This window comes from Flagellimonas abyssi (assembly GCF_019457905.1).
In the GTDB taxonomy this organism is placed as follows: Bacteria; Bacteroidota; Bacteroidia; order Flavobacteriales; family Flavobacteriaceae; genus Flagellimonas; species Flagellimonas abyssi.
Genome location: NZ_JAHZSV010000007.1, coordinates 173,015 through 230,685, shown reverse-complemented (window position 1 = coordinate 230,685; position 57,671 = coordinate 173,015). Strand labels below are relative to the sequence as shown.

General features: G+C 42.6%; 51 protein-coding genes and 2 tRNA genes (2 of these 53 running past the window's edge). 28 read left to right on the top strand and 25 right to left on the bottom strand.

Annotated features, from left to right (window positions below; all coding sequences use genetic code 11):
* Positions 1-91, bottom strand: partial view of a hypothetical protein gene (locus K1F36_RS20090; protein ID WP_258538974.1) — the 5' portion only. The gene continues 41 nt to the left of window position 1, outside the view; 91 of the gene's 132 nt are visible here — the first part of the coding sequence; its start codon is at positions 89-91; its stop codon lies off the left edge, out of view.
* A gap of 154 nt (positions 92-245) precedes the next feature.
* On the opposite strand from K1F36_RS20090, the gene K1F36_RS07445 reads away from it, so the two are divergent.
* Both K1F36_RS07445 and K1F36_RS07440 read left to right on the top strand, forming a co-directional pair.
* On the top strand, positions 246-437 hold the full coding sequence (locus K1F36_RS07445) for a hypothetical protein (RefSeq protein ID WP_220113253.1): 192 nt from the start codon (positions 246-248) through the stop codon (positions 435-437).
* A 221-nt stretch (positions 438-658) separates the two neighbouring features.
* Complete coding sequence (locus K1F36_RS07440) at positions 659-1,057, top strand: MgtC/SapB family protein (RefSeq protein ID WP_258538972.1); 399 nt, start codon at positions 659-661, stop codon at positions 1,055-1,057.
* Between the two features lie 271 nt (positions 1,058-1,328).
* Here the strand turns inward: K1F36_RS07440 and K1F36_RS07435 are convergent, their stop codons facing one another.
* Entirely contained in the window at positions 1,329-1,886 is a 558-nt protein-coding gene (locus K1F36_RS07435) for a type 1 glutamine amidotransferase domain-containing protein (RefSeq protein WP_220113252.1), read from the bottom strand.
* A 261-nt stretch (positions 1,887-2,147) separates the two neighbouring features.
* On the opposite strand from K1F36_RS07435, the gene tkt reads away from it, so the two are divergent.
* Positions 2,148-4,142 (top strand): transketolase, encoded by a 1,995-nt coding sequence (gene tkt / locus K1F36_RS07430; RefSeq protein ID WP_220113251.1) that lies wholly within the window; start codon positions 2,148-2,150, stop codon positions 4,140-4,142.
* A 174-nt stretch (positions 4,143-4,316) separates the two neighbouring features.
* Here the strand turns inward: tkt and K1F36_RS07425 are convergent, their stop codons facing one another.
* Positions 4,317-4,532 carry an NAD-dependent epimerase/dehydratase family protein gene (locus K1F36_RS07425; protein ID WP_220113250.1) on the bottom strand — a complete coding sequence of 72 codons (216 nt, stop codon included), beginning with the start codon at positions 4,530-4,532 and terminating at the stop codon, positions 4,317-4,319.
* A gap of 356 nt (positions 4,533-4,888) precedes the next feature.
* Between K1F36_RS07425 and K1F36_RS07420 the strand changes: the two genes are divergently transcribed.
* Both K1F36_RS07420 and K1F36_RS07415 read left to right on the top strand, forming a co-directional pair.
* Positions 4,889-5,632, top strand: a complete 744-nt coding sequence (locus K1F36_RS07420; RefSeq protein WP_220113249.1) for a ferritin-like domain-containing protein — start codon at positions 4,889-4,891, stop codon at positions 5,630-5,632.
* A gap of 22 nt (positions 5,633-5,654) precedes the next feature.
* Complete coding sequence (locus K1F36_RS07415) at positions 5,655-6,485, top strand: ferritin-like domain-containing protein (protein WP_220113248.1); 831 nt, start codon at positions 5,655-5,657, stop codon at positions 6,483-6,485.
* 111 nt (positions 6,486-6,596) lie between these two features.
* Here K1F36_RS07415 and K1F36_RS07410 read toward each other — a convergent pair.
* The 5 genes from K1F36_RS07410 to K1F36_RS07390 all read right to left on the bottom strand — a co-directional run bounded on the left by K1F36_RS07410 (position 6,597) and on the right by K1F36_RS07390 (position 13,211).
* Positions 6,597-6,670, bottom strand: a tRNA-Asp gene (locus K1F36_RS07410).
* 123 nt (positions 6,671-6,793) lie between these two features.
* Positions 6,794-7,723 (bottom strand): DUF58 domain-containing protein, encoded by a 930-nt coding sequence (locus tag K1F36_RS07405; protein ID WP_220113247.1) that lies wholly within the window; start codon positions 7,721-7,723, stop codon positions 6,794-6,796.
* 82 nt (positions 7,724-7,805) lie between these two features.
* Positions 7,806-8,123, bottom strand: coding sequence for a thioredoxin (trxA, locus tag K1F36_RS07400; RefSeq protein ID WP_108246432.1), 318 nt, complete (start codon positions 8,121-8,123; stop codon positions 7,806-7,808).
* Positions 8,124-8,225: 102 nt separating this feature from the next.
* The gene (gene dnaE, locus K1F36_RS07395) at positions 8,226-12,611 is read right to left on the bottom strand and encodes a DNA polymerase III subunit alpha (protein ID WP_220113246.1); all 4,386 of its coding nucleotides are present in this window, start codon (positions 12,609-12,611) and stop codon (positions 8,226-8,228) included.
* Between the two features lie 144 nt (positions 12,612-12,755).
* Positions 12,756-13,211, bottom strand: coding sequence for a ferritin-like domain-containing protein (locus K1F36_RS07390; protein ID WP_220113245.1), 456 nt, complete (start codon positions 13,209-13,211; stop codon positions 12,756-12,758).
* Between the two features lie 266 nt (positions 13,212-13,477).
* On the opposite strand from K1F36_RS07390, the gene K1F36_RS07385 reads away from it, so the two are divergent.
* Together K1F36_RS07385 and rimM are read left to right on the top strand one after the other, a co-directional pair.
* Entirely contained in the window at positions 13,478-14,041 is a 564-nt protein-coding gene (locus K1F36_RS07385) for a 30S ribosomal protein S16 (RefSeq protein WP_220113244.1), read from the top strand.
* A gap of 12 nt (positions 14,042-14,053) precedes the next feature.
* Positions 14,054-14,581: a ribosome maturation factor RimM gene (rimM, locus tag K1F36_RS07380; RefSeq protein WP_220113243.1), complete on the top strand. Its 528-nt coding sequence runs from the start codon at positions 14,054-14,056 to the stop codon at positions 14,579-14,581.
* A 54-nt stretch (positions 14,582-14,635) separates the two neighbouring features.
* Here the strand turns inward: rimM and K1F36_RS07375 are convergent, their stop codons facing one another.
* Complete coding sequence (locus tag K1F36_RS07375; protein WP_220113242.1) at positions 14,636-15,211, bottom strand: hypothetical protein; 576 nt, start codon at positions 15,209-15,211, stop codon at positions 14,636-14,638.
* 188 nt (positions 15,212-15,399) lie between these two features.
* Here K1F36_RS07375 and K1F36_RS07370 point away from each other — a divergent pair, with 188 nt between their 5' ends.
* Positions 15,400-16,110: a tRNA1(Val) (adenine(37)-N6)-methyltransferase gene (locus K1F36_RS07370; protein ID WP_220113241.1), complete on the top strand. Its 711-nt coding sequence runs from the start codon at positions 15,400-15,402 to the stop codon at positions 16,108-16,110.
* A 43-nt stretch (positions 16,111-16,153) separates the two neighbouring features.
* Positions 16,154-17,332: an acyl-CoA dehydrogenase family protein gene (locus K1F36_RS07365; protein ID WP_220113240.1), complete on the top strand. Its 1,179-nt coding sequence runs from the start codon at positions 16,154-16,156 to the stop codon at positions 17,330-17,332.
* A gap of 4 nt (positions 17,333-17,336) precedes the next feature.
* Here the strand turns inward: K1F36_RS07365 and K1F36_RS07360 are convergent, their stop codons facing one another.
* Complete coding sequence (locus tag K1F36_RS07360) at positions 17,337-19,637, bottom strand: FdhF/YdeP family oxidoreductase (RefSeq protein WP_220113239.1); 2,301 nt, start codon at positions 19,635-19,637, stop codon at positions 17,337-17,339.
* A 145-nt stretch (positions 19,638-19,782) separates the two neighbouring features.
* Between K1F36_RS07360 and K1F36_RS07355 the strand changes: the two genes are divergently transcribed.
* Complete coding sequence (locus tag K1F36_RS07355) at positions 19,783-21,042, top strand: Y-family DNA polymerase (RefSeq protein ID WP_220113238.1); 1,260 nt, start codon at positions 19,783-19,785, stop codon at positions 21,040-21,042.
* Positions 21,039-21,488: a LexA family protein gene (locus tag K1F36_RS07350; RefSeq protein WP_220113237.1), complete on the top strand. Its 450-nt coding sequence runs from the start codon at positions 21,039-21,041 to the stop codon at positions 21,486-21,488. Before K1F36_RS07355 ends, K1F36_RS07350 begins: the two co-directional genes overlap by 4 nt.
* 294 nt (positions 21,489-21,782) lie before the next feature.
* Here K1F36_RS07350 and hutG read toward each other — a convergent pair whose 3' ends face one another.
* Genes hutG through hutH form a run of 4 tightly spaced genes read right to left on the bottom strand, consistent with a single transcriptional unit; the run spans position 21,783 to position 27,579 of the window.
* Positions 21,783-22,772, bottom strand: coding sequence for a formimidoylglutamase (hutG, locus tag K1F36_RS07345; protein ID WP_258538971.1), 990 nt, complete (start codon positions 22,770-22,772; stop codon positions 21,783-21,785).
* On the bottom strand, positions 22,759-24,762 hold the full coding sequence (locus K1F36_RS07340) for a urocanate hydratase (protein WP_220113236.1): 2,004 nt from the start codon (positions 24,760-24,762) through the stop codon (positions 22,759-22,761). Before K1F36_RS07340 ends, hutG begins: the two co-directional genes overlap by 14 nt.
* 11 nt (positions 24,763-24,773) lie before the next feature.
* Entirely contained in the window at positions 24,774-26,000 is a 1,227-nt protein-coding gene (gene hutI, locus K1F36_RS07335; RefSeq protein WP_220113235.1) for an imidazolonepropionase, read from the bottom strand.
* Position 26,001: 1 nt separating this feature from the next.
* Entirely contained in the window at positions 26,002-27,579 is a 1,578-nt protein-coding gene (hutH, locus tag K1F36_RS07330) for a histidine ammonia-lyase (protein ID WP_220113234.1), read from the bottom strand.
* A gap of 74 nt (positions 27,580-27,653) precedes the next feature.
* Here hutH and K1F36_RS07325 point away from each other — a divergent pair, with 74 nt between their 5' ends.
* Together K1F36_RS07325 and K1F36_RS07320 are read left to right on the top strand one after the other, a co-directional pair.
* Positions 27,654-28,541, top strand: coding sequence for a LysR family transcriptional regulator (locus K1F36_RS07325; RefSeq protein WP_220113233.1), 888 nt, complete (start codon positions 27,654-27,656; stop codon positions 28,539-28,541).
* Positions 28,542-28,589: 48 nt separating this feature from the next.
* Positions 28,590-29,144 (top strand): nitroreductase family protein, encoded by a 555-nt coding sequence (locus K1F36_RS07320; protein WP_220113232.1) that lies wholly within the window; start codon positions 28,590-28,592, stop codon positions 29,142-29,144.
* Here the strand turns inward: K1F36_RS07320 and K1F36_RS07315 are convergent.
* On the bottom strand, positions 29,141-29,653 hold the full coding sequence (locus K1F36_RS07315) for a DUF456 domain-containing protein (protein WP_220113231.1): 513 nt from the start codon (positions 29,651-29,653) through the stop codon (positions 29,141-29,143). The two genes, K1F36_RS07320 and K1F36_RS07315, sit on opposite strands and share 4 nt — an antisense overlap.
* Before the next feature lie 134 nt (positions 29,654-29,787).
* Here K1F36_RS07315 and K1F36_RS07310 point away from each other — a divergent pair, with 134 nt between their 5' ends.
* The 6 genes from K1F36_RS07310 to hemW are packed head-to-tail and all read left to right on the top strand — an operon-like array spanning position 29,788 to position 35,201.
* Positions 29,788-30,150: a BlaI/MecI/CopY family transcriptional regulator gene (locus K1F36_RS07310; protein ID WP_220113230.1), complete on the top strand. Its 363-nt coding sequence runs from the start codon at positions 29,788-29,790 to the stop codon at positions 30,148-30,150.
* Entirely contained in the window at positions 30,147-31,805 is a 1,659-nt protein-coding gene (locus K1F36_RS07305) for a M56 family metallopeptidase (RefSeq protein WP_220113229.1), read from the top strand. Before K1F36_RS07310 ends, K1F36_RS07305 begins: the two co-directional genes overlap by 4 nt.
* A gap of 9 nt (positions 31,806-31,814) precedes the next feature.
* Positions 31,815-32,951 (top strand): tetratricopeptide repeat protein, encoded by a 1,137-nt coding sequence (locus tag K1F36_RS07300; protein ID WP_220113228.1) that lies wholly within the window; start codon positions 31,815-31,817, stop codon positions 32,949-32,951.
* 44 nt (positions 32,952-32,995) lie between these two features.
* Positions 32,996-33,475 carry a hypothetical protein gene (locus tag K1F36_RS07295; RefSeq protein WP_220113227.1) on the top strand — a complete coding sequence of 160 codons (480 nt, stop codon included), beginning with the start codon at positions 32,996-32,998 and terminating at the stop codon, positions 33,473-33,475.
* Between the two features lies 1 nt (position 33,476).
* Positions 33,477-34,031 (top strand): crossover junction endodeoxyribonuclease RuvC, encoded by a 555-nt coding sequence (gene ruvC / locus K1F36_RS07290; protein ID WP_207034465.1) that lies wholly within the window; start codon positions 33,477-33,479, stop codon positions 34,029-34,031.
* 39 nt (positions 34,032-34,070) lie between these two features.
* Complete coding sequence (gene hemW, locus K1F36_RS07285) at positions 34,071-35,201, top strand: radical SAM family heme chaperone HemW (protein WP_220113226.1); 1,131 nt, start codon at positions 34,071-34,073, stop codon at positions 35,199-35,201.
* A 3-nt stretch (positions 35,202-35,204) separates the two neighbouring features.
* Here hemW and K1F36_RS07280 read toward each other — a convergent pair whose 3' ends face one another.
* Together K1F36_RS07280 and K1F36_RS07275 are read right to left on the bottom strand one after the other, a co-directional pair.
* Entirely contained in the window at positions 35,205-35,816 is a 612-nt protein-coding gene (locus K1F36_RS07280; protein ID WP_258538970.1) for a DJ-1/PfpI family protein, read from the bottom strand.
* A 337-nt stretch (positions 35,817-36,153) separates the two neighbouring features.
* The gene (locus tag K1F36_RS07275; protein WP_220113225.1) at positions 36,154-36,876 is read right to left on the bottom strand and encodes a hypothetical protein; all 723 of its coding nucleotides are present in this window, start codon (positions 36,874-36,876) and stop codon (positions 36,154-36,156) included.
* A 149-nt stretch (positions 36,877-37,025) separates the two neighbouring features.
* Between K1F36_RS07275 and K1F36_RS07270 the strand changes: the two genes are divergently transcribed.
* The 6 genes from K1F36_RS07270 to K1F36_RS07245 are packed head-to-tail and all read left to right on the top strand — an operon-like array spanning position 37,026 to position 41,296.
* A complete protein-coding gene (locus K1F36_RS07270) occupies positions 37,026-37,778 on the top strand; it encodes a cyclase family protein (RefSeq protein ID WP_220113224.1) in 753 nt (250 codons plus the stop codon).
* Complete coding sequence (locus K1F36_RS07265; protein WP_220113223.1) at positions 37,779-38,129, top strand: DUF4260 domain-containing protein; 351 nt, start codon at positions 37,779-37,781, stop codon at positions 38,127-38,129.
* Position 38,130: 1 nt separating this feature from the next.
* Positions 38,131-38,754, top strand: a complete 624-nt coding sequence (locus K1F36_RS07260; protein WP_220113222.1) for a DUF4230 domain-containing protein — start codon at positions 38,131-38,133, stop codon at positions 38,752-38,754.
* Between the two features lie 2 nt (positions 38,755-38,756).
* Positions 38,757-39,161: a Dabb family protein gene (locus K1F36_RS07255; RefSeq protein ID WP_207034478.1), complete on the top strand. Its 405-nt coding sequence runs from the start codon at positions 38,757-38,759 to the stop codon at positions 39,159-39,161.
* A complete protein-coding gene (locus tag K1F36_RS07250; RefSeq protein ID WP_220113221.1) occupies positions 39,158-39,517 on the top strand; it encodes an MmcQ/YjbR family DNA-binding protein in 360 nt (119 codons plus the stop codon). Before K1F36_RS07255 ends, K1F36_RS07250 begins: the two co-directional genes overlap by 4 nt.
* 6 nt (positions 39,518-39,523) lie before the next feature.
* Entirely contained in the window at positions 39,524-41,296 is a 1,773-nt protein-coding gene (locus K1F36_RS07245) for a MutS-related protein (RefSeq protein WP_220113220.1), read from the top strand.
* Here K1F36_RS07245 and tamL read toward each other — a convergent pair.
* The 5 genes from tamL to K1F36_RS07220 all read right to left on the bottom strand — a co-directional run bounded on the left by tamL (position 41,293) and on the right by K1F36_RS07220 (position 52,683).
* Positions 41,293-43,617, bottom strand: coding sequence for a translocation and assembly module lipoprotein TamL (gene tamL / locus K1F36_RS07240; protein ID WP_258538969.1), 2,325 nt, complete (start codon positions 43,615-43,617; stop codon positions 41,293-41,295). The genes K1F36_RS07245 and tamL overlap by 4 nt on opposite strands.
* 9 nt (positions 43,618-43,626) lie before the next feature.
* Complete coding sequence (locus K1F36_RS07235) at positions 43,627-48,606, bottom strand: translocation/assembly module TamB domain-containing protein (protein ID WP_220113219.1); 4,980 nt, start codon at positions 48,604-48,606, stop codon at positions 43,627-43,629.
* 142 nt (positions 48,607-48,748) lie between these two features.
* Complete coding sequence (locus tag K1F36_RS07230) at positions 48,749-49,849, bottom strand: DUF4407 domain-containing protein (protein WP_220113218.1); 1,101 nt, start codon at positions 49,847-49,849, stop codon at positions 48,749-48,751.
* A 105-nt stretch (positions 49,850-49,954) separates the two neighbouring features.
* Positions 49,955-52,315 carry a M56 family metallopeptidase gene (locus tag K1F36_RS07225; RefSeq protein ID WP_220113217.1) on the bottom strand — a complete coding sequence of 787 codons (2,361 nt, stop codon included), beginning with the start codon at positions 52,313-52,315 and terminating at the stop codon, positions 49,955-49,957.
* Between the two features lie 2 nt (positions 52,316-52,317).
* The gene (locus K1F36_RS07220) at positions 52,318-52,683 is read right to left on the bottom strand and encodes a BlaI/MecI/CopY family transcriptional regulator (RefSeq protein ID WP_220113216.1); all 366 of its coding nucleotides are present in this window, start codon (positions 52,681-52,683) and stop codon (positions 52,318-52,320) included.
* Between the two features lie 217 nt (positions 52,684-52,900).
* On the opposite strand from K1F36_RS07220, the gene K1F36_RS07215 reads away from it, so the two are divergent.
* Positions 52,901-54,103, top strand: coding sequence for an NAD(P)/FAD-dependent oxidoreductase (locus K1F36_RS07215; protein WP_220113215.1), 1,203 nt, complete (start codon positions 52,901-52,903; stop codon positions 54,101-54,103).
* Positions 54,104-54,226: 123 nt separating this feature from the next.
* The gene (locus K1F36_RS07210) at positions 54,227-54,805 is read left to right on the top strand and encodes a PhnA domain-containing protein (protein ID WP_220113214.1); all 579 of its coding nucleotides are present in this window, start codon (positions 54,227-54,229) and stop codon (positions 54,803-54,805) included.
* Here the strand turns inward: K1F36_RS07210 and K1F36_RS07205 are convergent.
* Positions 54,802-56,190: a dipeptidase gene (locus tag K1F36_RS07205; protein WP_220113213.1), complete on the bottom strand. Its 1,389-nt coding sequence runs from the start codon at positions 56,188-56,190 to the stop codon at positions 54,802-54,804. The genes K1F36_RS07210 and K1F36_RS07205 overlap by 4 nt on opposite strands.
* A gap of 97 nt (positions 56,191-56,287) precedes the next feature.
* On the opposite strand from K1F36_RS07205, the gene K1F36_RS07200 reads away from it, so the two are divergent.
* Positions 56,288-56,369, top strand: a tRNA-Leu gene (locus tag K1F36_RS07200).
* 36 nt (positions 56,370-56,405) lie between these two features.
* Here K1F36_RS07200 and K1F36_RS07195 read toward each other — a convergent pair.
* Entirely contained in the window at positions 56,406-57,536 is a 1,131-nt protein-coding gene (locus tag K1F36_RS07195) for a gliding motility-associated C-terminal domain-containing protein (RefSeq protein WP_220113212.1), read from the bottom strand.
* A gap of 2 nt (positions 57,537-57,538) precedes the next feature.
* Positions 57,539-57,671: the 3' end of a fimbrial protein gene (locus K1F36_RS07190; protein WP_220113211.1), read on the bottom strand. The gene runs 809 nt beyond the window's last position; only the last 133 of its 942 coding nucleotides appear in the window; the start codon falls outside the window, past its right edge; its stop codon occupies positions 57,539-57,541.

Below are 57,671 nucleotides of genomic sequence, written 5' to 3'. Positions count from 1 at the left end.
TGGTTGGATAAATGGCAACGCTAAAATAGTTCAAGTGATCGGCCAAATAGGAAGAAACATTGTACAAGCGCATCAGGTCGTTCGTCAACATTTCTTCAATGGTGTTTTTTGGCCGTCTTTATCAAACAACGTCCAAATTTTCCTTTTTGCGTCAAAAATTTTGTGGAATATGTCAAACACATAATCGGAAAGAGCTATTTTGAACTAGCTATGCACCTGTAAATCAAATAATAAACATGTAAAAAATGGAAAACGAAAAGCAACCAGAGGAAAAAACAGAACTTGTAAAAGAGCTAGACAATCCAAAACGCAACTATATTTTTAAGAAAAATGGCGCCACCAAAACGGGTTTTATAGTCGTATTGGTCGTTTTGATCATTGTTGCCGTTGGGGTACTGCTCTCAGGTTTGATATTTGAAACCTCCGTGAGCTTTTAGGTACAAGTTTGTGTGGAGTATTTCAATGCAACCTGCTGCGCCGAAAAAGTAGGTTGTTTATAGCGTTAATGATTGTGTTTTCTACGTTGATCTATAATGTTTTAAAAAAGTAGTTTACCAAGGTTGCTGCTTGAAATTCAAAATATTGACTGTAAACACAAAATAGTATCACAGAACTTTTTACATACGATTCGCAAGAAGTAATCGCCTTTACCCTAAAGTTGGGCCTGGCCATACTTGCTGGTCTGTTCATTGGGTTGGAGCGCGAGTACAAGGGTAAAAATGCCGGGCTTAAGACCAATACTTTGGTTGCAGTGGGAGCTTGTGCATATGTCCTTGTTTCTTTACGGTTCTATGGTGAAGAATATGCAGATATTACAAGGGTGTTAAGCCAAGTGGTCACAGGCATGGGGTTTCTAGGTGCCGGAGTAATCATGCAAAAAAAGCAAGAAGACAAAATCAAGGGGCTTACTACTGCAGCTACACTATGGTGCAGTGGGGGAGCTGGGTGTCTAGCGGCCACATCCATGTTTGTGGAACTGGGCATACTCACCATTTTGGTAGTGATCATCAATATTGTGTTTGGTTATATAGACGATAAAATAGAAGGAAAAAAATAAGCTCAAAAAAAATAAAGCAGACATCAAAAAGCACATTGTAAAGATCAAATCCATAAGATTCACCAATCATAACGTTTTAAGAATTGTTGTGGAAAAGCCCGACAATTATAATTTTGAGCCCGGTCAGGCCACTGAGGTTTCCATCAACCAAGAAAAAAGGAGAGACGAAAAGAGACCCTTTACATTAAAAATAATGGGCGACCACTTTTAAGCGGTCGCCCATATTAATTGGTACATGCTTTACAATTCTTATTCTTAGGAAAACAAGATATTAGGCATGTTGTTCTTCATGTTTCCCTTCCAAAACCTCTTCCACGATTTTATTGCAGAAAGCAGGTAGGTCTCCAGGGTTTCGGCTTGTTACCAAGCCACTGTCCACTACCACTTCATTATCTTCCCAAAGCCCACCGGCATTGATCACATCCTTTTTAATGCTCTTATAGGAAGTTACTTTTCGTCCATCGATCACCTCTGCTTCTATCAAAAGCCAAGGAGCATGGCAAATGGCCGCTACCGGTTTGCTTCTTTCGAAAAAACCTTTAACAAAGTTAACGGCAACCGTATGGGTCCGCAATGTGTCCGGGTTCATCACTCCACCGGGCAAGACCAGGGCATCGTAATCAAGTATGTGGGCCGAATCCACAGTTTTGTCGACTTTGATGCTTTTTCCCCAATCGGTTTTGTTCCAAGATTTTATCTCACCTTCTTTAGTGGAAACAATGTCCACGGTGGCTCCTTCTGATTTTAATTTTTCCAAAGGCTCAAACAGTTCCGATTGTTCAAAACCATCCGTGGCCAAAATCGCAATTCTTTTTTCTTTCAATTTCATGATATCTAATTTTTTAAGGTTAAAACTTATGTTCGCTCAAAAAGATAAGCCTACATAATTCCTTAGATTGACGCAAAAGGAAATAACTTGAATGGTATCGGGTTGTGTTGAAATTCCATCAACCGTTGTCACATTTCTGATTGTCCGCGATGGATTGCTTTGTTTGAACCAATTTTTTTATGGATACCATCAATCAATAGCATACAAAATGGATATCATATAGGTATTGAAGTGTATTTCAACAAACATAAATTCCCGAATATGAGCAAAACCAAAGAACAAAGAGCAATTGATACCGTAAGAATACTATCGGCAGATGCCGTACAACAAGCTGAGTCCGGACACCCGGGCACAGCAATGGCACTTGCGCCCATGGGGCATATACTTTGGGCACAGGTGATGGATTATAACCCAAAAAACCCTGATTGGGCCAATCGTGATAGATTCATACTTTCTGCTGGCCATGCCTGTATTCTCCAGTACAATTTTTTGTATTTGACAGGGTATGACATCAACATGGATGATTTAAAAGATTTTAGGCAGTTGCATAGCAAAACGGCCGGGCACCCCGAAAAACACTTGTTGGACGGCGTGGAGGTTACCACAGGGCCGTTGGGCCAAGGTTTTGCTAATGGCGTGGGTATGGCCATTGCCCAAAAATATATGGCCGCGCGGTTCAACAAACCCGATTTTGATTTATTCGATTATAAGGTGTATGCGATTTGTAGCGATGGAGACCTTATGGAAGGAATAAGTGCGGAAGCTGCTTCGTTGGCAGGGCATTTAAAGTTGGGCAATATCATTTATTTGTATGATGACAACCATATCTCCATAGAAGGTGACACCAGTATCACATTTTCAGATAACACCTCCAAACGCTTTCAATCCTATGGATGGCACGTACAGGAACTGGATGATGGTAATAATGTAGAAGCACTCTCCAAAGCAATTATAAAAGCTGGAGAAGAGAGCGAACGTCCTTCCCTTATAAAGGTACGCACCCATATTGCCTATGGCAGTCCCAACAAACAGGATACCGGGGAGGCCCATGGTTCACCTTTGGGAGAAGATGAGGTAAAACTGGTCAAGAAAAAATTCGGTTTTGATCCAGAAGCCAAATTTGTAGTGGATGACGAAGTGTTGCAGTTCTATCGAGAAGCAGGAAAAAAGGGTGAAAAAAAAGAGCAGGAATGGAAAAAACTGTTTAAAAAATATAAAGAGAAATACCCAGAACTTGCTGAAGAATACGAACAAATGACCACAGGGAATCTTCCGAGCGGTTGGGAAGAAAAGTTGCCCATTTTTGAGCCTGGCGATAAAATGGCCACACGAAAAGCCTCTGGAAAGGCATTGAACGCTATAGCCGGGCAGTTGCCCAATTTATTGGGAGGGTCCGCCGATCTTGCCCCCTCCACAGCTACGGAATTGAAAGATTATGAATCATTCTCTGCACGTGTTAGGGACGGGCGCAACTTTCATTTCGGCGTGCGTGAACATGCTATGGGCGCCATTTTAAACGGAATGGCCCTGAGCAACTATCTGATACCTTATGGGGCCACCTTCCTCATATTCTCTGATTACATGAGGCCTCCCATCCGATTAGCCGCCATTATGAAGATACGGCCCATCATCGTTTTTACCCACGATAGTATAGGGCTAGGGGAAGATGGTACCACTCATCAGCCAGTAGAACAGCTGGTAGGGCTCAGGGCCGTCCCCAACCTTATAGTCATCCGTCCCGCAGATGCCAACGAGGCCGCCCAGGCATGGCGTGTAGCCATCCAACATTCTGGAGGACCGGTCGCCATTGCCCTTACCCGGCAAGGGCTTCCCATCATCGACCAAGAAAAATATACTAAGGCAAAGTCGCTGGAAAAAGGTGCCTACATAATTTCTGAGGCCCAAAATGACCCTGAAATCATTCTTATTGGTACCGGTTCAGAGGTGCAATTGGTCTTGGCCGCCCAAGAAAAACTAAAGGAGAAGAATATTGATGCACGTGTTGTGAGCATGCCGTCATGGGAACTCTTTGAAGAACAGAGTAAAGAGTACAAAGAAATTGTGCTTCCCAAGGACTTGCGGAAGCGATTGGCTGTTGAGGCTGCATCACCCATGGGCTGGGGCAAATATGTGACGGATGAAGGCGATGTTATCGGGGTCGAAGGATTTGGTGAATCTGCTCCCGGCGAAGAGGTATTACAAGCGTATGGCTTTACTGTGGAAAATGTAGTTGAAAGAGCCTTGGCATTGGTATAGTAAAAAGGAATGTAGGATATAGAAAGAATAGAACATGAACAATTTAGCAGAAATAATCAAACATGGACAAAGCATATGGCTGGATTTTCTGGATCGTAACCTGATGGATTCCGGTCAACTAGTTCGGAAGATTTAGGATATTGTTTCGTAATTTCCCCAGAGTCCACATATGGTTTAAGGCAACGTGGATGGCTTTTCATCGGTTACATCAAAATTTATGCTTTCGGCTTGGTGGGGCGAGTAAGAAGGGTGTGTCCGGTCTAAGCCAACGACCAGGTATTTTTTGGATAATCTTTCTATCAACAAGGATCCAATGAGGCCGTTGCTCCCAGTGATAATAATTACCTCTTTTTCTGTTCCGTAACTCAAATTATCATTGATTTCGTCCATATACTTCAATTTTATTGAATTTCTTTTGGTGAATAGTGATTGTCTCCATTGAAATTCAAAATGTGTGATGAAGTAAAGATTATAAAAGGGGAGATGTTGACACTATCACGGAAAAATTAAATTGTATAACTATGATTTACAATGGGGTATAAGCCTTTTCGATTAAAATCAGTTATGGATAATTTATGGTCGCCTCGTTGATCCTTGTTACAAGAAATCGTTCGTTTTTTTGAATATTCCAGTATTGTGTCGATGTGATTTTATATGGTTTTGCATTTTTTTAACACTTTATACCAAACCACTTCTCATATACCTCGTAAGTAGAATTGTATTAACCTTTTAAAACAATTCGCCTTATGAGAAAAAGTATAGTCAAAGTAAAACCGGTAGAAAAGGCAACAAACCGCCGCCAGTTTCTAAAATTGGGAGGTATGGGAGTTGTTGGGGCTGGTCTTTTGGTGGCCTGTAGCAACGATGACAATGGAATGGGGATGATGCCGGACCCAGACCCGAATCCAAATCCAGCTATTTTTGATCTTGGTCAAGGAGATTTGGGTGTCCTTAATTATGCGTATGCACTGGAACAGTTGGAAGCTGATTTCTACACCAAGGTCGTAAACTCCTTTTATGGAAATATATCGGATGAAGAAATGCAAATCCTGACCGACCTTTATTATCATGAGGTAAACCATAGGGACTTTTTTAAGACCGCTATCACAGCAGCTGTTGACGGGAATACCGACTTAGTACTTCCAACACTGGAATTTGATTACGGTGATTTGGATTTCAACAACAGGGAGCAAGTGCTTACCACGGCAAGTGTATTGGAAGATACTGGAGTAGCAGCCTACAATGGCGCAGGCCGCCTGATCAGTAACCCTGGATATCTGTTACTGGCAGGGAAAATTGTATCTGTAGAGGCGAGACATGCTTCCGCGATTCGGACACTACTTAACCCAGGTTCCGCAGATTTTGCCGGAGATGATTATGTAACTACGGACACCGGACTGGCGGCAGCTTTGGACCCATCAGTGGTTCTTTCCGCAGTAGGAGATACGGGATTCATACAGACTTCTTTCACAGCAAACAATTTACCTTAAACTTTAAAAAAAGATATACGATATGGATATTATAAAATTTTTGGACGGATTTACGAATGAAGCTCTATTAGAGGGTAAGCCTTCACGCCGAGACATGTTCGGGACCTTAGGTTCCCTTGGTAAAAAAGCGGTTCTAAGTGCAATTCCATTTGGTTTGGCCACAATGCCGAACAAAACCTTTGCCCAAGATTCGGGTAGTGACCCCGTGAGCGCATTGCAATTGGCATTGACCTTGGAATATTTGGAAGATGAGTTTTACGATTTGGCACTTCAGTCAGGAGTATTGCCAAGTGGTAGGCCAGAAACAGTTTATATGCAAATTTCCAAGCATGAGCAGGCGCATGTTGATTTTCTGATTGCTGGATTGGAAGGTGCAGGGGTTACCCCGGTAGAAAAACCCACTTTTGATTTTACTGCCGGAGGCGCTTTTGACCCTTTTAATGATAATGGTGTGGGCCAAGAAACCGCATATGCCCAGTTATTGGCACTCGCCCAGGCGTTTGAAGATACTGGGGTAAGGGCCTACAAAGGGCAGGCAGGAAACTTGTTGGGGTCTGACTTTTTGACTCCTGCTTTGCAGATACATGCTGTAGAAGCCATGCACGCCTCTGAAGTAAGAAGATTGAGAGGCCTTAAAGGCTGGATCACCAACAATGAGCGTGGCGCCGGTATGCCAGAAGCTACACAAGCTGTATACAACGGTGAGGAAAATGTAGTTCAGGGAGGCGTGGACGTCACCACTCTAGGAAGTGATGCTCCGTTTAGCATGGAAGCATCTACAGAAGCATATGACGAAGCATTATCAGGTGATGATGCGGTCGCTATTGCAAGTCTTTTTATTGTTTCTGAATAAATAATTTGTACTGATTGAAAGTAAGTCCCTGTTGCCTTGGTAATGGGGACTTTTTATTAAAATAAAGAAAGGTGTAAAACCAAAAAAGCTCCGAGTAATCGGAGCTTTTTGCGGTCTGGACGGGACTCGAACCCGCGACCCCCTGCGTGACAGGCAGGTATTCTAACCAACTGAACTACCAGACCAATGATTTTATCTTTGCAAGACTCCGACAACAGTCGGATTCAAATCTTGTTCATTGCTTTTTTAAAGCGAGTGCAAATATACATTCTCATTTCGGATATGGCAAAACATTTTTTTAAAAATGTTTAGGCAAATTTTTGTCGCTCGATCATAAAGGAATTCAAAACTTGTGAGAAATTGGAACCTATGTCCACATCCACATACTTTATCTGGTACTGTGCACATTTTAGTTTTAGTTCCTTTTGGTATTGTAATACTCTTTCCGAGTAGGCTTTTTTAATCGAATCGGCATATAAATCTATTTGTTCGCCCGTTTCCACATCTACGAAACGTTTGGGGGTATTCTCAAAATCAAAATGGAGCTCGTGTGCGTTGTCCAACAGATGGAAAAGAACCACGGAATGCTTGTTGTATTTGAGATGGCGCAGGGCTTCAAACAATTTTTCCTCTTCTGTTTCCGTCTGGAACATATCGGTAAACAGAAAAATCAGGCTCCTGCGGTGTATTTTTTCTGCTATTTGATGAAGAAATGTATAGGTTTTGGTCTCTTCAGACTTCCTTCCATGAACAGCTACTTCGTTTAATTTGGAATACAGCATCTGAAAATGGCGCTCACTGTTTTTTTCCGAAGCATGGAAATCATAGGTGTTGGAATAAATACTTAGCCCAACGGCGTCCCTTTGCTTTTTCAAAACTTGCATTAAGGCAGCAATGGAAAGTACCCCAAAACCAATTTTGTTTAGATTGTCCAAGGAATATTCCTTCACTTCCGGATAGTACATGGAAGTCGAGTTGTCCAAAATCATATGGCAGCGAAGGTTGGTCTCGTCCTCAAAGCGTTTGGTGTATAGGCGGTCCGTACGGGCAAAAAGCTTCCAATCTATATGTTTGGTGCTCTGTCCTAGGTTATAAATTTTATGTTCGGCAAACTCCGCCGAAAATCCATGGAACGGACTTTTATGAATACCACTGATAAACCCTTCCACAATTTGATGGGCCAAAAGCTCCAAGTTTTGGAAAAGGGTCGCTTTGCTAAGTTCCGATCGTACGTCCATAACTGATTTCTGCAGACAAGATAAAATAAAAAAGGTTTGGCTAATGCCAAACCTTTTTTAAAATCTAATTCCGAGTTTTGTTTTACAGTGCTGCATCAATAGCATCTGTATAGGTTTTTTTGGGAGATACACCTACTTGACGGTTTACAACTTCACCATCTTTAAAAACCAAAACAGTAGGGATATTACGTACACCGTATTTAGCGGCAAACTGTTGGTTTGCGTCAACATCAACTTTACCAACAACAGCTTTGCCATCGTATTCTTGTCCTACTTCTTCAATGATCGGACCTACCATTCTACAAGGTCCACACCATGCTGCCCAAAAATCTACCAGGACAGGCTTGTCACTTTTTAAAACAACTTCGTCAAAAGTCGCATCTGTTATTTCTAGTGCCATCTTATTTATTTTAATATTATACAAAGTTAGTCAAATAATGCCCATCTAACTTACACAGGGCGTATTCGTTTTAATTATTGCGCCATTGACAATAATTATGGTCTAATTCAATTTGTAATGAATTTCATGTGCTTCCAGTTCGGAAAGTAACTCGCTGTTAATCTTTACCTTCTGTTTTCGGCTCGATAGTTTGAGTTTGATTTCCTCTTGCATCTCATAAATTACAAAACTTATCGGGTGGTCCCCTTTATGTAATGTTAAAGTGTCCTTTAATGTTCTGATGCGCTGCTCCTGTAAACGATCTATGTTCAGTTTGATGGTAAGTTTTTTGGCAAAGGCATCCATTACATCCTGAAGCTGTTTAAAGTCGTTGAACTGGAGCCTAGGGTCACCTTTTTTGCCTGTATCGCGATTTACCCAGCCTTCGCGTACATACGCACGCACGTGCACGAAGGAGTTGATCATTAAGAAGTGGCGGAACTTTAAGTATTCCTCCCCAAAAATCCTTAGTTCGTAGGATTCGTTGTAATCTTCCAGCGTGAAGAGTCCCCAGCCTTTACCGTTTTTGGAAACGCGGTGCTGCACATCGGTAATTACACCGGCAACGGTGAGTTCCCGGTTCACATGCTCTTCCAAACGTGAGAAATCGGCAACCGTGTTTTTGCAAAATGCCTTGATCTCTTTTTTGAAATCATCCAACGGGTGCCCCGAAATATAAATACCGACCACTTCTTTTTCACGGCGTAGCTTTTCCATGGTGCCCCATTCTTCACATGGCGGAACAATTGGTTCGGGAATCTGAACCTCGCTGGCTTCCCCAAAAAGACTTACCTGTGATGAATTTTGGTTTTCTTGGAACTTAGAGCCATATTTCACGGCTTTTTCTAAAAACGTGATGCCATCACCATCATCATGGAAATATTGTGCGCGATGCGTATCTCCAAAAGAGTCAAAACCTCCAGCCAACGCCAAATTCTCGAAGGCTTTTTTGTTGGCGGCACGCAAATCTACACGTTTGGCCAAATCGAAGATAGATCGGTAAGCCCCACCTTCTTTTCGGTTTTCAACAATGGTTTCCACAGCAGAGCGACCTACACCTTTAATGGCGCCCATGCCAAAACGTACGGCATTGTCCTTGTTCACGGCAAATTTGTAGTAGGATTCGTTGACGTCAGGCCCCAATACTTCCAATCCCATTCGTTTACACTCCTCCATAAAAAAGGTAACCTGTTTAATGTCGTTCATGTTGTTGGACAACACGGCGGCCATATACTCGGCAGGGTAGTGGGCCTTTAGATAAGCTGTTTGGTAGGCGATGTAGGCGTAACAGGTAGAGTGACTCTTGTTGAAAGCGTAGGAGGCAAAAGCTTCCCAATCCTTCCAAATTTTTTCGAGTACATCCCTCGGGTGTCCGTTTTTCTCACCTCCATCCAAAAATTGTGGTTTTAGTTTTTCCAGCAGGGCAAAAATCTTTTTACCCATCGCTTTTCGGAGTACATCCGCATCACCTTTGGAGAACCCGGCCAATTTTTGTGAGAGCAACATCACCTGCTCTTGGTAAACGGTAATCCCGTAGGTTTCTTGTAGGTATTCTTCCATGTCCGGAAGGTCATAGGTGATTTCTTCATCACCATGTTTACGGGCTATAAAACTAGGGATGTATTCCATTGGACCCGGGCGGTACAGGGCGTTCATAGCAATAAGGTCATCAAAAACCGTAGGTTTCAGGTTTTTCATATGTTTCTGCATCCCCGGGGATTCGTACTGGAACACCCCTACGGTTTCACCTCGTTGGAAGAGTTCATATGTTTTTTCATCATCCAACGGAAAATCATCGGGAACCAACTCTATTCCCGTTCTTGCTTTTACAATTTTGACCGTGTCCTTGATCAAGGTCAAGGTTTTCAATCCTAAGAAATCCATTTTCAACAGACCGGCACTTTCCACTACAGAGTTATCGAACTGGGTAACATAAAGGTCAGAATCCTTGGCCACGGATACAGGTACAAAATTGGTAATATCGTCCGGGGTGATGATAACACCACAGGCATGGATTCCCGTATTTCGCAAAGACCCTTCGAGCACTCGGGCCATTTTTAAGGTCTGGCCTTCCAAATCATCGGTTTCGGCAATATTGAGGAGCTCATATACCTTTTCGAGTTCTTCAGAACGGAACTTCTTTTTTAGGTCTGCTTCGTCCACCCCAAATATTTTGTTGAGCTTGGACATGTTCGGAATTAATTTGGCAATACGGTCAGCATCGCCCAAAGGCAAATCTAAAACTCTGGCCGTATCTCGAATGGACGATTTGGCCGCCATAGTACCATAGGTAATAATCTGCGCCACCTGGTTGGCCCCGTATTTATTGATTACGTAGTCCATCACGCGGCTTCGTCCCTCATCATCAAAATCAATATCGATATCGGGCATCGATACCCTGTCCGGATTCAGGAACCGCTCAAAAAGCAGGTCGTATTTCAAGGGGTCGATGTTGGTGATCGTCAAGCAGTACGCTACCACCGAACCTGCTGCGGAACCTCGGCCCGGTCCTACGGAAACATCCATATTCCGTGCTTCCCGGATAAAGTCCTCCACAATCAAAAAGTATCCCGGATAGCCTGAGTTTTTGATAATTTCCAACTCAAAATCTATCCGATCCCTGATTTCGTCCGTAAGTTCTCCGTAACGTTTTTCGGCGCCCTTGTAGGTAATGTGCCTTAAGTAGGCGTTCTCACCACGGTTACCTCCATCTACATCGTCTTGTGGGTCCTTGAACTCTTCGGGAATACTGAATTTGGGCAGCAAAATATCACTTGCAAGGTCGTATGGCTCAATTTTGTCCACGATTTCCTTGATATTCAAAATGGCTTCGGGCAAATCCTTGAAGAGCTCCTTCATTTCGTCTGAAGACTTAAAGTAGTACTCTTGGTTGGGCAAGCCGTAACGATATCCCCGCCCCCGACCGATGGGTGTGGATTGTTTTTCCCCGTCCTTTACACACAATAAAATATCGTGTGCTTCGGCATCTTTTTTATCGCAGTAATAGGTATTGTTGGTGGCGACCAGTTTTACGTTATGGTCCTTGGCCATACGCACCAAAACTTGATTGACGCGATCTTCGTCTTCTTGACCGTGACGCATGATTTCGATGTAAAAATCGTCACCAAATTGCTCTTTCCACCATAAAAGTGCCTCTTCGGCCTGGTTTTCACCAACATTCAAGATTTTATTGGGCACTTCACCATATAGGTTTCCCGTAAGGGCGATGATGTCTTCCTTGTATTGCTCAATGACTTTTTTGTCGATTCTGGGTACGTAGTAAAACCCATTGGTATAGGCAATGGATGACATTTTTGCCAAGTTATGATACCCTTTTTTGTTTTTGGCCAGCAGCACTATTTGATGCCCGTAGTCCTTTACATTTTTATTGGTATGGTCTTCGCACACAAAGAATTCACAGCCCACAATGGGAGTGATTTCTTTCTCGGTCGGTTGTTCACCGTTGGCTATCAATTCTTCGTTTTTAGCCTTTACCGCTTTGTTATGCCCCATCACTTCTTTTACAAAGTGAAAAGCGCCCATCATGTTGGCATGGTCGGTCAATGCAACGGCAGGCATACCGTGATCAGCTGTGGCCTTGACCAAATCCTTTATGTTGATGGTGGACTGAAGTACGGAAAACTGGGAGTGATTGTGCAAATGAACAAAAGGTTCATCTTCCAAAGTCTCCACGTTCTCTTGGATTTCCTCGTCGGAAATGCCACCCGTATCTTCTGCCCAAAGGGCATCGGCAATTTCTTTGGATGCTGCCTTTAGGTTGATGTGCTTTAACCCAATAAGCTCTATTTCCTGCGGATTGGCTTTGGAGAATCGCTCAAAATAATCGGGTTGAACATCGAGTTCTTGGTAGGAATATTGTTTTTTGCGGACCAATTCCAAAAAGCAACGGGTCGTAGCTTCCACATCCGCAGTTGCGTTGTGTGCTTCGGCGAAGGGCTCACCGAACAGGAACTCGTGGAGCTCTGTCAAGGTTGGCAGCTTGAATTTACCACCACGTCCTCCGGGTATTTTACAGAGTTCCGCGGTATGCTCGGTACAGGTGTCTAGCACGGGAAGTTCCGTTAGGGGACTTTGCACTTCCTCACGGTGGAATTCACATCCCATAATATTGATATCGAAGCCCACATTTTGGCCCACCACAAATTTGGTTTGTAGCAATGCCCTGTTGAACGCTTCCAGGACTTCGCTCAAAGGCACTCCTTTTTCTTCGGCCAAAGCTGTGGATATACCGTGAATCTGTTCGGCCTCGTAGGGAATGTTGAATCCTTCGGGTTTTACCAAAAAATCCTGATGTTCTATCAGATTACCAAGTTCGTCGTGCAACTGCCAAGCTATCTGAACGCATCGTGGCCAGTTGTCGGTGTCGGTAATGGGGGCATCCCAACGTTTGGGCAAGCCAGTGGTTTCGGTATCAAAAATCAAATACATAAGCTAACAGTCTCGGTCGAAAAAAGAATGAATAAAATTACGGAAGAAGATAGATTTGGTGAAAAAGAGTTGTGAGGAGTTATCAACTAAAAAAAGCCGGGAATAAATCCCAGCTTTTCTGCTTGTATCTAGTGACTTTTGGAATTACGATACTGCTGTTTCGAATATATTTGCCGTTTCCAAAGTGTCTCTGATGGCATTTCTGTGTTTCATCAGTAGACTCTCGGTGGTTGGGGGCAATACAAAATCTTTGTCTTGCAGTATGTCGTTATAGGTTTCTATAGCCTCTTTTTCTCCACGATGCACCTCTTCTAACATTGCTTCTTCACTATTGGAAGAAAACAAAGATTTAAAATTAATCCAAGATCGGTGTAATGTGCCTTTTGCACTACCGCTATCTTCAGGTTTTTCTCCGAACGACATAATTTCAGCCTTAAGTTCTTTTGCAAAATTTTGACGTTGATTGGATCTATCCATAAAGAATTGCTTAATGGTTTTATTGTCTACCTTTTCAGCTGCTTGTTTAAATCCTTTCTCAGCATCGTAGGTTCTTTCCAAAAGTTCGTTCAATTTGTTCGACATTTCTACAGTATACTTCATAATCTATCTACATTTTATCGGTTATGGGCCATCGACTTTCGATGACTTCACTACATAAGTTAAGGTTAAATGTCAGAATAACAAATAGTTGGGATGGTTTGTGATAGGTTTAACGGTATGGGGTTCAGTTGTTAAATGCATTTAACTTTTTTTGCCCTAAACGCTGTGCTATAAACAAATAAGTGTATATTTGCACCCGCTTAATGGAAAAAGCGATAAAAAAGAATTAATAACAAGGGTCGGGCACCCCTACAAATTAATGTGATATGCCAGTAAAGATTAGACTTCAGAGACACGGTAAAAAAGGTAAGCCATTCTATTGGGTAGTTGCTGCCGATGTTAGAGCAAAAAGAGACGGTAAATTTTTGGAGAAATTGGGTACATACAACCCAAACACCAATCCAGCTACAATCAACCTAGATGTTGATGGTTCTGTAAAATGGTTACAAAATGGTGCACAACCAACAGATACTGCAAGAGCAATCCTTTCTTACAAAGGTGTTTTGTTGAAGCATCACTTGTTGGGCGGTGTTCGCAAAGGAGCATTGACCGAAGAGCAGGCAGAAGAGAAATTCAACGCTTGGTTGGAGGAGAAAGAGCAAAAAATCCAAGATAAGAAAGATGGATTGAGCAAGGCTGATGCAGAAGCTAGAGCTCAAGCATTGGCTGCTGAAAAAGAGGCCAACGAAAAAAGAGCTGCTGCTGCATTACCTGAGGAGGAAGTAGCCGAGGAAGCTGCAGAAGAAATAGCCGAAGCTTCAACTGAGGAAACTGAAGCGCCAGCAGAAGAGACTCCTGCTGCTGAAGAAGCTGACAAAAAGGAAGAATAGAAACGTAAGACAATGCGCAAGGAAGACTGCTTCTATTTGGGCAAAGTCGTTTCAAAATATAGTTTTAAGGGCGAGGTGTTGGTCAAATTGGACACCGATGAACCCCATATCTACGAGAATATGGAATCAGTGCTTGTTTCTTTTGGAAACAACCTGATTCCATTTTTTATTGATAGATGCCGACTGCATAAATCCAACCTTTTACGCATCGATTTTGAAGAGGTAAAGGACGAATCCAGTGCCGATAATATTGTCGGTTCGGAGCTTTATCTGCCACTTACCATGTTGCCGCCGCTAAAGGGAAACAAGTTTTATTTCCATGAAGTAATCGGTTTTACCGTTATGGATGAGGTTCACGGTGATATCGGTATCATAGAATCCGTGAACGATAGTGCATCACAGGATTTGTTTGAAATTAAAAAGGGAGATAAGGAACTGTTGATTCCTGTTAGTGATGATATCATTGCCAAAGTAGACAGGGAGAACAAAACCATCCATGTTAAAACTCCCGAAGGTTTGGTAGATTTATATCTTGGATAAAATAAAAAGGAGGCAAAATTGCCCCCTCTTTACATAACAAAACTCGACGGAATTTTATTTTTTCCACTTGCCACCACCTAGGTAAAAACCTAGTGATATGCCCAAGTAGGAGTTTTTGACTTCTACTGCCTCTAGCAATTCGGATTTGCCAACAAGGTTGTAAGTCGCGGCCAACCTAAACTTGCCAGCTTCAAAACCTGCTCTAATAAGACCGCCAAATTTTCCATCTACTAGAATGTCGGCCTCTAGTAATTCTTCATCATACGAATCGTTATCAAAACCAATAGTCCCCGGCTGGTGGTAACCAACACCAGCACCGATGAATGGTGCAACAGAAGAACTGCCCAAAGAAAGGTAATAATCAAATGTGCCTGAGTAGGACACACTTGATGAAAGAGAAGTTTCAAATGAACCAAAATTTTTTGCCATGGCCGCAGATTCAAATCGAAGGCCAACATTCATGTTATCGGCGATATTGTACTTTGGTTCTATAGCGAGAAATATGCCACCTCCACCATCGGGTACAGTATAACCTACCTCCAAGCCAACACGGAATTTACCTTGCTCTTGCGCTTCTGAAACTTGTACTGCGGCGAGCGTAAGTAGGAATGAAAAAATGATTTTCTTCATAATGATTAAAGTTTAGATAATTTGGTAATAATTTTATTGGGGAATATCCCCAGAATTTGATGGCGAATTAAGCATATTGGTGCCACCTTTAGGAAAGTAATTAACGGATGCCCTGTTTGAACCAACGGATGCCCTGTTTCAATTGATATTTCAAAATCGAGCACACGGATTACCTTATCTTTGATGCAATGAAACCATTCAAATTCAAAGAATTTACCATCCATCAAGACCAATGTGCCATGAAGGTGGGCACCGATGGCGTTTTATTAGGTGCTTGGGCGTCATTGGCAAATCAACCGGAATCCATTTTGGATATTGGTGCAGGAACCGGCCTCATTGCTTTGCAACTTGCACAGCGTTCGTCTGCCGAAACCATAGATGCCATTGAGTTGGATGATGCCGCCTACGAGCAATGTGTTGCCAATTTTGAGGCATCGCCGTGGGGAGATAGGCTATTCTGTTACCATGCAGGCTTTGATGAGTTTGTGGGCGAAATGGATGACAAGTACGACTTGATTGTTTCCAACCCGCCATTTTACGCCGAAGATGTTACGAGTGGCGATACATCCAGAGACACTGCGCGACAAAACAGTTCCTTGCCCTTTGATGAATTGCTTCAAGGCGTACCCCAATTTTTGACGGAAAAAGGAACTTTTGCAGTTATCGTTCCTTTTAAAGAAGAAGAAAGTTTTGTTGAACTGGCCAAACGTGTGGGATTGTTTCCAAATAGGATCACAAGGGTAAAAGGAAATCCAGATTCAGATTTTAAAAGAAGTTTAATGGAGTTCAGTTTTTTTGATGATCAAACCAATATCGATACCTTGACAATCGAAAAAGAACGGCACCAATACACCGAAGCATACATAAAATTGACCCAAGCATTTTATTTGAAAATGTAACAATGAGCCGATGAAATGTTATATTTACTAAAATTTATTCTGAATGAAGCCCGACTTATTTGAAGCCCCGGATTACTACAACTTAGACGATTTACTTTCGGAGGAGCATAAACTGGTCCGTGATGCTGCCCGCCAATGGGTAAAGCGCGATATATCCCCGATCATTGAAGAATATGCCCAAAAAGCAGAGTTCCCTGAACAGATTATTGAAGGGTTGGCCGAAATTGGTGCTTTTGGTCCCTACATCCCTGAAGAATACGGTGGCGCAGGGTTGGACCAAATCAGTTATGGTTTGATCATGCAAGAGATAGAGCGTGGCGATAGCGGGGTTCGTTCAACTGCGTCCGTTCAGTCTTCCTTGGTAATGTATCCGATTTTTGCATACGGGAACGAAGAACAGCGTAAAAAATATCTTCCAAAGTTGGCAACAGGGGAGTGGATGGGCTGTTTTGGACTCACCGAGCCCAACCACGGATCTAACCCTGGCGGTATGGAAACCAAATTCAAGGATGCAGGTGACCATTACCTACTCAATGGTGCCAAACTGTGGATTTCCAACTCACCATTTGCCGATATTGCGGTTGTTTGGGCCAAAAATGAAGAGGGCCGAATCCATGGGCTTATTGTGGAGCGTGGCATGGAAGGCTTTTCCACACCAGAGACCCACAACAAATGGTCGTTAAGGGCATCAGCTACTGGTGAGCTTATTTTTGATAATGTGAAAGTGCCAAAAGAGAATCTTTTACCTGGTAAAAGTGGACTTGGAGCACCATTGGGTTGTTTGGATTCTGCGCGCTACGGCATTGCCTGGGGAGCCATTGGAGCAGCCATGGACTGCTACGATACCGCACTCCGTTACGCCAAGGAGCGCGAACAGTTTGGAAAACCTATTGCCGCATACCAACTTCAGCAAAAGAAATTGGCCGAAATGATCACAGAGATTACCAAGGCCCAGTTGTTGGCTTTTCGTTTGGGACAGTTAAAGAACGAGGGCAAGGCAACTACGGCCCAGATTTCCATGGCCAAACGGAACAATGTGGAGATGGCGATAAAAATCGCTCGCGAAGCAAGACAAGTTTTGGGCGGAATGGGCATCACTGGGGAGTACAGCATTATGCGCCACATGATGAACCTGGAAAGTGTAATCACTTATGAAGGTACCCACGATATCCACTTGTTGATTACGGGAGCCGATATTACGGGTATTCAGGCCTTCAAATAATACATTACGAAGCTTTTTCTACGGTAACTTTAATGGATTTGCTAATGGGCGTTTGGCTCTTGTCCGCAAATTGATTGTGGGGCACCAACATGTTTGTCTCAGGAAAATAAGCGGCCATATTGCCCTTCGGAATTTCATAGGGAACCACGATAAACTTTTCTGCCGTTCTTCGGATGTCATCATAATTGCTATGCAAATGGACCACATCCAGTTGGGTTAGTCCCTTTTCAGCCATATCCTCTGCATTCATAAAAACAACACGTCGCTCGTTGTGAATGCCGCGGTAACGGTCGTTCAATCCATAAATGGTGGTATTGAACTGGTCATGCGAGCGAATGGTCATCAGCAATAACTCATCAGCTTGCAATTGATGGTCGGGCAATGGGGTGATGGACAATTGTGCCATTCCATTGGGTAGCATCCTAAAATCACGCGTACGGACATTGTTGGGCAGATAATAGCCAAATCCTTTGGACGCTTCGCTGGTATTCTCGAACCCCTTCACGGTTTTGTCTATCAATTCCCGAATCAAATTGTAATCTTGTCCAAGTTCGTACCAGTTCATGGAATGGTTTCCCCTAAAATAAGTGTGGGCCAATAAAGAAATAATCTCTGGCTCACTTTTGATGTGCTCGGAAGCAGGTTTTAGGAGTCCTTTGCTCTGCCTTACCTTTCCCGTACTGCTTTCCATGGTCAAAAATTGAAGCTCCCCATTCTTTTCATCTTTTTCAGAACGCCCAAAAGTGGGCAATAACAATGCAGTTTTGCCCGTCACTAAATGACTTCGGTTCAGTTTGGTGCTGATTTGTACGGTAAGGTCACAATTTTGAACCGCTTCGGCTGTATATTGGGTGTCCGAGGCTGCCATTACAAAATTTCCTCCCAAGCAGACAAAGACCTTGGCCTTTTTCTCGTACATGGCCTTGATGGCCTCCACCGTATCGTATCCTTTTTCGGTAGGTGGGTCAAAATTGAGGTGCTTCTGTATATTTTCGTTCAAGGTTTTGTTCACATAGTGCATAATGCCCACCGAGCGATCTCCCTGTACATTACTGTGGCCCCGCACGGGACAAGTTCCTGCAAACGGTTTTCCAACGGCTCCCTTCAGCAACAAAATATTTACATATTCCTTAATACAGTCCACCGCATTTTTATGTTGGGTAATGCCCATGGCCCAGCAAATCACGATTTTTGAATTTTCGGCCAACACCTGTACAACCTGATCAATTTTTCGCATGTACACCCCGCATCTTTTTTGAAGGCTTTCCGTATCGTAGCTTTCCAAATCCTTCAACAAATCATCATAACCGTCCACGTATTCCACAATAAACTCATGGTCGAGCACATTGGAATTTTTGGCATCAAGTGCCACTAATTTTTTCAAGATCAATTTGGCCAAGGCTACATCTTCGTTGATTTTTACAGGCAGATGAACATCGGCCATGGCCTGTCCGTTCCCCAACATGTCCGAAACGCTTTGGGGATTTTTAAAGTTGACCATTCCCGTCTCGGCAAGGGGATTTATACTGATGATTTTACCGCCATTTTGTTTACATTTTTCCAGTGCCGACAACATCCTCGGATGATTCGTGCCTGGGTTTTGCCCTACCACCAAGATGACTTCTGCACCATATAAATCGTCCAATTTTACGGACCCCTTCCCAATTCCCATAGTCTCCGAAAGTGCCACGCCCGATGATTCATGGCACATATTGGAGCAATCCGGCATATTGTTGGTGCCAAAAGCGCGTGCAAACATGCCATAGAGATAGGCGGCTTCGTTGCTAGATCGGCCCGAAGTATAAAAAATGGCCTCGTTAGGGTCTTGTAATTGGTGCAGTTCATCCGAAATCAATTCAAACGCATCTTGCCAAGTGATGGGCTCATAGTGAATACTGTTTGGCTTTAGAACCATCGGTTCTACAATGCGTCCTAGTTTATTTAGTTCAAAATCACTCAATCTGGAAAGTTCCTCCACCGAGTGTTCTGAAAAAAAATCTGCTCCAATATGATTTCTAGTTGCTTCATCGGCCAAGGCTTTTGCCCCATTCTCACAATACTCTGCAATTTTGGAGGGATGCTCGGGAACGGGCCAAGCGCAACTGGGACAACGAAAACCGTCCTCTTGGTTCATTTCCAGCAAGCTACGCATGGAGTTGACAATTCCCATTTCCTTCAAGCTATGTCGTAGCGCTTCTTTAATACCTAAAAAACCTGCTGCGGTTTGCATGGGTTCTTTTAGGCGAAGGCCAGTAAATTTGATGTCTCCAGTTAGGGAAATGTTTCGTTTTATCTCTTTTTGCATAGTCTAATTTAGCATTTTGGGCTGGCATAATTCTTTTCCCCAAGACTTTGAGTCATTTTATACTGAACGCAATTACCTTTGACTCGAAATGGAATTACAATGAATTTCCTATGTAATTTAGCAAAAATCGAGTATTTTAAAAAGCATGTTCGCCCTTGTAGATTGCAATAACTTTTATGCCTCATGTGAACGGGCGTTTCAGCCCCAGTTCAATAATGTTCCTGTGGGTATCCTATCCAACAACGATGGCTGTTTTATCTCGCGAAGTGATGAAGCAAAGGAACTCGGATTGCCCATGGGCGCCCCAGAGTTTAAGTACAGACAATTTTGTAAGGAAAATGGCATCAAAGTGTTTTCATCCAATTACCCTTTGTATGGCGATATGAGTACGAGGGTCATGAATATTCTGGGAACATTCACCCCCAATATGGAAGTGTACAGTGTAGATGAAGCTTTTTTAAAGTTTGATGGTTTCAAAAGTTATGATTTTAATATTTATGGACGGGAGATACAACGAACAGTTCAAAAATGTACAGGAATTCCCATAAGCATTGGTATAGCGCCCACAAAGGGATTGGCTAAAGTAGCCAATAAGATTGCCAAAAAATTAAAGACGCGAACAGGGGGAGTGTACGTTATCGATTCTGATGAGAGAAGAATCAAGGCCTTAAAATGGACCAAGATTGAAAGCGTTTGGGGGATAGGGAGAGGAAACCAGAAACGGCTCCAGACCAAAAATATAAAAACAGCTTATGACTTTACCCAATTATCGGATGAATGGGTGCGTAAACAAATGGCTATAATAGGTCTTCGATTAAAAAAAGATCTGGAAGGTATTCCAACGTTGGATTTGGACGATGATACCCGTGACAAAAAAGCCATAGCTACCACACGGAGCTTTGAAAGCACTTATTCCGATATTGAGAACATCAAAGAGAGGGTGTCCACCTTTGCGACCAGTTGTGCCGAAAAATTGAGGAACCAAGGAAGCAGTTGTAACTATTTGGTGGTGCTTTTAAGAAGTGACAGGCATAAAAAGAACGAACCACAAGATAAGAGCAGTCTTATTGTTACGTTGCCCTATGCTACGGATTCAAGCCTCACTATCAGTAACTATGCGGTTAAAGCAGCCGTAGCACTTTTCAAACCTGGAATCAAGTATAAAAGGGCGGGAGTCATTGTGTCTGGGCTGGTGCCTACCAATGAGAAGCAATTAGACTTGTTCCTGTCCGAAAATCCAAAACACCATAAACTCATGAAAGTTATGGATGGTATTAATGACAAGTATGGCATCCAAAAAATGAAAATTGCCAATCAAGATTTGGAAAGGACCTGGAAGATGCGCCAAAAACATCTTTCACCTAAATACACCACAAATATTAATGACATCATTAAAGTAAAATGACTTCCAAAAAATTGCCAGAAACAGAATCACTTACTTTTTATGTGCCAAGCGAAGAACAAAGTGAGGGTGCGCCTTTGTCCAAAAATACCGTATCCGCAGGGTTTCCTTCACCTGCAGAAGATTTTAAGGAAAAACGCATCAGTTTGGACAAAACTTTGATCAAAAACAAAGAAGCGACTTTTTATGCGAGGGTGAGTGGAGAATCCATGATAGGCGCAGGACTGGATGATGGGGATCTTTTGGTCATAGATCGCAGTTTGGACCCGGAACATGGCAAGATTGCCGTTTGTTATTTGGATGGTGAGTTTACTGTAAAACGGTTGCACATGGAAAAGAAAGCCATTACCCTAATGCCTGCAAATGACAGCTATAAACCTATAAAAGTACCTAACGGAAGCGACTTGATTATTTGGGGAGTGGTTACCTATGTGATCAAAGCAGTTTGATGATTTGTCAAAAGCGAACAGTCTCATCTCCGAGCACCCGCCTGTCGGACGGACAGGTAGGCGTTTAAATCCATTGGCCATGTTCCGAATAGAATAAGAAACTTGTTTTCTGGGGATGATTTTAACTTGATTTTTATTGAAAAGACGGCAAGTTCAAAATCCTTTGTTATCTTTGTTCCGTTGTGTTGGATTCCAGTCGCGATGATTGGAATCAGGTTGAAGCATCAAACCGATGCTCGCCAATGAAAGGCTTTCCTTTTGGAAGGCTTTTTTTGTTTGTGGGGGAGAATGAAATTAACTTCCAGAAACACTATGTGCCACATGGTGTACCAGCGAAGCGGCCAATTTAGCCGTCTGACCATCAATATCATACTTGGGATTCATCTCGGCAATGTCCATACTGATCAATTTTCCAGAGCCGATAATCGTTTTTAAACATTCCAGAACCATATATGGGCTAAAGCCCATTGGAGAAGAGGCACTGACCCCGGGCGCATAAGCCGATGAAAAACCATCCAGGTCGATGGTCACGTAAATATGGTCCACATTTTTGGCAAAGGCATTGATCCATGTAGTGATTTCTTCTAGCAAAGGAATTTGAAAGGTGTCGTTCATCACATAGATGACATCAAGGTCCCTTGCCGTTTGAAATAGGTTTCGATCATTGGCATCTTTTCGGATACCGAGACAGAGGTAGTTAAAATCGATACCCTTTTTTTCGCAGTCTTTGGCTATTTGATAAAATGGAGTGCCCGAATTGCTCTGTTCCGTGTTTTTCCGCAAATCAAAATGCGCATCAAAATTGATGATGCCGATGGTCTGACCTTCTTTTTTGTCATCCAAATAAGTTTTGATGCCGTTGAAGTGCCCGTAGGCCATATCGTGCCCACCACCCAAAACAATTGGGAACTGTTTTTTCTCCAAAAGGGTTTTGACTGCTTGGGAGAGTTGTTCTTGGGCAGCTTCCATATCGCTATTGGCACAAGTAATTGAACCTACATCGTGTAACAGCACATGGCTCCCCAAATGGTTGGGCATTTTGGCAAAATTGCTTTTGATGACATCTGGACCTTCTACGGCACCCAAACGGCCTTGGTTTCGGCGTACGCCTTCGTCGCAGGCATAGCCCAAAAGGGCAATGGATTTTTTATGTGCTTCGGGAAGTTCTTCCAATGGGGTGCAATGCACTTTTTCGTGCAGATACAGCCATTTATTGGAGATTCTACCTGTCCAAAAGTCTTTTTTCGGGGGAGCGTAGTGTTTCATCACATTAAAATAGGTCATCCAAAATATCGGATTCCACAAGATAAGGCAAAGTTACCTTTAAATTGGGGGAGCGTTCCATTTCTCGTTCAATGGCAAAGCGGGCTTCTTTGTTCCTGGCCCAACTCCTGCGGGAAATACCGTTGTTGACATCAAAAAACAACATTTTCTTCAATCTGATTGACGCCTCTTCGGAACCATCGAGCACCATGCCAAACCCTCCGTTGATGACTTCGCCCCAGCCAACGCCACCGCCATTGTGGATGGAAACCCAAGTGGCACCTCTAAAACTATCTCCAATTACATTTTGGATAGCCATATCGGCGGTGTACTTGCCACCGTCGTAAATATTGCTGGTCTCCCGAAACGGCGAATCCGTACCACTAACATCATGATGGTCGCGTCCCAAAACCACGGGGGCAGTGATTTCTCCCTTGGCAATGGCCGTGTTGAAGGCGTCTGCAATTTTGCTTCGTCCCTCGGCATCGGCATAGAGGATTCGAGCCTGTGAACCTACCACCAATTTGTTTTGTTCCGCTTCCGAGATCCATTTGATGTTGTCCTGCATTTGCTGTTGGATTTCTTCAGGTGCTTCGGATTTTATCTTTTTCATTACCTCAAGGGCAATGGCATCGGTTTTTTGAAGGTCTTTTGGATTGCCCGAGGTACAGACCCATCGGAATGGGCCAAAACCATAATCAAAACACATCGGGCCCAAAATATCTTGGACATAGGACGGATATCGGAAGTCGATGTTGTTTTCGGCCATTACATCGCCGCCCGCCCGGGAAACTTCCAACAAAAAGGCGTTTCCGTAATCAAAAAAGTAGGTGCCTTTTGCCGTATGTTTGTTGATGGCGTTAATTTGTCTCCGAAGCGATTCCTGTACTTTTTTCTTGAATTTATCTGGATTTTTAACCATTAAGGTATTCGATTCTTCAAAAGAAAGTGCAACGGGATAATAACCACCTGCCCAAGGATTGTGCAAAGAGGTTTGGTCGGAACCTAAATGAATAAAAATATCTTCCTCATAAAAACGTTCCCAAACATCGACCACATTACCAATGTAGGCCAAGGAAACGACTTCTTTGTTCTCCACGGCCTCTTTGGTGCGAACCACCAACAGATCTAGATCCACCAACAATTCATCCACCCAACCTTGGTCGTGGCGTTTTTTGGCAGCTTCGGGGTTTACTTCTGCACAAATGGTGATGCCACCAGCAATGTTTCCGGCTTTGGGTTGGGCTCCGCTCATACCGCCCAATCCAGCAGTCAAGAAAATTTTGCCTTCGGGCGATTCGTTTGCCTTTAATACCTTTCGGAAGGCGTTCATTACTGTGATGGCGGTTCCGTGAACAATTCCCTGTGGGCCGATGTACATGTAAGAACCAGCCGTCATCTGTCCGTATTGGGTAACGCCAAGTGCGTTGAATCGTTCCCAATCATCGGGTTTGGAATAGTTGGGAATCATCATGCCATTGGTAACAACCACTCTTGGTGCTTCTTTGGATGATGGGAAAAGACCCATTGGATGCCCAGAATGCATGTTCAAGGTCTGTTCCTCGGTTATTTCCGCCAAATATTTCATGGTGAGCAGGTACTGTGCCCAGTTTTGAAATACTGAGCCATTGCCCCCATAAGTAATGAGCTCTTCGGGATGCTGGGCCACTGCAGGATCCAAATTGTTCTGGATCATGAGCATAATGGCCGCTGCCTGATGCGTATTGGCAGGATATTCCGAAATAGGTCGTGCGTACATCTCATAATCGGGCTTGAACCGATGCATATAAATACGGCCGAAAGTTTTCAGCTCCTCCGCAAATTCTGGGGCGAGCTCTTTGTGCCAAGCTTCGGGAAAATAACGTAGCGCATTCTGTACAGCTAATTTTTTCTCTTCGTTGGAAAGGATGTCTTTCCGTTTTGGAGCTGGGTTGCCGTTTTTAGGGTATGGCTTTCTAGCAGGAAGCTCTTCAGGTATGCCTTGTACTATTTGTTGCTGAAATTCGGTCATGATGCAATGTTTTAGTGGATGGGCGTTCCTTTTTTCCAAACTTGGCTTGGCTTTAATTGCCCTTGGTGGTAGGTGATTTCTTGATAGTTTTCTGTTGGAAAAACCATAAAATCAGCCTGTGATCCAGCTTCCAGTTTTCCCCGGTCTGCCAAACGTAAAGCCGCCGCCGCTCTAAACGTAATTCCTGAAAGTATTTCGGTGTTGGACAATTTTTCAAAGGTTCCCAAAATGCTGGCTTGGGTCAATAGGTCACCCATAGGAGCGGATCCAGGATTATGGTCGCTGGCAATGGATAAAGAACCGCCTGCATCCAAAATTTTACGGGCAGGGGTGTAGGCACACCCCAAACCGATGGATGCCCCGGGCAATGCCGTGGCAATGGTGTTGCTTTTGGCCAACAGTTGGATTTCCTTTTCAGTACTGGCTTCCAAATGGTCGGCGCTCACCGCATCAAAATCTACGGCTACTTGACTTCCGCCTGTAGTGAATTGGTCGGCATGCACCGTAATATCGAATCCCATTTCCTTTGCTTTTTGAAAATAGGGTTTGATTTCCTCCGGGGAAAAGGCACTTTCTTCCACAAATGCATCTACCCGATTGGCCAAGTTTTCAGCTTTGATGATAGGAAACAATTCGTTTATGATCACATCCAAATAATCTTCGTTTTGATTCCAATCTTTCGGCTTCATATGTGCGGCCAAACAGGTTGGGACCAAGGTTGCGTTTGTGGTTTCGTTGGCCTGTTGTATGGCGCGCAGCATTTTTAGTTCTTCATCCATGGAAAGGCCATAACCACTTTTCACTTCGATAGTGGTAATGCCATTTTTGAGATGTTTTTGGCTTCTGGAAATAATACCTTCTACCAATTCTTGTTGTGATGCCTTTCGGGTCTGGGTAACGGTGTCCCAAATACCACCGCCCGCCTTGGCAATCTCCAAATAGGTTTTTCCAGCATTTCGGTAGGCGTAATCGCGGGCACGGGTCCCTCCAAAACAAATATGGGTATGGGAGTCCACAAAGCCAGGTAGGCAAACATGGTTTCCTTCGATATGGTGAATGTCGACATCATCGGATTTCAGCTCATTAAAAACACCGATTTTGAGAATTTTTCCTTCGGAAACCAAAATGCCCCCATTTTGAATGATGGTAAGTTGCTCATCTTTGAGCGCTCCTTTTAAGGGGAGGTTCCTCATGGGTAGCAATTGGGTGAATGGTCCTATTAATAAGGGTCTGTTCATGTTAATATGTTTCAAATTCATCAAGATGTGGGGCATTCCACTTCAGTTTTTTTTCATCCATCACACGGTCCACCAAATCGATGATTTCCCTGTTTTGAATGATTTCAATTCCTTTTTCAATGTCATCGGCAAAAACACGATCATTTTCGGCAAAGGCGACCTTGGTTCTCAGAAATGTATGGATTTCATCCAACAGAATGCCTGATTTTAATGGTTTTCTGTATTCGAATGCTTGGGCTGAGGTCAACAATTCAATAGCAAGGATTTTTTCCACATTTTCAATTATGTTGAGCGCTTTTCTACCGCTGATGGACCCCATGCTCACATGGTCTTCCTGCCCCAATGAAGTCGGGATACTATCGGCGCTGGCAGGGAAACACAAACCTTTGTTCTCGCTCGCCAATGCTGCGGAAGTGTATTGTAGGATCATATAGCCCGAATTGATACCCGTATCCTTCATGAGCAATTTGGGGACACCGGGGCTATTGCCTTCCAGCGCTAGATAGATGCGTCGGTCGGATATGTTTCCAATTTCAGAAGCCGCCAATGCGGCATAATCCAAGGCCATGGCCAAGGGTTGCCCGTGAAAATTACCGCCACTGATGGTCAGTTCATCATTTATGACGACGGGATTGTCCGTTACCGAATTGAGTTCGATTTCCAAAAGCTCTTTCAAATGGAGCCAAGCATTACGCGAAGCACCGTGCACTTGTGGCATACAACGAAGGGAGTAGGGGTCCTGCACCCGTTCGCAATCGATATGATCTTCCAATATTTCGGAACCTTGGAGTAGGGTTCGAATCCTGCCTGCCACGTGTTGGTTGCCTTTGAACGGACGCAGTTCATGCAATTCCTCAAAAAATGGCTTCATGGAGCCTTGAAGTCCCTCCAACATCATAGCGCCGATAATGTCGGCATGTCGCAAACAATGTTGTAATTTATGAACTACCATCACCCCGTGTGCAGCGATAAATTGAGTTCCGTTGATCAAAGCGAGTCCTTCTTTTGGGCCCAACTCCAAAGGTTGCAATGCGTTTTGTTCGAAAAGTTCTTTTGTTGGAATGGTTTTTCCTTGATATTCTACCTTGCCGAGGCCTATCAAGGGTAAAAACAAATGGGATAGTGGAGCCAAATCGCCAGATGCACCAACCGAACCTTGGGATGGAACCACCGGAATGGCATCGTTTTCCAAATGCCAAAGCATGCGTTGCAAAGTAGTTTCAGCAATACCCGAAAAACCTTTCGCCAAGGCGTGGATTTTAAGAATGAGCATGATTTTTGCCAACTCAGTGGAGATGGGTTCTCCCACACCCACGCTGTGACTCTTTAATATATTGGATTGAAGGATTTTGGTGTCTTCCTTAGATATTCTGGTGCTGCACAATGGGCCAAAACCCGTATTGATCCCATATACCGTATCGCCTTTTTCCACGATACGCTGTACACGTTGATGACTGGCATTTACATTTTTCAGGCATTCTTGGGAGAAAACACCCTTTAGGGTGCCATGTGCCAATCCCAAAGCCTTGCTTGCGGTCAAATGATCTTCGCCAAAGTGAAATGTTCGGTTTTTTGCCATATTTTTTCTTTTCCATAAAACTAAAGGTTATGATTAATAATTGCCAATACTTATTTTTGTAATGATCAATAAGTATGAATTATCAGATAGAACTACGACACTTTATCTATTTTTTGGCCGTGGCCGAAGAGCTTCATTATAGAAAGGCGGCTGAAAAGCTGTTTATTTCCCAACCAGGTTTGAGTACCCAAATCAAACAAATGGAGGAAATATTGGGTACCCAACTCTTTGTGCGAGACAAGAAAAAAGTAAGTCTGACCCCCGCAGGCGAATTTTTAAAAAAGGAAGTTGAATTTATCCTGAATCATCTGGAGCAGACCAAAAAACAGGTAAAGCTTATCGGAGAAGGACAATTGGGCGAGGTGCGCATCGGTTTTTTGGGTTCGGCCATGCAAAATGTGGTGCCAAATTTATTGTTGGGGTTAAAGGAAAAGTATCCAACGGTACATACCACTTTGGAAGAGCTTTCGAACCGGGCGCAAATCAATGCGATACTGGCAGACCGATTGGATCTTGGTTTTGTGCGATTGTCCCGTGTGCCAAAAGGACTGGATGTCCGACCTGTTTTTGAAGATACCTTTTCCTTGGTGTTGCCAGCGGAACATCCTTTGGATGAAAAGAATTTTAAGAACATCAACCAAGTGGCGGATGAGGATTTCATCCTCTTTTCCCAAGATTATAGCCCCATGTACTACGATACGGTGCTCAGCATTTGTGAGGATAGTGGTTTTGTGCCGAATGTTTCCCATAAATCGGTACATGCACAGACTATTTTTAAATTGGTGGAGAATAAATTGGGCATTGCCATTGTGCCGACGACCCTTCAACATGGATTTCAGATGAAGGTAAAGTTTATTGAAATGAAGAATATAAAACAACGGGCGGTGCTGAGCATGGTCTGGAAAACCGATAACCGCAATCCTGCGCTTCAAAAATGTATGGACTTGCTCATGAAATTATGATGTGAACCTTTTGGAGTGTAACTTTGGAATTCAACGTAAATAAGTAGTATGATATTTGATTTGATCAAGGAGCGAAGAAGTATTTTTCCTCAGCAGTATATAGATAAGCCCATCACCAAGGAAACCTTGGAAAAGATTTTGGAAGCGGCCAATTGGGCGCCTACGCATAAAAAAACCGAACCATGGCGCTTTAAAGTGTTGACAGGGGATAAAAAACAGGAATTGGGTATTTTTCTTTCCAATAAGTATGAGGAGGTAGACCCAAACCCAAAACAGATGACCATTAAAAAATTACAGTTCAATCCGTCCAGCTCGGGAGCTGTAATTGCCATTTGTATGCAACGTGACCCAAAAGAGAGTTTGCCCGAGTGGGAGGAAATCGCATCTACGGCCATGGCGGTACAAAATATGTGGTTGTGCTGTACCGAACTTGGAATAGGAAGCTACTGGTCTTCGCCTGGTCTCATCAAGTTTATGGACGAGTTCTTTGATTTGAAGGAGGGGGAAAAATGTTTGGGCTTCTTCTACATGGGATATTTCGACGGTGAAGTGATTCCATCGGCAAGAACTCCCATAGATAATAAAGTGGAGTGGTTTGACTAACTAAACGTAAACAGGTCACCCGCGTACTTCACGGTAATGTAAACGTAAAATATAGCGTAAAGAAGGGTTACGACAAACTTCATGAAAGTGCCCGTCAAAAAACCTAGAAACGAACCAAAGGCTGCCTTCATGGCGGTTTCTTTATTGGCCTTGTTCAGCAATTCTCCGATCAATGCGCCAATAAACGGCCAGATTATTATTCCAAGTGGACCAAATATGGGAACAAATATGGCAACCAGTAGACCCACAATGGTACCCCACATACCTGCTTTACTGCCACCGAACCGTTTGGTGCCCATGGCAGGAATCACATAATCCAAAATGGTGATGGCTATTGCAATTATAAATGTGATTGTGAGCACCCACCAGTTGTTGGGCACGGCTTCGGTCAAATAAAGCAATAGGAGTCCCACCCAACTTAATGGTGGTCCTGGCAGAATAGGCAGAAAGCTGCCCAATATCCCGACCAGCATCAAAAGAAACCCTAAAATGAGCAATGCAATGTCCATGGCTGTGTTTTACTATTAGACAAATGTAGCCGACAATTGTTACAAACAAAATCTAATGTTTAAACTAAAAAGTTAGTTTAAACTAAATATTTAGTTATATTTGTTTTGTGTTGAACTAAAAAGTTAGTTGAAAAATGAAGCAACTCACCAAGGCAGAAGAAGAGGTTATGCAGCTCCTTTGGCAATTGACAAAAGCCAATGTAGCCGCAATTTTGGAAGAATTGCCAGAACCCAAACCAGCCTATAATACCGTGTCCACGATTGTCAGAATTTTGGAGGACAAAGGTTTTGTATCCCATGAGAAAGTGGGCAAGGGGCACGTGTACTTTCCTTTGATGAAAAAGGAAGAGTACAGCAACCAACGCTTGAATACGTTGATGGATGGATATTTCCAAGGGTCATTTAGCAGTATGGTATCCTTTTTTATGAAAAAGAACGATATCAGCCTGAAGGAACTCGAAGACATTATGAAGAACATTAAAGACAAAGAGCAATGATTACCTATATATTAGAATCCTTGGCATTTCAATTGGTCTTTTTATTGACTTATGACCTTTTTCTAAAGAAAGAGACCTTTTTTCAATGGAACCGTGCATATCTGTTGGGTACGTTTGCCCTTTCCCTCATATTGCCCTGGGTGAAGATTCAAGCGCTCCAGACCACTATGCCACAGGGTTTGGAAACTACAACGGTATTCCTTTCACAATTGAACGGCGTGGTGCTTGGTCCAGGCGCAGAGGAAACCAGTTTTCTGGACCGTATCCCATGGCCTTATCTGATTTTGGCCATAGGTAGTATGTTGGCGACCATATGGTTTGTGTACAAATTGATTCAGATAAGCAGACTCCGCCGTAAAAGTATTGTGGAGAATTATAAAGACTTCACAAAAATCACAGTGCCCAAAAGTACCTCGGCCTTCTCCTTTTTCCGAAACGTTTTTATGGGCGAGGAAATCAAAAGGGACAAAGAGGCCAATATCCTGGCCCACGAGTTGGTGCATGTAAAACAATGGCACACCTTGGATTTGCTCTTTTTTGAGTTGGCTCGAATCGTATTCTGGTTCAACCCTTTGGTGTATATCTATCAAAACAGACTTGCCGAGTTGCATGAATTCATTGCCGATGAAAAAGCCGTTAAACAAAATAAGGCAGCACATTATGAAATGTTGCTTTCCGAAGCTTTCAACACACAGCATATCAGTTTTGTCAATCAATTTTTCAATAAATCACTAATCAAAAAACGAATAGTCATGTTACAAAAAAAGAAGTCCAAAGCCGTTTGGCAATTAAAGTATGTATTGTTGTTGCCCCTTGTATTGGGCATGTTAGTGTATACTTCTTGTGAAACTAACAAGGAAGATACCGAGCTTGATTCGGCTGATGGGGTATCCCTGGCCGTTGCCAATGAGATTCCGTTTGGAGTTATTGATGAAGTGCCTGTTTTTCCAGGCTGTGAAAATGCCGAAGATAAAAGGGCTTGTTTCCAAGAAAAAATTCAAGCACACATCCGTAAACATTTTAATTATCCTGATGAAGCACAAGCTTTTGGTATTCAAGGAAGAGTAAGTGCCATTTTTGTAATGGATGAAGAAGGGAACGTGGTCGATATCAACATGAGAGGCCCACATGAACTGTTGGAAGAAGAAACCAAGCGAATTTTAGCTAAGTTGCCACAAATGCAACCGGGCAAACACGAAGGCAAGACGGTCAAGGTACCTTTTTCCATTCCGATAACATTCAGGCTCCAGGGGAATGATGAAGAAGAAATAAACAAGGAAATTCAAAAGTTTGGTGAGCGTGGAGATGGTTGGGTTCCCTTTGCCGAAATTGATGAAGCACCAGTATTTCCTGGCTGTGAAAATGCAGCCGACAAGAGAGCTTGTTTCTTGGAGAGCGTTCAAAACCATGTTCGCAAGCATTTTAATTATCCAAAAGAAGCACAAGAAAAAGGAGTTCAAGGTCGGGTGGCCATTATGTTCGGTATTGATGCGGATGGAGATATCGTGGATATTAAATCAAAAGGGCCAAGTCCTATTTTGGAGGCTGAAGCGCAAAGAATAATTGCGAAATTGCCAAAAATGGAACCTGCAATGCAAGATGGAAAACCAGCCGATGTGATTTTTTCAATTCCAATAACATTCAAATTAAAATAAGCAATCCGTTTGAAGAAGATAATTGTTCTCATACTCCTTATAAGTTGTAAAGCCGGTGCACAAACATCGGCTTTGGCCGTTGCCGATAGTTTGTATGCCTTGGGAAATTATGCTTCCGCTATCAATGCATATGCAGAAGTCGGGGATGAAAAAGCGAGCTTTCAAATAGCACGTTCATATAATTCCATAGGGAACTATGATAAGTCCATTGCCCAGTACACAGCTATTTTGGAGAACAACCCTGAATTTGAACTGGCACGCTTTGAACTGGGCAAGCTATTGTTGAAAACCAAGAACTATGCATCAGCTATGGAAATGTTTCAGGTTTTGACATCATCGGAACAACAGAACCCTGAGTATTTCTATTATTTGGGAAGGGCCTACGAATCCCTTGATAAAACGGATAAATCAAACAAGGCGTTCAAGATCGCTGTGAAAATGGACAGCACCCATTTACGCAGTTTGTACGCTTTGGGAAAATACTATGTGGGTCAAGAAATCAGGGATTCCGCACTGGTCTATATCGATAAGGGCCTTCAGTTTTATGGAAACGATGTGGCCATGATCAACCTAAAGGCCTTGGCCTATTTTAATAACGGTCAGTTTAAACAAGCCATTCCCCATTTTGAACGATTATTGGAATTGGGTGAGGAAAAGCCTTTTGTGTACGAAAAACTGGCCTTTAGCTATTTCCGAAACTGGGAACCAAAAAAGGCATTGGAGACATATCACAAATTGAGCGGGTTTCCAGATAAGAAAGCGGCCGCCTATTCGGGATTGGGCGAGGTACATTTTAAGGAAAAGGCATTGGACAGTGCGCAATACTACATTGAAAAATCCATTGAGGAGCGAATGGCCACCTTTCCACAAGAATATGCAGATCTTGGGCGTATAGCGCGACTCAAAGGACAGACCAAAAAGGCCATGGATTACTATGTGAAGGCTTGGGAAGAGAACAAAGATGACTATTACAATTATTATCAGATCTGTATTCTCGCGGATGAGTACTATAAAGACCCCAAAACCCGTTTAAACTATTACGAAAAGTTGCTCGAGATGTACCCGGATATAGTTCCTTGGCTCAAGGAACGGGTCACAAAACGCATAACCGAGATAAAGGAGGAAATCCATTTCGTCGGCAACTGATTTCTTCAAAATGTCGTAATTTCAGCCAAATTCTAGGGGCTGTCATGCAGAAGTTTGTTTTATCAATCATTTTTATGGGGTTGCTCGTGTCCTGCGAGCTGTTCGAGTCCAAGGAGGACAAGACCCAAAAACTGGTCAATGAAGAACTTTTGGCCATCGATTGGAACGATGTGGACCAATACCCACTTTTTGAGGACTGTGATGAAACCGCCCCGAAAGAGGCACAACAGGAGTGCTTTCAGAATGTAATCACCGAATATTTTTCGGAAGCTTTGGCTGGACTCGAGTTTCAAGTTCGCAACGATATGAACGATACCGTATATATCGATTTTTTGATTGATGAGCACGGTTTTATTTCGGTTTTGAACGTGGAGGAAAAAACCTCCGTACTCAACGAAATATCGGATTTCAACAGCAAGATCTCCGAAAGCTTGAACGACTTGACGACCGTGGCACCCGCATTGAAAAGAGGAAACCCTGTAAGTCTACGTTTTAGGCTTCCGCTCGTACTAAACACCAACTGATTTGGCTACAGAAAAAATTATATTGGGAATAGATCCTGGAACCACCATCATGGGTTTTGGAATCATCAAGGTTATCAACAAACAGATGCATTTTGTACAAATGAACGAGTTGATGCTCAAAAAGTACGATGACCCTTATACCAAGCTCAAACTTATTTTTGAACGCACCTTGGAACTTATCGATACCTATCACCCCGATGAAATTGCCATTGAAGCCCCATTTTATGGAAAAAATGTGCAATCGATGCTCAAATTGGGCCGTGCGCAAGGGGTAGCGATGGCAGCTGGGCTGTCCAGACAAATACCGATTACCGAGTATATGCCCAAGAAGATAAAAATGGCCATCACAGGCAATGGAAATGCCAGTAAGGAGCAAGTGGCCCGTATGCTTCAAAGCGTCCTAAAATTGAAATCCTTGCCCAAAAACCTCGACAGTACGGACGGCTTGGCGGCCGCAGTATGTCATTTCTACAATGAGGGCAGGGTAGAGGTAGGCAAAAGCTATACGGGTTGGGAAGCTTTTGTAAAGCAAAACGAATCAAGAATTAAGAAATAAGGATTGTTCATTGCTAATTGTTAATTGATCATTGATTGAATGAGCGGAATTTATATCCATATTCCATTTTGCAAGCAAGCTTGTCATTATTGTGATTTTCACTTTTCCACCCAGTTGGGAAAAAAGGAAACCATGGTCAAGGCCATTGCCAAAGAGCTGGTTTTACGCAAATCGGAGATTGAAGAGGTGGTCGAGACGATTTATTTTGGAGGGGGAACGCCATCGGTTTTATCCAATGATGAAATTGAACATTTGATTCAGGCAGTTTATGACAATTACAAAGTAATTCATAATCCAGAAATCACCCTCGAAGCCAATCCTGATGATTTGTCCAGAAATCGAATAATCCAACTATCCAAAAGTCCAATAAACCGTCTCAGCATAGGCATCCAATCCTTTTCTGAAGAAGATCTCCGTTTGATGAACCGTGCACATAATGCCCAAGAAGCTGAAAACTGTATTCGGGAAGCCAGAACTCATTTTGACAACATCTCCATCGATTTGATCTACGGAATCCCTGGTATGGACAATGAACGATGGAAAGCCAATATTCAAAAAGCTTTGGATTTTGACCTGCCCCATATTTCCAGCTACGCGCTAACGGTGGAACCCCGAACGGCCCTCAAAAAGTTTATAGAAAAAGGTGTGGTTCCCGATGTGGATGATGAGCAGGCACAGGAGCAGTTCCACATTCTGGTGGATATGTTGGAAGCCAATGGTTTTGTGAACTATGAAATCTCCAATTTTGGAAAACCTGATTTTTTCTCCCAAAACAACACCGCCTACTGGCTGGGCAAAACCTATTTGGGCGTTGGCCCATCGGCACATTCCTTTGATGGAACCCATCGAAGTTGGAACATCAGGAACAACCCGACCTATATCAAAAAAATTAACGAAGGCGAACTGCCTAGCGAAATTGAAACTCTTTCCACAACGGACCGATACAACGAATATGTGATGACCGGCCTGCGGACCATTTGGGGTGTGGATTTGGATAGGATAGCTTCCGAATTTGGAGAGAATTACCTGAAGTATCTCAACCAACAATCATCCAAATTTTTGGAGCAGGAATTATTGGCTGTCAAGGATGGAAAATTGCTCACGACAAAAAAAGGCAAGTTTTTGGCGGATGGGATTGCCTCGGACCTTTTTATGCTTAATCTAGAGTAGTGCTTATTCGGCCACGAAATTATCGTTATCCTTGTCCTCTATCCAGTTGTATTCAATTTCTTTGGCCACTTTTCTGGCGAAATCAATACCATGTCTATCGGCTAAAAAGCCCAGAGCCATATCCATACCTGCGCTTACGCCCGAAGAGGTGTAGTATTTACCATCAACTTTCCATCTCGCTTTCTTGTCCCAATCAGCCTCTGGATTTTGGGAAACGACCCATGAAAATGCCCGCTTATTGGACGTAGCTTTTTTGCCATCCAATAGTCCAGACTTGGCGAGAAGTGCGCTGCCCGTACAAACGGAAAGCACAAAATCACTCGTTTGGGATAGTTCTTCTATTTTATCCAATAGTTGGGGATTGTTCACTTCCTTTCGGGTACCCATACCTCCTGGAACCAAAATGATTTTGGATCCAGTGCCCATGGTCTCAAATTTTTCGGTCATGATGGGAACTTTGTGTCTATTGGTGACTACACCTCCCTCGAGGGAATAAAACTTGAGTGAGTATAGATCCACTAAACGGCCAAAAATTTCTGCTGGCCCGAAAACATCCAAAGTTTCATAATCATCGAACATGATAAAGGCAACTTCAATAGGTTTTTCTTTTTCCATGTTGTTGTCAAGTTTTTGGGCATTTACATCAATTAGGGCTAAAAATGCTAGAATTAATGTCGAAAGTAAAGATTTCAATTTATGCGTAGTGATCATTGGTTCAAAGTTGAGGTGGGTTGGCTTTCAAATTATTACGAAGGTTCTAAAGTCATGATTTTTATGAAGCAACGTTGTTCAGTGGAATGTTTCAATATGAGGGATAGCATTTATCTTTTTTATAAGTCAGTCCGTTGCAGATTGGTTAAAAACTAAGATAGCTATAATTACTGACTTTCATGCTACACAGTTGTTTACGGAAGATAAAGATGCAATTGCAGATATAGGTTGTTAACAGCGGTTATTTTTTTCTTGACTCAAATCTTCTTTTCTCAGTTTTCACATCTTGTGAATCACTCATCATTTCGAGCATTTTAATTGTGTCTATCAAATTAAATTCTGCCATTTTAAAAGCAATTTTTTGAAAATAGGCTCCGGATATTGCGTGATACATAGAAATAGTTTGTACAGGAATTAATATTCCACTATCATATTTGCTTTCATGGATGATTGATTCGTCACCCAATTGTACATAACTGTAAAGAAGTGTTTTATAAGAATTATGAGAAAATTTGGAAATGGTTCTGTAATAATCTCTATGCAATTGTGAAGTTTCTTCTCCTCTAGTTTTCTTTATATAATCTCTAAAATCGGAATGGGATATGATTTCATCATTAAACCATCGATCCAATTTGTTTTTAGCTTCTATAGATTCAGAGTTGAAAAATTCCGCTAAATCAATTGATTCATCTATTGTCCTTAATAAATGAGCTGTAACTCTATGATTTTGTTTATTTAAGGATCTAACAATTTCCAATGCTGAATCCAAAGCATTCATCGTTAGCATCCAAACGGCTTTCTCAGTACTTTTTTCTGTAAGTTTAAAATTGTATTCAGTTATTATATAACTTCTTAAACCACGAATAAGTTTTTTAGCTTCTTTTCTAAACTGTTTTTGAGCCTCATATTCATATGGATTATCCATTGCTTCCTGAGGATCTCTATTCCAAATGAAATTTCTCATATATAATTGCAGCTAATGATTAACATATGATTCGTTACAATAAATAATAGATTCCGTTTTGTGAAGTTAGCAGAATTCAACCAAAAGGAACTTAATAATTGCATTTATCAAATGAATTGACTTAATTACTGCAAACTAGTTTAGCTTAAATGATTGCCACAATAAAACACAACTCCCGTAACTATAAAATAGACCTCACCAAACCCCTTGATATTTCCATACCACTCAAAGGGGGCGACAAAAACGTGAACGCATGGTACTTGGACCCGCCCAAAATCTCACCGCATGAAGAGGACGGGTTTGTGGGCAAGGTAAGCGAGGGCGCATCTACCAATTTCAACGATATTTGGTTCAACCCACATTCGCACGTTACGCATACCGAGTGTTTGGGACATATTTCCGAGGAGTTCAACTCCATCAACAAAAAACTGAAGCAATTTTTCTTTTTGGCCGAGGTAATCACCGTGGCCCCCGAACAAATGGACGAGGATTTTGTCATCTCAGAAAAGCAAATAAAATACGCCTTGGGCAACAAAAAAAGACAGGCCGTAGTTATCAGGACGATGCCCAATTTAGGCGACAAACGCTGCAAAAAATATTCGGATACCAACCCAACGTACCTGACGGAGGCAGCGGCCAAATATTTGGTGAAAAAAGGAGTGGATCATTTATTGATAGACCTCCCCTCCGTGGACAAGGAAAGGGATGGGGGAGAGCTTTTGGCGCACAAGGCTTTTTGGAACATGAGCGGAAAACCAAGGACCAAAGCCACCATAACAGAATTTATTTATGTGCCCAACCCTGTGGAGGATGGCACCTACTTTTTAAACCTACAAGTAGCACCCTTTGAAAACGATGCCAGCCCCAGTAGACCCGTGTTGTACAAAATTGAAAACCCATAAATGAAGACAACCCTGAAATTGGAAGAGGTAATGATGTTCGTTCTGGGCATCTACCTTTTTAGTTTGCTGGATTACCCCTGGTGGTGGTTTTTGGTATTGATTTTAACCCCTGATATTGGAATGGTGGGCTACATTTTCGGAAACAAGATCGGAGCTTTTTGTTATAATCTGTTTCATCATAAGGGAGTGGCCATACTCATCTATCTTGTGGGCGCTTACTTTTCCATACCTTTATGCCAGTTGATCGGGGTAATTTTGTTCTCGCACTCCGCGTTGGACAGAATGCTGGGATACGGATTAAAATATGACAAAGGATTTAAGTTTACCCATTTGGGTGAAATAGGAAAATAACATGGGCGAAGTTGTGGATATTGTTTTGGGATTGATCTTGGGCGCAATAATCATGTATTGGGTCTATTCCCTGTTCCGAAAAAAGAAGAACAAAGAAATTACCGAAGAACAGTCTACCGTAATTCTCAATAAGATCCGTAGTGTATGCAAATTGGTTTCGGTGGAAGGGGATTTTGCCGAGATCTATCATTACGAGAACACCAAGGACAGCTTTATGAGTCTGTTGCGAAGCAAGAAAAAGGCATTGATCGTCATAAAAGCGAAGGCACAGATCGGGTACGACCTGAACAAATTGGATTTGAAAGCGGATAACGACAGGAAGCGGATCATGCTCAACCATTTTCCAGAGCCAGAAATATTGTCCATTGAGCCAGACCTACAATTTTATGACATTAAAAATGGTATTTTTAATAGCTTTTCGCCCACAGACCTGACCAATCTGAATCAAGAGGCCAAAGAGCATATCAGAAAAAAGATACCCGAAAGCGGGTTGATGGAAACCGCAAGGAGAGAAGCATTACAGGCCGTTTTGGTCGTGGAAAAAATAGTGGAGACCATTGGATGGACATTGGATTATTCCGCTTTGGAAATATCAAAAAAGGAAAAAGAATCGATAGAAGAGTAAATATGAAAACCAAAATTGTAACCCTGCTATTGGTAGGTGTATTAGCCTCCAGTTGTGTACAAATCAAAAATGAAATGAACAATAATTTTGACCACACGTTTGCCCACGTGGTCTATTTCTGGTTTAAAAATCCAGATAGTCAAGCCGATAGGGCCACTTTTGAAGCATCCTTGACCAAATTTTTGAACAGTTCGCAGTACGCGAAGACAAAATTTATTGGTAAGCCGCCAAAAGCCATCCGCGATGTGGTGGACGATTCGTTCACCTACTCTTTGATTCTTTCTTTTGAATCTGCCGAAGATCAGGCCGCCTACCAAGACGAAGCTGCTCACAAGGTTTTTATAGAAGAGTGCGAAGATTTTTGGGAGAAAGTCATTGTTTACGACTCACAGGGAATCCAGCAATGAATGTAGAGGAACTTCGGGAGCTTTGCCTGAACAAAAAGGGGGTGACCGAAGCGTTTCCTTTTGATGAAAACACATTAGTGTTCAAGGTGATGGGCAAAATGTTCGCCCTCGTGCCTTTGGAAAGACTCCCTACACAGTGTAATTTAAAGTGCGACCCCGAAAGGGCCGTGGAGCTTCGGGAGGAATATGATGGTGTAATCATGCCAGGCTATCATATGAGCAAGACCCATTGGAACACCTTATATCTGGAAGAACTCCCTCCCCGATTGATCAAAGATCTGGTCGACCATTCCTATGAATTGGTCGTATCCGGATTGACCAAAAAGCTTCAACAAGAGCTCAACAATTTAGGTTGATGTTTCATGAAAGATTTAAAAACATTTTACACTTCCCAGCGAGATAAACATCAACAGGAACTTCAGCAGGTAAAAAAACAATTGGGCCTGTTGGCCACCTTGCGTTTGTCAGTTTTTGTGGTATTGGCCCTTGGTATGTATTTCCTTTGGGGAAGTTCGTTGCTATTTATACTGCTGCCCTTGGGCGTTGCGCTGTTTTTGTATTTGGTCACCCGCTTTAGCAATGTAAAACGGCACAAGGAATATTTGGAAAGGCTTATCGAAATCAACAATACCGAATTGAACATCCTGGCCCGAAAGTTTCATCATTTGCCCGACGGCAAGGCGTTTTTGGAACCGGACCACCCGTATGCGCAGGATTTGGATATTTTTGGAAGGGGCTCCTTTTATCAGTATTCCAACCGTACGACCTTGGTGCAGGGTAGGGAGGTGTTTTCAAACCTTTTATTGGACGGGTATCCTAAGGATATAGCCAAAAAACAGGCAGCGATTCAGGAACTGGCCCAATTACCCGAATGGCGGCAACATTTCTCGGCATTGGCAGGAGAGACCCGACCCAAAATATCCCCCGATGTGGTTTCCGACTGGATGAAAAACCACAAGTCTTTCATGCCAAAATGGGCGGGAATCGTTCCCCCGATTTTTGGCGTTTTGTCAATTGGTTTGATCACATTGGCGGTTATGGGCCAGGTGCCCGAAAGTTTGATTCTGTTCTGGTATCTTCTGGGCGCTGGAATTGTAGGTCGCTATGCAAAGAACATTATCGGATTTACCACAAATGTATCGGAGGCTCAAGAAACCATTCAACAACACCAACGACTGATTTCGGAACTGGAAGCACATACTTTCAGCTCAGAATTGCTGCAAGAGCTTCAGAAAAAACTAGAGGTAAAAGGGGAGAGGACATCAAAAATTCTAAAGAAATTTTCCCAAAGTATGACGATGTTGGAGCAGCAGTTCAACCTCATAATTTCGATGTTTGCGCAGGGTCTCGGCCTATATAGTGTTTATTATGCCTATAAAGTGGAATCTTGGATCGAGAAATATGGGGATGATGTTGAAGATTGGTTTTCCGCCATTGCCCAGTTTGATGCTTACATTACGCTTGGCACCTATGCCTTCAACCATTCTGATCATACCTATCCGAACTTGGTCCATGGTGAGATTATCCTTAGCGGGAAAGAAGTGGGCCACCCCTTGGTGGACCCCAAAAAGAACGTTTTAAACGATTTTGAGATCGCGAAAGGTCGTTTTTGCATAGTTACGGGCGCCAACATGGCTGGTAAAAGTACCTTTTTGCGTGCCGTTGGCCTGCAGATAGTAATGGCCAACATGGGTTTGCCCGTAAAAGGAAAAGAAGTGTTGTACAGCCCCGTACGTTTGCTAACAAGTATGCGATCTTCGGATTCTTTGGCGGATGAGACTTCCTATTTTTATGCGGAGCTCAAACGCTTAAAATACATAGTGGAGGAGCTGGATAAGGATGACTGTTTTGTAATTTTGGATGAAATTTTGAAGGGTACCAATAGTGTGGATAAGGCCGCTGGCTCCAAAAAATTTGTGGAAAGATTGGTAAAAAATGGGTCTACGGGCATGGTCGCTACGCACGATCTAAGTTTGTGCAGCCTTGCCGACGAACTGTCCGAAGTGGAAAACCGCTATTTTGATGCCCAAATCGTAAATGGGGAACTGTATTTTGACTATACCTTTAAAAAAGGGGTTTGCCAGAACATGAATGCTTCCTTTTTGTTGCGGAAAATGGATATCATCAGGGATTAGAAAGGGTAGCCAATGGCAAAATTCAATGTGGCTTTGTTTCCGTTGTTTCCAAAAAAGGGAACGTTCCATCTGTCATTTTTTGGTTGATAAGGCACTCTAAAAGGTGATGCCAGATCAAAACGGATGACAAAGTTTTGGATGTCCACCCGTAAACCAAATCCGAATCCAGCGGCAACTTCGTTTAACCAATCCGATTCGAATTTGCCATCGGTAAACAATGTGTTGGAAGAATTACTGGTCTGCTGGTCATTCTCCAAATCTTCATAATTTCCGGTAAGCCATACATTGCCAGCATCTACAAAAAAAGCACCTTTAAGATAGGAGAATATAGGGAAACGATACTCGATATTGGCTTCCAGTTTTAGGTTACCCGATCTGTCAAAATAATCGGTAGTGGAATCTTCGGAAGTGGCATTAAAATTTCCTGGCCCAAGCGAACGGATATTGAAAGCCCTAACACTATAGGGACCTCCTGAGAAAAATTGTTTCACAAAGGGAAGGGTCTCACTGTTTCCGTAAGGTATTCCCCATCCAGCATACACTCTGGACACCAAAGTTTGTTCCTTGCCCATTCTCAGGTAAAACCGAAAATCTGCATCCATTTTGGCATATTGCGCATATTCCGAGCCAAAAATGGTACCTGAACCGCCATCTATCAAACTAAAAAAGTTTCCTGCCAAATCGATATTGGTGGAAAAGAAAATAGGATAATCCTTGCCCAGATCGGATACTTCATCATAAGTGAAAGTGTACAGGAGTCCTGCTATAAAACGTTGGTCAAAACTTCTACGGAGGAAGGGATTGTCATCCAATATCTGTTGGAACTCATCCGTTACATTGGACAATCGGGTGTAATTGATACTAATTGGATCTAACTGGTGAAAAACATATCGGTTTTCCTTCCAGGTATATCCAAAAGAACCGTTGATGGAACTCAAGGTAAAAAGTTGACTCCTTTTCAAGAAATCAACCCCTGCGGATATTTTTGTTTTGGGAACGGAATACCTGAAATTTTCTGGTGAAAAAGGAATGGAACGGGGGAAAATCAAATCTCCTTTTACACCCCAAGCAATACTGCTTAAACTGGAATTGCTTCCGGACGTAAGTTGGGATTCATAAGAAAAATGAGTGGACAGGCTCAAGGTTTCCCCTCCTTTAAAAAGGTTTCTGTTGTTATAGGTCAACAATAGTCCTGGGCCCGTAAATCCGTTGGATTTGGTCACCGCCTGTATTTCTGCCCGCAACGACCGCTTCGTCAAAGGGGCCAGATAAATATCTGCAGCAAGGGAGCCTCCGTCGCCGTCGGTCAAGGTAGTGTCCAATTCGGTGTACTGTATGTTCACATACTTATAACTGCCCAAGGAAGAAAGCCTGCTGCTGGTTATTTTAGAGGTGTTTGCATTGTACAGATCTCCCTCTTTGAACAAGAGATACGTTTCCAGTAATTTGGGTTTAAAATAGTATTCGTTCTGTATAAAATCGGTCCCGTTTACCGTGGTTCGGTTTTGTTTGGACAATGGTAAGGTGTCGCCCTCAATGGAATAATTGGGGTAAACTGTAATTGAGTCGATGGTGTAGGGTATGGCCGTTTTTTTAGGGACATTTTTCTTTAAACGAAGGAACAGGTCGAATTTTCGATTTTTGTATTGATTGGTGTCCGCTTCAAAGATCATAAGGTTGGCATGACTGTTATAGTACCCTCGCTGTTTTAATCCGTGATCTAAGCGTTCCCGTTCCGCTTTTAAAAGATCAAGGTCGAAACGGTCGTTTTGTGATAACGGGGTCTCTTTGATGAGGTCCAACAACTCGTTGTAGATGGGCAGGGAATCACGGTCCACTTCGTAGTTTTCCAGTGTATAGGGTTCCTGTACCGTTGCCGAGTAGTTGACCGATGCAAATTTTTCCTTTAAAAGGGTCTCGGAGCTGGATCTGCTGTAAAAAAAGCCGTTGTTGTCCAAGCGGTTCAATAAAAGCTCTTCCACCTGTTGCGGATTCACCTCGGAGAAGTATACGGGTTCCTCACCAAAGGATTTATTAAGGAACTTGTACATAAAACCTGGTTTTTTCCGCTGTGCCTTATAATGAAAATATAGCGCAGGCTTCATTCCCAAAAATGTGGTATTGGGGTTGGGCTCAATCAGATTGATCAGTTCAGACTCAACATCTTTTAGTTCGGTTACGTTGCCAATGGTATCCAATGTCAATTCTGCCCCCGTATAGAGACGCTCGCCTTCGGGGATAAACTTTTTTATACTGCAGGAGTGGAACAACAAAGCTGCTAGGCCACCATACAAAAGATATGTTTTGATAAAAGTTTTCAAAAAATGATTTTATGGTTTCTTCTTGTCATTGTCCTTTTCGTTTATTTCCTCTTCTTTGGTCTTGGGCTTTATGGGACTGAACAATTGACTGAATTTATTGAATTCCCTATTGAAAATAAAGGCAAGCCCGGTCACTATCAATTGCCCATCGATAACATTTTGGTATTCCTGTCTTCTAAAACCCTTAAGTCTATAAGTGCCTTCCTCGTTCAAGAGGTATTCCAGGGTCACATTCCCAATGACTGGGGTAGCGGTATCCGAGCTTGATGACTTTCCCTCAACATCCACGGCACTTCCAGCGGTAACGATAAAACGGTCGTCGAATAGTTTTTTACTTGCGTTAATGTTCAGTTGTGTCCTGTTTTGGTAGCCATCTCCCTGATTCTCCTGAAAACTATCCAAGTCAAAATCCAGTTCCAGTCCTGTGTTTCCCATGATTTTGTTGGAAATGGAATTGAGCTCGCTGGACAGTACTTTGTTCACATTGTCTCGGGCAATGGCAACAGCGCCACCATTACTTCCATCGCTACCCGAGGTGGGGTAAAAACGGTTCAGGGCCAATAAGGAAAAAACCTGCTTATTGAGCTCGGATTCTTGTTCGTTCAACTGCTGGATGCGTCCGTAGACACCTCCACCGTAACTTCCCTGCACATTTTCGGGCATGTCCAGGGCAAAGGAGATTTCTGGGGCTGTGATTTCTCCATCGACCATTAAATAGACCAAAAATTTGGCAGGCCTCTGGTACTGTCCCGAGATTCCCGTGTCCTGTCCATAGCTTATGGAGGACATCAAGGGTGCGGCCGAAGTTTCGACTTCGTAAGTGGCCGTAACATCCAAAGTTGCATTGTAGGGGTCCCCAGACCAAACCACGTTGCTGCCATCGTTTATTGTGAATTCACGGTTTACCAAATTATAGAGGCTCGTCTTGTAAAAACCTGAATTTAGATCTAACCTTCCGGATAGACGGATGCTCTGATTGGGGTCAATGTTCAAATTCAAGGTCGCATTACCTGATGCCTGAAGCATGTCTCCCGTGCGATCGTCCAATATAATTGTGAAAACTGCTTCGTCCGAGATTTGCAAGGTGGTACTGATGTCCATTCCCTCAAAAATGGAGTTGGTCGTTTCACCAGTGTTTCGGGTCAGGATGGCATCGGGATTTTCACGGTTGACAAAGATCACAACACCTTCTCTCTCCTGTATTTCATATTGTGTCTTTGGAACCAGGTAGGTAAGATCGGTTGCATCACCAATGGTAAGTTTACCGTTAATGATGGGCAGCTCCAGATCTCCCGTCACTTCCAATTCCGTATCAACGATGGCCTTTCCATACACAAGTTCATTGTCGCCTTTTTTGGAATCGAGCATTGTAAATTTATCTGCTTGGATGGATAGGTCGAACCTAGGATTTAGTAGCTCATCAGTAAAAATGGTTCCATCGAGCACCAAAGTACCTTTATTGGTATCGTTTATTCTGAAATCATCAAAAATAATTTCCTCTTCATTTAGATTAAGGGTTTGCTCTTTTATGCTCAAGTTTGTTTTAAAGGCTGAAAGGGTGAGTCCCACATCGTTGAAATTCAATGTTCCCGAATACGTTGGGTCGTTCAGCGTGCCACCGACCTTCATGTGTCCTGAAAAATAACCTGATGGGTCGGATATCTCGTCCTTGAGAAATCCCTGAATAATACTGGTTTCAAATTTTTGAATGTCAAGATCCATATTTAGATCCGAACCATTTTGACGGGCCACATATCCTCCTGTCAAAGTTAAGTCGGCGCCTCCGCCAGAGAGTTTTAGGTCAAAATCATAGTCCGAAAGGGATTTGGAGGAGGCGTTTAAACTGAGACTCCCCAACGGGTTCCGCATCAAACGAAAATCCGAGATATCCATTTTTGAAACCAATCCAGTAGCTTCATAAGGGTTGAGAATCACGAAATTTCCCTGTACCGTTCCTTTGGCCAGTGCTTCCTCTGGATTCAAAAGGCTTAGAAAGGTCTGAAGCTGAAAATTTTCGAAAATGATTCCAATATGTTCATTTTCCATTTGGGGAACCGTTGTGGATACCTCCAGTTTTTGTCCGTTCCTTGAAAGCACCAAGTTCTGAAATTCCGTATATGACTCCGCCATTACAATTTTATTGTCATTTGGGATTTCCCATGATTTTTTGTTCAGCAGCAGGTTTTTAGGGGAAATGTGCAAGCTAATGGTGTCTTTTTTGAACACCAGTTCGGAACTTATGTGCATGATCTGTGTAGTATCGTTCACAGAACTAAAGTCCAGCACCAACTCTTTGTTCTTTAAGTTTCCTTCTATATGGGTTCGCTTTAAAAGTATGGGGTCGTATTCAAAATTTTTGAGCCCTGCATAAAAATTGAGGTTGGTGGAGTCGCCCTTGAGATTTACTTCAAGACTGTCCACGGTGCTTCCAGCATAGGTAAACTTTGGGACGGATATTTTTCCGTCCAATTTTTTTGTTTTTGAGTTAAAGTCGGCATCTATGTTCAAGGAATCCAAATCTTCCACACCATTAAAAAAGACCTTGGAAATGATGGGTGTGGGTTTTAGGGCCAAATCCAATCGGGCCTCAACGTCATCCAAATCGGCAGAAAGGGTACTATCGTTGGAAAAATAATTTTCCAGTTGCTTTTTCAGTGCCGTCCTGATCCTATCGGGAGATGCATTGGAATACAGTCCACCGTTGATAAAGCCACTCTCCACCGTGGCATCTGTGATAGAGTCCCGAACATGGGCATTCAGCAGTATTGGTGCAATCTGAAATTGTTTGTTGTCCGAGACCGCTATACCATTTTTGATCGAGGTGTTGACCTTATAGTTGTTCGATCTTCCGTTGTACGATCCTTCAATATCGCCGGCGATTTTTATATCGTCCCTTGTAAATCCAAGTTTTCTTAAATCTGCTCCGTCAATGTTCAACGTAAAGGTTATGGCGTTGTTTTCAGAAGTAAAATCGATGGAGGTATCAGCTGTTAAATCAAGGTTTTCATCTGCTATGGCGAGCGCAACTTGCCCTGTGCCATTGTTCAATTCACCTTCTAATTGGATGTGATTGTATTCATATTGATTCAACTGAAGTTGTGATACGGTCCCTTTAACTTGGGCATCCATATCCGCAAGTTCCGTTCCTGAGCCAGAGCCTTTTAGTTCTAGCGAGATTGCCCCAATATTTTTATTTTGAAGCAGGGCACCAAGTTGAAGACTATCCGTGCTTATGGTGCCATCAAAGCGTTTCTGATTTCCAAAATTTGCAAGGGCATTCAGGTTGATGCGTCCCTCAGGAATCCGTAAAACTGACTTGGTCCGTAAGGATTCGAGGTCACCTTTGAGCGTTCCTGTGAGGGCAATGTTTTCTGGAATCGTGAAGCCTACACTGTCTTTGGATATAAACGGTCGGATATCTTTTTCCGTGGATTTTATATCTATATTTTTCAAATTATAGGTGAGGGAATCCATTTCCATGATATTGGAAAGACTTCCTTGCATTACAATGGACGAGGAACCCCATTCTAGTTGGGTATCAAACTCATCTACCACCTTTAAGCTTCCGTTTGCCTTCACCGACCCTGTGATGGCATGTTGGGCGAGTGCATTTATGTAATCATTCTTTTGCAGTTTGGGCAGGAAGCTTTGTATGTCTGCAGGTTGCACATGAAGTTGATTCAAACCGATTTGTAGCGTGCTGTTTTGTGGATTGTCTAAGGCATTATCCAAGGATTCGTAGCGTATGTCGGCATTGGCATTGAGGCTACTCTGGTTTAATCGTAGGGCCAAATTTGAAATAACTGCTTTGGTATCCGTAATGGATGTTTTGAAACCCAATTGTTGTAGGGCGATACCAGAACTTTCCCGGAAACTGAACGCTTCGAGTTCAATAGCCAAGTCCGAAGGAGCGTAGTTCAAATCATCTGCTTTGAAAGTAAGCTCGTTGATGGTAAAGGCATCAGGGTTAAAAATAGAATCGTTTTGCTTTGCGCCATTTCTCGTAAAACGTAAGGTGTTTGATTCCAAATCCAGTTGGTTGGCCTGTAATTCTATTTCCGGCCACTGGAAAGGACTGTTTTCCTGTTGACTTTTGATGGTGTCCTTGGCCTGATTTAGATTCAATATAATGTTGGAGTTTTTTAGCGCTATTTCATCCGTTTTGTAACTGTTTTTGGAAACGTCAACTGCAAGCTCGGTCAAATCAAATTTGGATAATTGCAACCTGGTTTGAATGTCATCAGGGTCTGAATTGTATACAAGCTCTACCTTGTCCAACTGAATGCCATCAATGGAAATTTTGGGTGGGGTCGAGGTTGAAGTATCATCGGAAGTTGGTGGGGAATGGGTCTGTTCATAGGAAAGTTGACTGTCCTTTAAAACAAAGTCATCTATTCCGAAATTCATTTCGTCAAGGTCGAATTCGGTTACCTCAACCTGCATTTCACCGAGGTTCAAATTGATTTTGGTTCCCAGATAGGTGTCATCATACCGCACTTTCCAATCGGTAAATTGAAAATCACCCAGCGAAATGGACATGGGCTCGGAAACCGAAGTGGTATCCGAAGTGGCAAAGGCATCTATCAAAAAGGCAAAATTGAAACTTTCAGCGTCCGTGCCCCGTCGTATATTGGCCACTAAGTTTTTGGAGTCTACATCGTCAATGGAAAGTTCATTTTTAAAGAGCAAAGGATAAATGGGAAGGTCCATTTGAATTTCTTGGGAGTAGAGGAGGGTATCCCCCTGTTTATCTTCAAGGTATATTCCCTCTGCCATGATGTTCCCGGAAAAGGTGATGAAGACTCTTTCTACCTCGACCTTGGTATTTGTTTTACCGGATACATAATCCGTAAGTTTTGAAACAATAATGTTTTGTGCCCAAGGAGTTCGGATGATCACCACCAAAATGATGAACAATATCAACAAAACAAGAATGCTTTTCCCGACTAATCTCAGGATTCGTTTCCGGTTCCATTTATTATCCTTCATACACGTTAAATCGAAGCGCTTTAATCACTATTATTTTCAAATCGCTTAAAAACACCGTGTAAAGATAGGGCAGTGCTATGTAAGAAGGATGCTGAAACGGGATAAAGAATATCTCGATTGAATCAACGGTGTATTTAAAAATTTAAAGATTTTTAACCTGGAGGTTGTGGAAACTATCTGCTTGTAAACGTAACAGCTCTTCTGCCTTTTGCTTTTTGTAGCGATAGAGTTCTTCTTCATTTTTAATATCCGCGTAGATTTGCTGGTTGAGTTCTCCATCGGTGGCCAGCAAAAGTTTGCGTTGCTCCACTTTTTGGGTAATCCAAGTGGACACTACGCTTTCCTGTTCTTCGAATTTGAAATCGTATTCACCTTTCGGGGACATTAATTTTGCAATGATAGGTGCTGTTTCGATGGCCAAGAATAATAAAAAGATAAAGAAAGAAGGAAACCAAGGCAATTTGCCCAGGGCGTCGATACGAGCCATCAATCCGTCAAAACCATCAATAATGGGCTGTGAATGGGCAACTGCGGTGTCGTAATCGGTTTGAAGGGCCGCAATCTGGGCCTCGATATTCTCGATTTTACCGGCATTCGTTTCTTTTAAGGAATTGAGTTCTGACAGTGCCGCATCGTGCTTTTCACGTTTCTCCTTGTACACGGGCCCTTTGCCCAATAGTCCAGTTCCCGCTCTGCCTTCGGCTTCGGAAATGTAGGTATCGTATAGGGCGTTGGTCTCTGCTTCTTTGGTCGCAACCTCATTCTTCAGGTTGGCGATGTCTTGGTTAAGGCTTTCAATTTTTGGGGTGTACTGGAGCGCCAATTGTTCCTTGTTGTTCAAGGTCAATGCATTTTTTTCTTCTAGAAGTACTTGATTGATCTCTTTTTCGAAAATTTTCATCTCTAAGGGCTTTGAAATCACCACGGCGATGATCAAAGCCAAAACAATTCGCGGAGCCGCTTGGAGCAGTTCTCCCTTAAAATTGTCCCGCTTTTTGATGGTGGACACAATATATCTATCCAAATTGAAAATGAGCAGCCCCCATATCAGTCCAAAGAAAACAGCGGTATATATATTGTCGAAAACCGTGTAAAGGGCATAGCCCGATGCAATAAATGCCATAACGGCGGTAAAGAATACGGTAGCGCCGATGCCAGCGTATTTGTTGCGTTCCCCGTTGGAACAAGTCTCTAAAATTTGGGTATCGGCTCCCGAGCAGAAAATAAAAAAGCGTTGTAGCATAGCGTGTTCTCTTTGATTGATAGATTATTAGAACGCAGTTTTTATGGATTTGTTACATAAAAAGCCCCAATTAAGGGGCTTTTAACATTGTACGGATAATAGGGTCTAGTTGTCTATTTCAATAGGGTCTACCGACAGCTTGACTAGCGGGTTGTCGCCCTTGGTGCCCCTGATGTCAATATTGATTTTATTGTTTTTCTGAACGGTTCGCATTGCTTCTTTGGCAGATATTTCTTTGCCGTTCAACGTAAATGTCGCTCCCTTGTCCGCCATCTCCTTGATGTGCTCTAGCGGTGATTTTGGCGCAGGAGGTGCAGGGGGCATTTGAGGGCTATGCGGTTTAACTTCCATTGGTTCTCTGGTATTTAAAGGAGATTTTGGAGGTTCTGGCTCTCCAATTGCAGGTGGTGCTGGCGGTGGCGGTGGAAAATCAGGGAACGGTTCGGCATCGTTACGTTGTTTCTCGGACATTTTCCCATAAATGGTTTTTAGGCGCATTACCTCATCTTTTTTGATGACCATATGGTTTCTGTCCATTGCATTGTACTTTTTGGCCAATGTGTTGTATTCTTTCATTTCCTCTCGTGAGGCACTGCTTTGACCGAGCATTTTTGGCCCCACAATATTGATTGTCGCGGAACCGTATTCTTCAAAAATACCGTCCACTTTTTGGATAACATCTTTTGGGGTGGTTGCCTCTGCATTTATAATCGAACGGATAGTTTTTTTCCTTTCTTCAAAGGAAAGGTGGTTATTGATTTTTGCGAGCTCACCTTTTAAATCTTCCAACGGGACCAACTTGTTTTGGAATAACAGCTTACCATTTTTATTGATGTGGATTTCAATGGGATTTATGGTTTTTTGACCATCATTTTGGGTTTGCTCGGTAGTGTAAATTGCATATTTGGCCTTGCTTCCCGGTTCCAATGGGGTCATACCCATTATTTGGTTTCTCTTAATAATATTGTTCAATTTGTATGCAGGTACAATGGTTTCATCGTCAACCAGAACCAAATCATTCTTGGAATTTATTCTGATCCAACTATCGCTCAATAGGTAGAAGTCTTTATCTATTTGCATGAAGACATTTTGATTGTCCTTTTTAGATGCTTCTATTTTTTTGGCCAAAACAAAGTCTTTTTTAACCTCGGTATAATTGGTTCGTATAGTTTCATAATCAAGATTTTTTACATTTGGAACTAGGGACGATAGCTGGCTTGCACTTGATTCGTCTTGTCGTAAACCAATGTAGATAGCGGAACTAATTTTACCTTGTAAATTTCCCCAATGTTCTATTTGAGTTGTGGATATGTACCCCTCTTTTACCACATTGAAATCAAAAAATATTTCACCTGAACTGGAAACTTGAAATTCAATATTGTAATATCCCTTGTTGTCGGTTTTTGCAAGTGTACTTCCTTCGGAATCCGTAATCATGGCATTTTCAAGAGGGAATAAGGTTTCTGAATCCAATATAAGACCTGCTAATTGAATAGATCTTGAGGAAATTCCATCTGTGGACTCAAAACTTTTGTTTTCTGGGTACAAGGATGTTTCTGTAAACTCGACAGGCGTGGTACGGGTTATTGTTTTCGTCTCACTAAACCCAAATAATAATAGGGTGGTAAGTGGCAGGAGCAATAGGCTCCTGAGTACAAATGATGTTTTTGATGTTTTTGTTTTCATGACTGTAAAACGTTTTTTGATTGATGAATAATTGATGGCATTTGCGATGCCGACCGACTGATGATTTTCAATGCCGTTTGATAAGTACGACAGCAAAGTATTTTGATATTGTGAATGATCATGGTCTTTGTTGATCACCGCGTTATCCGCTAAAAATTCGTGGTTGAGCTTTATGGACGATTTAAAAAGGTAGATCAACGGATTGAACCAAAGAATGACCTGAGCCAATTCTATAAAAATGATATCCAAGCTATGCTTTTGTTTGGCATGGGTTTCCTCATGCAACAAGACTTCTTGTGGGATGTTGCCTTCCTTGTGCTGTTTTTGGTTTAAGAAGATGAAGTTGAAAAATGTGTGTGGGGGCAACGCTTGTTTCAAAAGCACCTTGGTGACAAAATTTTCCTTGAACTTTGGATTCTTTTTGATGCGTAGATGTATTCGTAAAAGATTTGCCATAAAGCGCAGTCCAAACCCAACTACACCCAATCCATAAACCATCCACAACAAAAGTTGCCAATCAAAAACCGAAGTTTCTGGAAAGGGTTGTTCATTTGCGGTATTGGAAATAGGTGTTGTTATCGGAGCAATTGAAGTGGTGGTGGGCTCAACCGCATCGATATATTCGATAAACACCAAGTTGGGAATTATAAAGGAGATGATAAGGGCCCCCAAGAGAAAGTAGCGCTTAAAATGGTGTATGCTTTCCCTTTCCAACATTAGTTTGTAGAACACGAGAAAAACGGTCAGGCAGGCTGTGGATTTTAAAAGGAAGACCAACATAATTACTTCTTTTTGATTTCGTTGTCAATTAATTTTTTCAAGTCCTCCAATTCTTTCTTGCTCAAGTTGGTTTCTTGGGTAAAGAATGATGCAAACTGACTCGCACTGTCGTTGAAGAAGTTTTTGATGAGGCCGTTCACCTGCTTCGAAAAATAGTCCTTCTTCATCACCAAGGGATAGTATTCCCTACTTCTACCAATACTATTGTAGCCAATAAAACCTTTGTCCGCTATCCGTTTTAAAAGGGTTGCTACCGTGGTGGTCGCTGGTTTGGGTTCGGGATAGGCATCCAAAATGTCCTTCATATAGGCTTTTTTCAATTTCCAGACAATGTTCATTAACTCTTCTTCGGATTTTGACAATTGCATTTTTTCGGTTTTTACCATTTATGTTCTACAAACATAGAATAAAAATTATTATTCTACAAGTGTAGAGTTAAAATAAATCGGTTTTTCTGTCTTTTCGATTCAAAACGTGTTGAATAACCCACTTGATCCATGTTGTAAAAAAGATAGGGTTATGTGTCCTAAGTTACTGTGCATCAGAATTGGTAGCGATACTTTTATACTATTAAATCACGCAATCATGAAAACCACAGTAGTTATTGGCGGAAATTTTGCAGGAATGACCGCCGCGTTGGAAATCAAAAGAAAAGGGAAAAAAGGCCATAAGGTTTTAGTGATAGATAAATCACCTTTGTTCCTGTTTGTTCCATCATTGATCTGGGTGCCTTTCGGAAGAAAGGAAATCAAGGATATCTCGTTCAGAAAAGATACCGTTCTTGAAAAGAAAGGGGTCGATTTTGTACAGGCCGAAGCTTTAAACGTAGACCCCGATAGCCAAATTGTGCATACGACCAAGGGTGATTTTACCTATGATCATTTGGTCATCGCCACCGGTCCAAAAGTAAAATACGATGTCGCTCCAGGGGTTCAAGAACATGCCCATTATATTGGTACGCCCAATGGTGCCATGAAAACCAGAAAGGCTTTGGAAGAGTTCAAGAAAAATCCTGGCCCTATTGTTATCGGAGCTACACAAAATGCGGGTTGTATGGGTGCCGCCTACGAGTTTTTGTTCAATGTGGAGAAATGGCTCAGGGAGCAAAAAATCAGAAAGAAAGTAGATCTATATTGGATCACCCCCGAAACCTTCTTGGGACACTTTGGCATTGACGGGATCACTGGTGGCGAGACCATGCTGAAATCTTTCATGAAGATGTTCAATATCCATTACAGAACACAAGTTGGAGTGAAGGAAGTGACCGCAGAGAGTGTAACCCTAACTTCTGATGAGGTGTTGCCAAGCAAATTTACCATGTTGATGCCTCCTTTCGTCGGTGTTGATTTTGTGGTCAACTCACCAAAATTGGAAGCCACCGCAGCAGGCTATTTGCCCGTTGGTGATGACTACCGACATTTTAAATACCCCAATATTTGGTCCGCTGGTATTGCCGTTGATGTAAAATTGCCCTTTAAACCAGGGAAAGTGCCATTTTCTGGTCCCAAAACAGGATACCCATCCGATGAAACAGGCAAAATTGTAGCGGAGAACATCATCAGGGTAACCCAAGGCAAGGACAACTTGAAGAAGAAAGCTTGGGGCAAAATCCCTGGAATATGTGTGATGGATGCTGGTAAAAAAGAAGTCATCATCTTGAGCGACCACTTGTTCAAGCCCAGAAACTTTGCCATCATGATACCCAACATATTTTATGATTTCAATAAAGTGTTGTTTGAAAAATATTTCCTTTGGAAAACAAAACATGGATATTCTCAATTGCCTTGACCATTGAGGTGTACGTTTGATCAAATCCATTCATGGCAACGTGGGTGGATTTTTTCTTTAGGATATATCAAAACCCGTTGACCGAAAAGTTCTAAGTTTGCAAGCGAAAAAAAACCATCTATCATGTCAGTATTGGAGGAATTACAAGCACGAAGCGGAAATCAATGTGAATTGTGCGGAGCAACGGAGAATTTACAGGTATACGAAGTTCCCCCTGTATCCACCGGCGGGTTGGATGGAAGCCTTTTGGGCTGTGCCACCTGTATCTCACAAATTGAGAACCCCGACAGTACAGACGCCAATCATTGGCGCTGCTTAAATGACAGCATGTGGAGCGAGCACGATGCGGTAAAGGTCGTGGCTTGGCGAATGCTGAACCGCCTAAAGTCCGAAGGATGGCCCCAAGACCTTTTGGGCATGATGTATTTGGATGATGAAGCCTTGGAATGGGCCAAAGCTACGGGCGAAGGCCAAGATGAAAGCGAAAAAATTATCCATAGGGACGTGAACGGCAATATCCTTGAAAATGGGGACAGTGTTGTTTTGATCAAAGATCTAAAAGTGAAGGGTTCCAGCATGGTCGCAAAACAGGGAACCGCCGTTAGACGGATTTCCCTGGATCACGAAAATGCCGAGTATATTGAAGGCAAGGTAGATGGCCAGCAAATTGTAATAGTGACCAAATACGTAAAGAAGCTCTAGGCCTTCATCTCCGTATAATATTTGTAAAAATAGGGTATGGTTTCAATGCCCTTTAAAAAGTTCCAGACGCCAAAGTGTTCGTTGGGGGAGTGAATGGCATCACTGTCCAATCCAAAGCCCAAAAGAATGGTTTTACTGTCAAAAACATTTTCAAACAGGGCCACAATCGGAATACTTCCGCCCGTTCTCTGTGGAACTGGGGTTTTGCCGAATGTGGTCTCCATGGCTTTCGATGCTGCTTGGTAACCATCGCTGTCAATCGGGGTAACGTAGGCTTGCCCACCATGATGTGGAGAAACTTTTACTTTCACACTTTTTGGGGCAAGTGACTCAAAATGTTTGGTGAACAGTTTAGTGATTTCATGCCAATCCTGATCGGGCACCAATCGCATGGAAATTTTCGCGTAGGCCTTGCTGGCAATTACGGTCTTTGCACCTTCGCCAGTATATCCGCCCCAGATTCCGTTTACGTCCAACGTTGGGCGAATGCCGAATCGCTCGGGCGTTGTATAGCCTTTTTCACCGTGCACGTCGCCAATGTCCAATGACTTTTTGTAAGCTTCCAAATTAAAAGGGGCCTTGGCCATTTCGGCACGTTCATCGTCGGGGATTACCTGCACCTTGTCATAAAACCCTGGAATAGTGATATGATTGTTTTCATCGTGCAATTGCGCTATCATTTTGGCGAGCACATTGATCGGGTTTGGTGCAGCTCCACCGTAGATCCCTGAGTGCAGATCACGATTTGCTCCCGTAACTTCCACTTCCACGTAGCTCAGTCCTCGTAGTCCTGTGGTAATGGACGGGGTATCGTTGGCTATCATTCCCGTGTCGGAAATGAGGATAATATCGTTTTTGAGTTTTTCGCTGTTTTCCTTTAGGAAATCTTCCAGACTATCGCTCCCCACTTCTTCTTCACCTTCGATCATAAACTTAACGTTGCAGGGTAATTCATCGTTTTGGATCATATATTCCACCGCTTTCACGTGCATAAAGAACTGTCCCTTATCGTCACAAGCACCACGGGCGAAAATGGCACCGTCAGGATGAAGCTCTGTTTTCTTAATCACGGGCTCAAATGGCGGTGAGGTCCATAGGTTCATCGGGTCTGGCGGTTGTACATCATAGTGGCCATATACCAAGACCGTTGGTAAATTAGGGTCGATGATCTTATCGCCGTACACCACGGGATAGCCTTTGGTCTCGCAAATCTCGGTATTGTCGCAACCTGCATCGTCCAAGGATTTTTTGACGGCTTTTGCCGCTTCCAGCACATCTTTGGTATAAGCCTTATCGGCACTGATGGAGGGGATTTTTAGGAGTTCGATCAACTCGTTGATAAATCTGTCTTTGTTGGAATTAATGTAATTATTGATGTCTTTCATAAATGATTTAAAAAGGACCCTAAAAGTACAAAAAACAAGTTTTTAAAGGGAGCTGGTTTGCAAATCGGAAAATTGATTTATATTTGCACTCCAATTCGCGGGTGTGGTGGAATTGGTAGACACGCTAGACTTAGGATCTAGTGCCGCAAGGCGTGGGGGTTCGACTCCCTTCACCCGCACGAAAAGCTTCTCAAAAACTGAGAAGCTTTTTTATTTTATCTGTCCAAATACAAATAGCCTTGGTATTCCAAACCAAGGTCTTCCATCATAACAAGGTAAAAATAAACCCCTTGGGGAAGGCCATTGCTTCGGTTGAGCACCACATCGCCCTTATTGGCATAACCCCTAAATTCGTTGGTGTAATTGTATTTTTCAAAAACCAGCATTCCGTTTCGGTCATAGATTCGTAGCCAATTGTTGTTTGAAAGTGCCAGTTCATCAATATGTAAAAAATCATTAATACCGTCACCGTTGGGAGTTAGCAGGTAGTTGGCCAAATCTGGGATTTCTGTGGTAATATCAACAATCCCAAAGGTAAGTGCTTCATAATCATTAGGGACAAATGGAGAGGAAAGAGCAAATCCATCGGAAAGGCTGCCAATAGATCCAGCACCCAAATTTTCCCACTGATTGTTGGCTTTGCTCCATCCGACCACAACAATTTCGTCTACATTTTCTGCCATGGATGCCATTTGACTGCGCTCGTTCCAAGAAATTTGAATGGTTGAGGGGACGGAACCTTCCAATCGCCAAAATTCGTGTCTACTTATTTGTTGAAGGGTGTTTTCCCTGTTTAGGCTGTTGAATGATGGAAAGTCGTCTGGATTCGAATAAAAATAAGCACAATATGCAACTGGGTTCGTTGATTCCGAATGTAGGGCCAGAGCTCGCAATTGTTGGGCATCACCCACCGGAAAAGTAAATTGCTGTTTGTTTTGGATACTGGCATAGCCATCCACTTTGCTCATATTGTTGGCTCCTGTGTAAAAGGATTCGGATAAAAATTGAAGTGAAGTGAACGAATCGGTTCTCGGGGTTAGTATATCACCTTGAACAAAATTGGCATTGTTTTCCACTTTCATGGAAACGGCCAATTGCAATCCTTGTTCTGTAATGAATTCGGTATCGTTGAATATAGTTGGAAACAGACCTGAAATCATAATGGACCGGTCGCTGTAAAAGCCCACAAGCCCTTGGTTGTCGTTAAAAACCCCGTCGTTCACTAAATTTCCATGGAAGCCCAAATTACCTTGGTCATGAACTTTTATCATTCCCAAATTTCGGGTGCCTTCTTGGGCAGGTAGGTTCAATGACAAAAAAAGAAGAATACCATAAATCGTTTTCATGGCTATCTTAATTTATTAATGATAAAACTGGAGTTGCCACTTCCATCCATTAAAACAGAACCTGAATTAGCATCTCTATAGGATAATATTGATATTACGTCGTTCGCGTCCAGCTCTAATATTTCGTTACTATGC

Bases quoted from the DNA above. Each gene is read 5' to 3' on its own strand.
- K1F36_RS07360 (WP_220113239.1), bottom strand. From the start codon at position 19,637: ATGCAAAAAGAGATAAAACGAAACATTTCCCTAACTGGAGACATCAAA.
- K1F36_RS07315 (WP_220113231.1), bottom strand. From the start codon at position 29,653: ATGGACATTGCATTGCTCATTTTAGGGTTTCTTTTGATGCTGGTCGGG.
- K1F36_RS07265 (WP_220113223.1), top strand. From the start codon at position 37,779: ATGAAGACAACCCTGAAATTGGAAGAGGTAATGATGTTCGTTCTGGGC.
- K1F36_RS07435 (WP_220113252.1), bottom strand. From the start codon at position 1,886: ATGAAATTGAAAGAAAAAAGAATTGCGATTTTGGCCACGGATGGTTTT.
- K1F36_RS07415 (WP_220113248.1), top strand. From the start codon at position 5,655: ATGGATATTATAAAATTTTTGGACGGATTTACGAATGAAGCTCTATTA.
- hutI (WP_220113235.1), bottom strand. From the start codon at position 26,000: ATGAACAGACCCTTATTAATAGGACCATTCACCCAATTGCTACCCATG.
- K1F36_RS07425 (WP_220113250.1), bottom strand. From the start codon at position 4,532: ATGGACGAAATCAATGATAATTTGAGTTACGGAACAGAAAAAGAGGTA.
- K1F36_RS07320 (WP_220113232.1), top strand. From the start codon at position 28,590: ATGATATTTGATTTGATCAAGGAGCGAAGAAGTATTTTTCCTCAGCAG.
- K1F36_RS07295 (WP_220113227.1), top strand. From the start codon at position 32,996: ATGCAGAAGTTTGTTTTATCAATCATTTTTATGGGGTTGCTCGTGTCC.
- dnaE (WP_220113246.1), bottom strand. From the start codon at position 12,611: ATGTATTTGATTTTTGATACCGAAACCACTGGCTTGCCCAAACGTTGG.
- K1F36_RS07305 (WP_220113229.1), top strand. From the start codon at position 30,147: ATGATTACCTATATATTAGAATCCTTGGCATTTCAATTGGTCTTTTTA.
- K1F36_RS07225 (WP_220113217.1), bottom strand. From the start codon at position 52,315: ATGTTGGTCTTCCTTTTAAAATCCACAGCCTGCCTGACCGTTTTTCTC.
- K1F36_RS07445 (WP_220113253.1), top strand. From the start codon at position 246: ATGGAAAACGAAAAGCAACCAGAGGAAAAAACAGAACTTGTAAAAGAG.
- K1F36_RS07340 (WP_220113236.1), bottom strand. From the start codon at position 24,762: ATGACCGAATTTCAGCAACAAATAGTACAAGGCATACCTGAAGAGCTT.
- K1F36_RS07385 (WP_220113244.1), top strand. From the start codon at position 13,478: ATGCCAGTAAAGATTAGACTTCAGAGACACGGTAAAAAAGGTAAGCCA.
- K1F36_RS07405 (WP_220113247.1), bottom strand. From the start codon at position 7,723: ATGGACGTACGATCGGAACTTAGCAAAGCGACCCTTTTCCAAAACTTG.
- K1F36_RS07270 (WP_220113224.1), top strand. From the start codon at position 37,026: ATGATTGCCACAATAAAACACAACTCCCGTAACTATAAAATAGACCTC.
- tkt (WP_220113251.1), top strand. From the start codon at position 2,148: ATGAGCAAAACCAAAGAACAAAGAGCAATTGATACCGTAAGAATACTA.
- K1F36_RS07355 (WP_220113238.1), top strand. From the start codon at position 19,783: ATGTTCGCCCTTGTAGATTGCAATAACTTTTATGCCTCATGTGAACGG.
- K1F36_RS07230 (WP_220113218.1), bottom strand. From the start codon at position 49,849: ATGCTACAACGCTTTTTTATTTTCTGCTCGGGAGCCGATACCCAAATT.
- K1F36_RS07375 (WP_220113242.1), bottom strand. From the start codon at position 15,211: ATGAAGAAAATCATTTTTTCATTCCTACTTACGCTCGCCGCAGTACAA.
- K1F36_RS07420 (WP_220113249.1), top strand. From the start codon at position 4,889: ATGAGAAAAAGTATAGTCAAAGTAAAACCGGTAGAAAAGGCAACAAAC.
- K1F36_RS07370 (WP_220113241.1), top strand. From the start codon at position 15,400: ATGAAACCATTCAAATTCAAAGAATTTACCATCCATCAAGACCAATGT.
- K1F36_RS07310 (WP_220113230.1), top strand. From the start codon at position 29,788: ATGAAGCAACTCACCAAGGCAGAAGAAGAGGTTATGCAGCTCCTTTGG.
- K1F36_RS07210 (WP_220113214.1), top strand. From the start codon at position 54,227: ATGTCAGTATTGGAGGAATTACAAGCACGAAGCGGAAATCAATGTGAA.
- K1F36_RS07260 (WP_220113222.1), top strand. From the start codon at position 38,131: ATGGGCGAAGTTGTGGATATTGTTTTGGGATTGATCTTGGGCGCAATA.
- K1F36_RS07250 (WP_220113221.1), top strand. From the start codon at position 39,158: ATGAATGTAGAGGAACTTCGGGAGCTTTGCCTGAACAAAAAGGGGGTG.
- K1F36_RS07275 (WP_220113225.1), bottom strand. From the start codon at position 36,876: ATGAGAAATTTCATTTGGAATAGAGATCCTCAGGAAGCAATGGATAAT.
- K1F36_RS07280 (WP_258538970.1), bottom strand. From the start codon at position 35,816: ATGGAAAAAGAAAAACCTATTGAAGTTGCCTTTATCATGTTCGATGAT.
- hemW (WP_220113226.1), top strand. From the start codon at position 34,071: ATGAGCGGAATTTATATCCATATTCCATTTTGCAAGCAAGCTTGTCAT.
- K1F36_RS07365 (WP_220113240.1), top strand. From the start codon at position 16,154: ATGAAGCCCGACTTATTTGAAGCCCCGGATTACTACAACTTAGACGAT.
- K1F36_RS07215 (WP_220113215.1), top strand. From the start codon at position 52,901: ATGAAAACCACAGTAGTTATTGGCGGAAATTTTGCAGGAATGACCGCC.
- K1F36_RS07235 (WP_220113219.1), bottom strand. From the start codon at position 48,606: ATGAAGGATAATAAATGGAACCGGAAACGAATCCTGAGATTAGTCGGG.
- trxA (WP_108246432.1), bottom strand. From the start codon at position 8,123: ATGGCACTAGAAATAACAGATGCGACTTTTGACGAAGTTGTTTTAAAA.
- K1F36_RS07325 (WP_220113233.1), top strand. From the start codon at position 27,654: ATGAATTATCAGATAGAACTACGACACTTTATCTATTTTTTGGCCGTG.
- K1F36_RS07350 (WP_220113237.1), top strand. From the start codon at position 21,039: ATGACTTCCAAAAAATTGCCAGAAACAGAATCACTTACTTTTTATGTG.
- rimM (WP_220113243.1), top strand. From the start codon at position 14,054: ATGCGCAAGGAAGACTGCTTCTATTTGGGCAAAGTCGTTTCAAAATAT.
- hutG (WP_258538971.1), bottom strand. From the start codon at position 22,772: ATGACCTATTTTAATGTGATGAAACACTACGCTCCCCCGAAAAAAGAC.
- K1F36_RS07220 (WP_220113216.1), bottom strand. From the start codon at position 52,683: ATGCAATTGTCAAAATCCGAAGAAGAGTTAATGAACATTGTCTGGAAA.
- K1F36_RS07255 (WP_207034478.1), top strand. From the start codon at position 38,757: ATGAAAACCAAAATTGTAACCCTGCTATTGGTAGGTGTATTAGCCTCC.
- K1F36_RS07205 (WP_220113213.1), bottom strand. From the start codon at position 56,190: ATGAAAGACATCAATAATTACATTAATTCCAACAAAGACAGATTTATC.
- hutH (WP_220113234.1), bottom strand. From the start codon at position 27,579: ATGGCAAAAAACCGAACATTTCACTTTGGCGAAGATCATTTGACCGCA.
- K1F36_RS07390 (WP_220113245.1), bottom strand. From the start codon at position 13,211: ATGAAGTATACTGTAGAAATGTCGAACAAATTGAACGAACTTTTGGAA.
- K1F36_RS07245 (WP_220113220.1), top strand. From the start codon at position 39,524: ATGAAAGATTTAAAAACATTTTACACTTCCCAGCGAGATAAACATCAA.
- K1F36_RS07195 (WP_220113212.1), bottom strand. From the start codon at position 57,536: ATGAAAACGATTTATGGTATTCTTCTTTTTTTGTCATTGAACCTACCT.